This window comes from Serratia sp. TMDUHS_CL (genome assembly GCF_037137105.1).
Taxonomy (GTDB): Bacteria; Pseudomonadota; Gammaproteobacteria; order Enterobacterales; family Enterobacteriaceae; genus Serratia; species Serratia nevei.
On sequence record NZ_JBBBDV010000006.1, the window covers coordinates 222,391 to 265,093 of the forward strand.

Genomic DNA, 42,703 nt, shown 5'->3' on the forward strand with positions numbered 1-42,703 from the left:
AAAAAAATGCTCGACACCCGCCGCCACTGTCAGCAGGTGGCCAACGGGTGGCGCGGCCAGCTGAATATCGCGGTGGACATCATCGTCAAACCGCAGCGCAGTCGCCAACTGGTGCTGGATTTCTACCGTCATTTCCCCGACGTCGAACTGATGCTGCAACCCGAGGTGTTCAACGGCGTGTGGGATGCCTTGGTGGACGGCAGGGCGGACATGGCAATCGGCGCCACCCGTGCGGTGCCGGTCGGCGGCGGCTTCGCCTTCCGCGACATGGGCTATATGAACTGGCTATGCGTGGTCAGCCCGCAGCACCCGCTGGCGCAACTGACAGGGCCGCTGAATGACGATCAGCTGCGGCCGTACCCTTCGCTTTGCCTGGAGGACACCTCGCGCAATCTGCCCAAGCGCGTCACCTGGACGCTGGATAACCAGCGGCGGCTGGTGGTGCCGGACTGGACTTCGGCGCTCGACTGTTTGTGCGCGGGGCTGTGCGTCGGCATGATGCCGGCACATCGGGCGCTGCCGCGGGTGCAGCGCGGTGAGCTGAAGGCGTTGCAGCTGCAGCAGCCGTTTCCCGCCAGCCCTTGCTGCCTGACCTGGCAGCAGGATAAACCCTCACCGGCGATGAGCTGGCTGCTGGCGTATCTGGGCGATGGGGAGACGCTGAACCAGGAGTGGCTGAGCGAGGCGGAACCGGAAGCCGCGCAGGCTTCCGGCGCGGGGGATTAGCGGCGGTAGTCGATGAACGGACCGTCGGCGACCGAGCGGCGTTCAATCAGCTTCGGATGCACTTCGATCACCTGCGACTCTTCGCGTTTGCTGATGATGCGATCCAGCAGCATGGTGAAGGCCATTTCGCCCAGGCGTTCTTTAGGCTGGTGAATGGTGGTCAGCGCCGGGGTGAAGTAGCGGGCGTTACGCACGTTGTCGTAGCCGATCACGGAAATATCCTGCGGCACCCGCAGCCCCAGCTCGTCGGCGGCGCAGATGGCGCCCATCGCCATGATGTCGCCGCCGCAGAATACCGCGGTCGGCCGCTGCTTTTGCGACAGGATTTGGTGCATCGCCTTGTAGCCGGACTCCGGCTCGAAGTCACCCTGGACGATCCACTCTTCGCGAATGTCGATATGCGCTTCCTGCAGTGCCTTCATAAAGCCCTGGTGACGGCCGCCGCCGGTATTGCGCGACAGTTGGCCCGGAATGGCGCCGATATCGCGGTGGCCGCGCTCGATCAGGTAACGGCCGGCCAGATAGCCGCCTTCGAACGCGTTATCGATGATGGTATCGGTGAAGTCGCCGCGCGCGGCGCCCCAGTCCATCACCACCATCGGGATATTGCGGTAGTCTTCCAGCATGCCCAGCAGCTGATCGGGGTACTCGGAGCACATGACCAGCAGGCCGTCGACGCGCTTTTGCGCCAGCATCGCCAGGTAGGCGCGCTGCTTGTCGAGATTGTTGTGCGAGTTGCACAGGATCAGGGTGTAGCCTTTGCTGTAGCAGCTGTTTTCCACCGCCTCGATCACTTCGGCAAAGTAGGGCGCTTCGCTCGAGGTGGCCAGCAGGCCGATCGACTTGGTGTGATTGACTTTCAGGCTGCGCGCCACGGCGCTCGGCGAGTAGTGCAGCTCTTTGATGGCGGCCCACACGGCCGCTTTGGTCTCTTCGGCGACGAAACGAGTCTTATTGATGACGTGCGAAACGGTGGTGGTGGAAACGCCCGCGCGTTTGGCCACATCTTTAATCGTTGCCATGTAAGGAATGACTCCTGAACTCACATGTTTACAGCATGTAAGTGTGATGTTAATCGTTTGCCTACGTAGATCCTTCTCCAGAGAAGCGAAAACTGAGTTTTTAGTGTGTTGAAGTCTTCAGCGCTTAATCAGGAGGGGCATGGATGCCGGTACGCAGTTGTGAACTGCGAATTTTGTCGCATATTGAACAAAAGTGGAAGAGGTAATCGAGATTATAAACCGGGAAATGATAACAAGATTTTATCGGCGAACTGTGGGAAAATGATTTGACGTACTAATTGTGCGCCTTTTATCCTTAGGAAAGCCCATTTTAAAGGAGTTGTCATGGATACCGAATTGAAGATGTCGCTGTTCACCACCGTCTGCGCATTGGCGGTCATTATCGCTTTCAGCTTCGTTGCCGCGTTGAACTGATTTACCCCCGGTTATAAAAAAGGCGCAGCCTGGCTGCGCCTTATCACCTCAGAACCTGCGCTTACGCCAGGTTTTCCGCTGCGAAGGTCCAGTTGACCAACGCCCAGAAGTTTTCCAGGTATTTTGGACGCGCATTGCGGTAATCGATGTAATACGCGTGTTCCCACACGTCAACGGTCAGCAGTGGTTTGTCTTCACCGGTCAGCGGGGTGGCCGCGTTGGAGGTGTTGACGATCGCCAGCGCGCCGTCCGGTTTTTTCACCAGCCAGGTCCAGCCTGCACCGAAGTTTTTCACTGCGGCATCGGTGAACTGCTCTTTGAACGCAGCGAAAGAGCCGAAGGATTTGACGATTGCCGCCGCCAGTTCGCCCTGCGGTTCACCGCCGCCCTGTGGCGACAGGCAGTGCCAGTAGAAGGTGTGGTTCCACACCTGCGCGGCGTTGTTGAAGACGCCGCCGTTAGAGGTCTTGATGATCTCTTCGAGCGATTTGCCTTCGAACTCGCTGCCTTTCACCAGGTTGTTCAGGTTAACCACGTAGGTGTTGTGGTGTTTGCCGTAGTGGTATTCCAGGGTCTCGGCGGAGATGTGCGGCTCGAGCGCGTTTTTCTCATACGGTAATGCAGGTAATTCAAACGACATTGCTTCCTCCTTTACAGCGCCATTCGCTTCCCGCCGGGGCGAGAGCCGTATGGGCCGTTTTTTATTGTGGTCATTCAATCTTAACAATTTTCATCATAAAAAACAGGAGGAAAAGCGAGAAATGCGCGTGGGGAAGTGCGATGGGCGATAGCTTGAGCAGGCGGTTGCGACCGGGGCCGCAACCGCGCAGAACAGGGCATTAACGAATGGTTTTCGGCGTCACTACGCGGCGTGCGCCGATGTAGTGGTTCTGCCAATAGTCGTTGTCGAGCTGACTGATGCGGATCTCTTCACCGGTGCGCGGCGACTGGATGAACTTGCCGTTGCCGAGGTAGACGCCGACATGGTCCGCCACGCCGCGGTTGTTGATGCGGAAGAACACCAGATCGCCGCTTTCCAGTTCGCTTTTCTTGATCGGCGCCGCATCGCGCAGGTGATACATCTCGTTGGCTGTGCGCGGCATCTTGATTTTCACTACGTCTTTATAGGCGTAATAGATAAGGCCGCTGCAATCGAAGCCGGTGCGCGGCGAGCTGCCGCCCCAGCGGTAAGGTTTGCCCATCTGTCCCATCAGCTTGGCCATCGCGGTCTGCTTGGCGTGCTGGTAGCGTTTTTTGTGCGCGGGGCTGAGTTTCAACGGCTTTTCTTCACGCGCCAGTTTGGCGGTGGCCATACCGGCTTCGCGGTGGCGACCATAGCCTTTTTTATAGCCTTTTTTCGGCGGGGTGACTTTAATCTTGGCGGTTTTCTGCGCTTTGGCCTTGGGTTTGGCGCTGACGATCTTTTTCGCGCTTTTCTCGCTTTTTGCCTTGGCGGTCTTGGTTTTTTTCTCGGGGGCCGTCACTTTGGCTTTTTTGGCGGCTTTGTCCGCTTTCTTTTTTCTGCGGTCATCGGGCCGCGCTTCATTAGCATGGCTTTTACGCTGCTCGGCGGCGACACGCGCCTGTGGCGCAGCGTGCGCCAAATTGAAGAAGATCTGCGTAAACAGCAGCGCAAAGAGCGTAAGAATTAAACGCATGTCGACGTCACCAACCTTGGCCCCGAAACGGATATCGAAAGAGTTACAGTATTCCCGAATTTCGCCATATAAAACAGCGAAGAACTCATAAATAATAATCCATATTGTGAGAAAACGTTAATGACATTTTTTTTGGTTCAAAATCAGCCTGTTGATGTATGAAAAAGCGCCAGTTGGCGGTGGGGATATAATTAATCCTCGCCGTCATCGCGACGCAATATATTAGTGAAATGGTCGGATTAAAAATGTTATTCTCGACGTATGTTTTGACCGGAATGACGTGGCCGGTGAAACGCGATCGGCGGCGGGCGAATATCCTTGCAAAAGATGGCGTTTTCTTGCGACTGTTCCAGCCGCTACAATAGCCCGCGTGATGCATGTTGTAGCCATGAAATGTGGCTTGAGGAAGCAATAAATGACGACGACACTTGAAAAAATTCAGCACCAGATCGCTGAAAACCCGATTCTGCTGTACATGAAAGGTTCGCCTAAGCTGCCGAGCTGCGGCTTCTCCGCACAGGCTGTGCAAGCGCTGTCCGCCTGCGGCGAGCGTTTCGCCTACGTGGATATTCTGCAAAACCCGGACATCCGCGCCGAGCTGCCAAAATATGCCAACTGGCCGACGTTCCCGCAGCTGTGGGTAGACGGTGAGCTGGTCGGCGGTTGCGATATCATCATCGAGATGTATCAGCGCGGCGAACTGCAGCAGCTGATCAAAGAAACTGCGGAAAAGTATAAAGCGCAGGAAGACCAACAGTCTTAATCGACAGGCTTGCGGTTATCGCGCAATGGGCGGCGCCAGTGCAAACTGGGCCGCCTTTTTTATTGGGCTTATTCGGCGAGGTCGCCGGCGGGCAGCGGCCAGCCGCCGAGACGTTTCCAGCGGTTAACCAGCTCGCAAAACAGCAGGGCGGTTTGTTCGGTGTCGTACAGGGCGGAGTGCGCCTGGCTGCTGTCGAACGGCATGCCGGCGGCGATGCAGGCTTTCGCCAGCACCGTTTGGCCCAGCACCAGGCCGCTCAGCGCGGCGGTGTCGAAGGTGGCGAACGGATGGAACGGGTTGCGCTTCAGGCCGGCGCGCTCGGCCGCGGCCATCAGGAAGCTGTGATCGAAGTTGGCGTTGTGTGCCACGATAATGGCCCGGTTACAACCGCGATCCTTGAGCCCTTTGCGCACCGCTTTGAAAATGGCGTGCAGCGCGTCATATTCGCTGACCGCGCCGCGCAGCGGGTTGTGCGGATCGATGCCGTTGAACGCCAGCGCTTCCGGCTGCAGGTTGGCGCCCTCGAAAGGCTCCACGTGGAAGTGCAGGGTCTCGTCCTGCTGCAGCCAGCCGTCTTCATCCATTTTCAGCGTGACGGCGGCGATCTCCAGCAACGCATCGGTATTGGCGTTGAAGCCGGCGGTTTCAACATCTATTACTACGGGATAAAACCCACGAAAACGACCACTCAGGGCGTTAAGATCACTTTTCTCGGCCATCAGTTTCTTATCTTCATCGAATGCAGCGCGCATTATGGCAAATTTTGCGCCCGGTTGCAGGCGCTATTGCGCGGAGAATCAGCAGGGCGCAGCGCGCCCTGAAGGGGAGGCTTAGTGGTCGAGGCCCTGACCGGCATGTTTATTTTCGATCAGCTCGATTTTGTAGCCGTCCGGATCTTCGACGAAGGCGATGACCGTGGTGCCGCCTTTCACCGGGCCGGCTTCGCGGGTGACCTTGCCGCCTGCGCGGCGGATGCTGTCGCAGGTGGCGGCAACGTCGTCCACGCCCAGCGCCAGGTGGCCGAAGGCGGTGCCCATGTCGTAGCTGTCGGTGCCCCAGTTATAGGTCAGTTCGATAACCGCGCCTTCGCTTTCTTCCGTATAGCCGACGAAAGCCAGCGAGTATTTGTACTCTGGGTTTTCGCTGGTGCGCAGCAGGCGCATGCCTAATACCTTGGTGTAGAAGTCGATGGCGCGTTGCAGGTCACCGACGCGGATCATGGTATGGAGTAAGCGCATAATTCCTCTGAATTGGCTGTGCCGTGGCAGACGGCGGGTGGATTGAAGCTCCAGCGAGTATAGCCTTGTCCCGCAAGGGAATTCAACGTAACGAATGAGTGACAATGTCACTTGTGGGGCTCGCGACGGTGATGTCTAAATATTGATCGAGCGTACCGATCGATACAGAGTAATTGATCTGCACAATCAATTATCTATTTCGACGGCAAGCGTGTAAAAATTGAACGGCAGTAGAGCACAACACCAGGGAACACCGGCCCGCCCCGTGCGGGCTTTTTTGCGTGCGGCGCATAAAAAAACGGCCAGGCAGTCGCATGGCCGTTTGGGATCAGGACGGGTTACTTCGCCAGAAACGGATAGTCGGTATACCCTTCGGCGCCGCCGCCGTAGAAGCTTTCCGGCTTAGGTTCGTTCAGCGGGGCGTGCTGACGGAAGCGCTCCACCAGATCCGGGTTGGCGATGTAGCTGCGGCCGAAGGCCACCGCGTCGATGAAACCTTTTTCGATCAAGGCTTCGGCTTTTTCGGCGGTGTAGGCGCCGGCGCCGACGATCACCCCTTTAAAGTGGGAGCGCACCGAGTCGCGGAAGGCGTCAGAATACGGCTTGCCGCCGGCCCAGTCCGGCTCGGAAATGTGCAGGTAGGCGATGTTGCGCTTGTTAAGCTCTTCCACCAGATACAGCGCCGCGTCTTCCTGATCTTCACCGTTGTCCAGCCCGTTGAACGGCCCCAGCGGCGAGATGCGGATGCCGATGTGCTCAGAACCCCATTCGGCGACCGCCGCGTCGACCACTTCCAGCGTCAGGCGGGTGCGATTCTCGATGCTGCCGCCGTATTGATCGGTACGTTGGTTGGAGGCCGGCGACATGAACTGATGCAGCAGATAGCCGTGGGCGGCATGCAGTTCGATGAAGTCGAAGCCGGCTTCCCGCGCGTTGGCGGTCGCCTGGCGGAAATCGTTGACGATGCCCGGGATCTCGCTGGTTTCCAGCGCGCGCGGCGTGGAGGTCGGTACGCGCACCCAGGCGCCGGTTTCATCACGCACGGTGGTGCGGGTTTCGGCGTTGATTGCCGAAGGGGCGACCGGTGCTTGCCCGCCCGGCTGCAGGCTGGCGTGGGAGATGCGGCCTACGTGCCACAGCTGCACGGCGATATGGCCGTTTTTATCATGCACTGCCTGCGTGATGTTTTTCCATGCGGCGATCTGCTCTGGCGTATGCAACCCCGGCGCACCGGCGTAGCCTTTCGCCTGGAAGGAAACCTGCGTCGCTTCGGTCACGATCAGGCCCGCGCCGGCGCGCTGTGCGTAATATTCCGCCATCAGCGGCGTAGGAATATCGCCCGGCTCGATGCTGCGCAGACGCGTCAGCGGAGCCATAAACACGCGGTTGGGCAGGGTGATGGCGCCAACCTTCAGCGGAGAGAGCAATTTTTCAGTCTTCATAGTGCATCCTGTATTTAATAGACCGGTCGTCTAGTAGTGGGCGATAAAAAACCACGAACTGCATTTTTCAATAAAAAGAAATTGTTACCGTTACGGTTGCGGCGGGCGCAGCAGCAACTCGATGCTTTCCAGCGCGCTGGTCAACGGCGCCAGCGAGTGGCGGATCTTGGCGCGCAGCGAAGCGCCGAGCCACAGTGAGTACAGCGTCTCTGCGGTCGCTGCCGGGCTCATGGCCACCGACAGCGAGCCCTCGGCGATACCGCGTTCGATGGCCTCCTGCAGGTGGCCGATCACGCGAGCGGTGCCCGTTTCCAGCGCATGGCGCATCGGTTCTGACAGATCGCTCACCTCGGCGGAAAGCTTCACCGCCAGGCAGGCGTTATGGCATTCGCTGCGGCAGTGGTAGCTGATGGCCTGGGCGTAATAGCCGAGCAGCTGGTGGCGGGCATCGCCGTGCTCATCGGCAAACAGCGCCTGCATTTCTGCATCATAATGCGCGAAATAGCGTTGCAGCATCGCTTCGCCGAAGGCTTCCTTCGAGCGGAAATAGTGGTAGAACGAGCCTTTCGGCACGCCCGCAGTGGCCAGCAGTTCGCTCAGCCCCATGCCGGTAAAGCCCAGGCGCAGGCTGAGAGTTTCGCCGGTGGCGAGCAGATGTTCACGTGTGTCCACGTTGCAATGCGTTGATTTGGTCATCATGGTGCCGAGCATAATAGACCGATTGGTCTAGGTCAATGGGAATAAAAAAACCGGCGCACAAAACGCCGGTTGTCTGCGAACTATTGTGCCCCAGCGGCACGAGGAAGTTAAGCGCTTACGCCGCGTTGCGGCAACGCTGCAGGATATCCAGCCGGGATTGATATTCGCGGCTCTGTACGTTCAGCATGCCCAGCAGGGTATGGAACAGGTTGTCCTGCGACACATCGTCCTTTTCCGCCAGCGCGTTCAGGCACTGGCGATCGACGCCGAAGCTGCGCTGATAGTCGGCCGACATCCACATCAGGAAAGGCACGTGCGTTTGCTGGCTCGGCGCGAAGACATAAGGCGTGCCGTGCAGGTACATGCCGTTTTCCCCCAATGACTCGCCGTGATCGGACAAATAGACCAGCGCGGTATTGAAGCGGTCGTCATACTGCTGCAGCAGCTTGATGGTGGCATCGAGCATCGCGTCGGTATACAAGATCGAGTTGTCGTAGGTGTTCACCAGCTGTTCATGGCTGCAATCCTGGATCTGATTGCTGTTGCAGGTCGGCGAAAACGTCTGGAATTCTGGCGTGCTGCGGCGGTAGTAAGCCGGGCCGTGGCTACCCATCTGGTGCAGTACGATCACGCCGTCGTCTTTCAGGCTATTGATGTAGTCGTTCAGCTTGTACAGCAGCACGTTATCCATGCAAACTTCGCCGTCACAGTCCTGCGGCAGTTTCAATTTGGTCATGTCGATGTGCGGCACCCGGTCACAGGCGCCTTTGCAGCCGCCGTCGTTATCGCGCCACAGCACGTTGACGCCGGCATGTGCCAGCACGTCGAGCATGCCCTCCTGGTGTGCCGCCTGAGTCGCGTCGTACTCTCTGCGCGGCATGTTGGAAAACATGCAGGGTACGGAGATCGCCGTCTCGGTGCCGCAAGAGCTGGCGTTCTTGAAGTAGACCACGTCGTCCTGCTTCAGGCGCGGGTTGGTTTCGCGCTCGTAGCCGCCGAGGGAGAAGTTTTCGGCGCGGGCGGTTTCGCCCACCACCAGGATCACCAGCGTTTTCTTGGCCTGCCCGGCGATCAGCGGCCCTTTGCGCGCGTCTTCACCGATTTTTACCAGCGGCAGATTGCGGGTGAAATAGCGCTGTTCGGTAAATTTGAGCGTGCCGGCGACGAAGTTGGAAGGCGTCAACATCTTCACCACGCTTTTATTGTTGCGGATCAGCGAAGCGTAGTCTTTGTAGAACAGCGCGGCGACGATCAGGATCACCACCAACGACAGCATGACGTTGGCGGCGCGCAGCCCGACCATATACCACCAGGGGCGGGTCTGGCGAATATGGGTGAAGCAGACTGCCACCGCCGGCAGAACGCCGAGCAGCGCCAGCCACAACCCCATGCGCGGCGTCAGCAGCGCCGTCGCTTCCTGGGTATTGGTTTCGAAGGCGTTCTGCATCATGTTGCCGTCGATCACCACGCCATAGCTGTACATGAAATAGTTGGCTGCGGCGCTGCCCAGCAAGAAAAAGACGATCAGCGGCTTGCGCAGGTAGGGCACGGTCAACACGCTGAAGATGATATTCAGCGCACAGAAAATCACCACCGGCATGCTGGCGGCGAAAATGACGCTGTGGACGCTATCGAAGGTGATATACGACCAGGCGCGGTGCAGGAATAACGCGTTTTGGAACAGAGTGAAGAACAGGGCGGTGGCGAGGATAAAACCGAGGCTGTTGCACTGTAAGCGTTGACGTAACCACATTGCCAAATCTGGATCCTGAGAGTAGATAATGCCTTGAAATCTACCGGATGAAACTTAAGAAAACCTTAGAAATTCAGAATACTGGCGGCGGCGAACGCGGGAAAATGCCAGGCCGGTGGCCTGGCGGTGAGCGGGATTAGTAGGCGGCGGTGAATTGGGCGCGAATAAACTGAGGTTTTTCAATCTCATCGACGATAGCCACCGCCAGATCTTCCACCGAAATGCTGGCCGGTGCGTCGCCGTTCATCAGCAGTTGCGTGGTGCCGAGGCGGAACTGGCCGGTGCGTTTGCCCGGCTCCAGCAGGGCGGCCGGTGAGAGATAGGTCCAGTCGAGCGTCGATTCGTTGCGCAGTTTATTGCGCAGATCGCGCACCGCCTGAGCGCCGGGGCGGATATTTTCCGGGAACTGCGGCGTATCCACCAGTTCAACGCCCGGCGCCACTTCCAGGCTGCCTGCGCCGCCGACCACCAGCAGGCGCTTGACGCCGGCCTGTTCGACCGCGGTGAGGATCTGTTGGGCGCCTCGAGCGGTCTTTTCATACAGGTTGTCTTCGCCCCAGCCGGGGTTGTAGGCGCTGATCACCGCATCCTGACCGCGCAATTGCCCCGCCAGCCAGGCGGTATCGGCAACGTCGCCCAGCGCGACGGTCAGATTGGCGTGCTCCGGCAACTCTTTTTTCTGACGGGCGATCGCCGTCACCTGAATGCCGCGAGCCAGCGCTTCATCCACCACGCGGCGGCCAACAAAACCGGTTGCTCCAATAATGGCTACTTTCATCTGTATGCTCCTTCGGGGATGTGTTCAGTATCATGAAGCAGGCCGATATGCCTGCTGCGTGGTTTATACTCTAGCCCTTAACAATAGCCGTGATTAGTGCCATATTCATGCTTTCTTGATTAAGTAAAACTTCATAATCGTGGATAAACTCAATCGAATGGCGATATTCGCCACCGTGGTGGCGGAGGGGTCGCTGGCCGGCGCGGCGCGGCGGCTGGGCATGACGCCGTCGGCGGTCAGCCAGCATATGCGCTCGCTGGAGAAGGCGCTCGGGGTGCCGCTGCTGCACCGCTCCACCCGTCGTCTGGCGCTGACCGAGGCGGGGGCGGCGTTTTACCCCGGCTGCGAGGCGATGATGCAACAGGCGCAGCAGGCGGAACAGCGGCTGGCGGAGCTGCGGGATACGCTGGTGGGTGAGCTGCGCATCGCCACCCCGGTCGGCATCGGCGGCCGATCGCTGGCGGAGGCGCTGGCGCCGCTGCTGCAGGCGCATCCCAAGCTGACGCTGCGGGTGCTGGCGGACGATCGCATCGTTGATATGATAGAGCAGCGGGTCGACATTGCGCTGCGGGCCAACCGGCAGCTGGCGGACGCTAATATGATCGCGCACCCGCTGACGGCATGGCCGATGGTGCTGTGCGCCGCACCGCGTTATCTCAGCCAGCATGGGGTGCCGGAAAAACCGCAGGATTTGGTGCAGCACCGCTGGATCTCCAGCGGCTACAGCGGGGCCCATCTGGACCTGCTGCACCAGTCCGGCCAGCAGGTTAAGCTGCGGCTGGCGGAAGGGCAGATCGTCAGCGAGAGCATGAACGTGATGCGCGCCTTTACCCGCGCCGGGCTGGGCATTTCCATTCAGCCGCTGTATGAAATTGGCGACGAGCTTCAGCGTGGCGAGTTGTTGCTGCTGTTGCCGGAGTGGCGGCCGGCGCCGCTGCGGCTGCACGCGCTGACGCTCGAGCGTAACGTGCCGGAGAAAAGCCGCCAGGCGCTGCGTTATTTGCGCGACTATTTTCGCCGCAATGGCAAAAAGGGACTTGCCAGCGGCGGCGATGGCGTCTTCAATTAGCAAGAGAACGCAGGAGGCCCCGTGGCGCAGCAGCTTGAATTTTTCGACATCCCCAGCCCGTGTCGCGGCATTTGTCAGGCCGACGACCGCGGATTCTGCCGTGGCTGCCTGCGCAGCCGCGAGGAGCGCTTCGGCTGGATGAGCATGAGCGACGCGCAGAAGCGCGAGGTGCTGCGCCTTTGCCGTCAACGCTTCCTGCGCCTGCAACGCGCCAATAAAGCGCCCGACGAGCCGCTGCCGGAACAGCCGTCGCTGTTTTAACCTTTCCTGATCTGCCGCACGTTCGTGTGGCTTACCGCTTCCCTGTGCCTCACCGGCTTGTGTATGCTGGCTGACAACTAATGTCATGAGGTTTTCGCAATGGTAGAACGTATACGTCTCGCGCCGCAGGGGCCTGAATTTTCCCGCATGATTTGCGGTTACTGGCGGTTGATGGAATGGGGCATGTCGCCGCAGCAGCTGCTGACGTTCATCGAACAGCATGTTGAACTGGGCGTCACCACCGCCGACCACGCGGATATCTACGGGGGTTACGCCTGCGAACAGGCGTTCGGCGACGCGCTGCGCCTGAAGCCGGCGCTGCGCCAGTCGCTGGAGCTGGTGACCAAGTGCGGCATCGCCACCACCGCCAAGCCCGGCAACCCGATCGGCCATTACATCACCGACCGTGACCATATCGTACAGAGCGCGGAACAATCGCTGCGCCATCTGCATACCGACTACCTCGATCTGCTGTTGATCCACCGGCCGGATCCGTTGATGGATGCCGACGACGTGGCCGAAGCCTTCGTCGCGCTGCATAAAAGCGGCAAGGTGCGCCATTTCGGCGTCTCCAACTTTACGCCCGCGCAGTTCCAGCTATTGCAGTCGCGCCTGCCGTTCACGCTGGCGACCAACCAGGTGGAGATCTCGCCGATTCACCAGCCGGCCATTCTCGACGGCACGCTCGACCAGTGCCAGCAACTGCGCATCAAGCCGATGGCCTGGTCCTGCCTGGGGGCGGGCGCCTGTTCAACGACGCCGAGTTCCAGCCGCTGCGCGACGAGCTACAGCGGGTGGCGCAAGAGATCGGCGCCGATACCATTGAACAGGTGGTGTACGCCTGGGTGATGCGTCTGCCGTCGTCGCCGCTGCCGATTATTGGCTCCGGCAAGATTGAGCGGGTGCGCTCGGCGCTGAAGGCGCAGAAGCTGGTACTGAACCGCCAGCAGTGGTTCCGCATTCGCAAGGCGGCGCTGGGGTATGACGTGCCTTAAGGCGGAGCAAAAAAGAGGAAAGCCGGGCGGCGACAGCGCCCGGCTTTTTTTACGCCGATCCTTAGGCCAACACCACCTGATCGGTGTTGAAGTGATCGAGCGAGACGCCGATCAGCGTGACCTGGCTGTGGCCGAAGGCCAGCACCAGATCGTCGTTTTGCTGCGTGGCGTAGTCGCGGATATTTCCGCTGGCGCCTTCGGTGCCGATAAACACCAGCTTATCGGTGGCGTTGAAGCCATACAGTTGGTCGCGGCCAAAATCGCCGCTGAACAGGAAGGTATTGCCGTTGCCGACGCCCTTCAGGATGTCATCGCCGCTGCCGCCGACGAAGGTCAGGTTGCCGCCGGCATGGCCGATCAGCGTGTCGTTGCCGGCGTTGCCGAACAGCCAGGCGTCGTGGCTGCGAGCCTGCAGGACGTCATCGCCGTCGCCGCCGGTGGTGGCAGCGGCATAGGCTTTGATGCCCGAATCCGATTTCAATCCGGCCGCGGTCACCTGATGATCCACCTCTTTGTTGAAAATCAACCAGGAGGTTTCTTTGCTGCGCAGGGTGCTGATGTCGTCCGCCAGCGTAATGCCGCCTTTGGCGTCGCGCAGGTAAAGCGTATTGCCATCGTAGGCGACCTCGGTGTTCTTCAGCGCCTGTTGGGTATCGAAGGTATTGTGGCCTTTGCCGCCGGCGATCAGGTTGTAGCCGCCGGCGTCGCGGAAGATATCGTCGCCGTCGCGGCCCTCGAGATAATCGTTGCCTTTGCCGCCCTTGATCAAATCATTGCCGTCGCTGCCGATGATAAACGTCGGCCCGCTGTGCGTCTCCGCGTTGCGGTTCAGGTCTTCCACCCAGGTATTGCCGCGCGTCACGTTCGACAGGTTGGAGACAATGATGGTCGAGTCCTTGTCGGTCAGCGAATAGAACTCGGAGTTCAGCACCCGCATCAGCCCGTCCTGATAGAAGAACGGCAGGTGCGACAGCCAGGTTGGAATGTTGAGAATGGAAAACGGCAGCAGGTTCCAGGCGTCCGACGCGTAATGGTCGTTGAAGTTGACGATATTGTTGGTGGCGGAGGCGTGCGGCGCATCGTGGACGCCCAGTGACGGCAGGGTTAGCGAGGTGCCGTCGAGCGCACGAAACACCGGATCGTTTTCGTAGCCGATGTTGATCACCTTGCCGCCGGCTTCGTACTGGGTCGGCGAGGCGAAGGCAACATAGTTGGATTGCGCGTAGAAGCCGCCCCAGTTGGCGTCGCTCTGCGCGGCCATGCTGTTGACCGCCAGCCCGCCGAGGCTGTGGCCGCTGACCACCACGTCCTCGCCGCTCAGTCCGTGCGCCTGCGCGAACTTCGCTACGTCGCCCAGCAGATTGCCGAAGGCGTTCAGCGCGTAGCCGTCAGCGTAGCCTTTCGGCCCGAAACCGGCCAGCAGATCGTTAATCACATCGCCAATGGTATCGCCGATCAGCGACTCGCGTGGGCCGCTGGTACCGCGAAATGAGATGCCAATGGCGGTGAGATTGCCTTCGCTGTCATATTTGCCCAGCACCTCGGCCTGAGCGGTGGTGTAACCGGCGGTCTCACCGTAGTAGGTGCCGCGTGCATCGGTTTTGCCGGCGTAACCCAGCTGCGCGGCGCTGATGACCGACCAGCCCGCATTGTTCACCGCCTCCTGCGCGGCCTGTTCTGAGTCGGGGTTCCAGGGAAGGCCGGGCAGGCCGCCCTGCGATTGGGTGCTGCCGATGAGCGCGGTGATCAGCGTCAGCGGCAGGCCCAGCCCGAAACCGGTCTGGTGGTAGCCTTCGTCGAAGCCGTTATCGATATTGTGGTAAGCGTAGGTAGAGATGGCCAAGGCGTCGGAAAACAGCGTTTTCGACGCGTTTTCGTCCAAATCCTTATAGCTAAAGATGCCCATATCAGTTCCTTATGAATTATGCCGCCTGGCCGGGGAGTGAACTCTCATGCGTCGGCGGTGGAAACAGGGAAACAACGTTAGCCGAACGACAGCTGGTCAGAGGACCAACATCGGTAGAAATAGTATTAGCCCTAAATATTAGGTGTGCGAATCAAATTGGCGAGATTGTGCGTTGGTTAACAGTGCCTGCGCCGGCTCTCCTATACTGAAAGCTCAGCAGAGACATTAAGGAGACTGATTGATGAAACGTTATTGGTATGCAGCACTTGGCCTGATGGCGTGTGGCGCGGCTCAGGCGGCGACAACCGACGTCGAGATGCACCTGGTGACCGGGCAGGGGATCGGTCAGGATATCGGCAAGGTGGTCATCAGCGAAACGCCATATGGCTTGCTGTTCACGCCGAGCCTGAAAGCGTTGCCGGCCGGGGTTCATGGCTTCCACGTGCATGAAAAAGGCAGCTGCGAGCCGGGGATGAAGGACGGCAAAGCGGTGGCGGCGCTGGCGGCCGGCGGGCATTTTGATCCGCAAAAGACCGGGAAGCACCTCGGGCCGTATGCCGACGGGCATCTGGGTGATTTGCCTGCCATCTATGTGACCGCCGACGGCATGGCGAACTATCCGGTGTTGGCGCCGCGGCTGAAAAAAATCAGTGAAATTGAGGGCAAGGCGCTGATGGTGCACGCCGGCGGCGATAACCACTCGGATCACCCATTGCCGCTCGGCGGCGGCGGTGAGCGTTTCGCCTGCGGGGTGATCAAGTGATCACCCGCCGCTAACGGCCGGCGCGGTGGCGGGCTGGCCCATCGCCTGCTGCAACTGCTGCAGCGAGCAGTAGAGTCGCCAAATCAGACCGGCCAAATCGCGTGCCGCCTGTTCCGGGTGGTGCGCCAGCGCGTTGCTCATGCGCAGCAGCTCCTGCAGCGTGGCGTCCAGCGAACTGTGCTGCACGCCTTTCTCCGTCATGATACCGCGCAGGCAGTGGATGCAGACATCGCGCACCGCCGACAGCGGATCGGAACGGGTTTGCCAGTCGCGCAGCTGCCAGACGATATGGCTGCAGTTGAGCAGCACCACGCCCCAGCGCAGCAGCCAGGTGCGCGCTTCCTGATCCTGACTTTGATTGAGCTGGCTGATGCGATGGTAGATCAGCGATTCGAACTGGCTTTCGCTCTGCTGCGGCCTTTTGCTCAACTGATCGATAAAATCGCGCCGCAGCGCGCGGATAATGCGGCGGCTTTTGCGTTTGTCCGAGCTGGGGCGCAGGATCTGAAACGCCAGCCCGGCCAGCAGCACGCCGACGACTTTAGCGATGTTGTCATTGATGAAGGACTGGTAGTCATAGCTCGGCGGGTTGCTGACGGTCAGGAACGACCCCATAAAGACGATCAGCTGCCCCCAAAGCGCGGCATAAGGCGGATTCTGCAGCTTGAGCATCTGCATGGTCACCAGGATCGGAAACAGGAAGGCGCAGAACACCCAGAAGTCGTCAATCTGGATCATCAAACCGAATTTTACTACGAAGCAGACGACCGAGAGCAGCAGCACCGCCTTGAGCAAGGTGCTGATGCTGTTGATCGGTGAAGGCGTCGAGGAGTAGAGCACGCAGCTGATGGCGGTGAGCGTCAGCGCCGCGCTGCCGGCGTCCCACTGCGTGTTGATCCAATAGGCGCAGCCGATCACGATGCACAAAAAGGTGCGCAGGCCGTTGTAGGCGGCTTCGTAGCTGTCGGTATGACGTGCCAGCGAGGTGACGCGCGGCGGCTGGAGGTCGCTGACCGCCGTGGCGCTCTCCAGCCGCTGCAGCCAGCGGTTGCAGCGCAGGTAAAGCCAGCAGAAATGGCGCAGGCGCAGCCAGAAGGCGCGATGGCGGTAGTCCGTAGGCTCTTGCGGCGCGATCTGCTGAAGCAGGCACGCCAAACGGTATTTGTCGGTGGCGGGATCGCGCAGCTCGTCCAGCAGTTGCGTCAGCACCGGCATCAGATTGGCGGGGCGATCCGGCCAGTTCAGCAGCATGCGGCGCAGGCTGGAGATAACGCTGGTAATGCGCAGCTGCTGGTGCAGCAGATAGTTGAGCAGGTTATTTTGCCGCCGCAGCCGGTAGTGGCTCCAGAACGCCTGAATACGCAGCAGGTTCATGGTCAGGATCTGGCCGATGACCCCTTCGTGCGAGGTGCGCATCTGGGCGGTGATCTCCGGCTGCCACAGCATGGCGGCGTGCTCCAACAGGCGTAGCTGCATGCGCCGCAGCGAAGTCAGCAGCGCTTCGCCGTCGGAGGTACTGGGCAGGATCATCATCATCAATCCGCCGCACAGAATGCCGGTGATCACTTCGCAAACCCGCGCCTGCGCGATATCGAAAATCTGCTGGGTATCGGTGACGTTGACCGTGCCGAAGGCGATGATGGCGGCGGTATAGCCCGCCAGCGCGAACGCGTAAGAGACGTTGTTTTGGTAATGGTTGGAGATATAGGTGCACAGCCCGATCCACGCGGCGATGAACAGCGTAAACAGCCAGGGATCGTTCAGACAGTGGCCGGCGATCGCCACCGACGCGGCGGCACCCATCAGGCTGCCGAAGATGCGGCCGATGCTTTTGCTGATCACGCCGCCGACGGTGGGGAAACTCACCACTGCGGCGGAGGTGAGCGCCCAAGAGGGCTCGTCGAGCTCGAGCACGAACGCTACCCACAGCGCGAGACACATCGCCAGCGAATTGCGCAGCGCATAGCGCCATTGGCCGCCGGTCGCCTTACCCCAGGGGGTGCGACTCCACTCCAAAAAAGGCAGGTTCACACTTTAGTTCCGCTGATGAATCGAAATGGTGCAGGTGGTGCCGGCGACCAGCGTCAAATCGGCGGGCACGTTGAGCAATTTTATCCGTACCGGCACGCGCTGAGCCAAACGCACCCAGGGAACATTAGGCTTAACGTCCATTAATAGATCGTTGCTGCTGTCGACGCTCTGATCGTAAATGGCGCGGCCGATGCTCTCTACTTCCCCCTGCAGCGGCGTGTTGCCGTTATATAAAACGATGTCCGCTTTATTGCCTTCTTTTATATGCTTCAGCTTGGTTTCTTCGAAATAACCGAGTACATAAAACGAATGTACATCCACCAACGCCACCAGCGGCGTACCGGCGTTGGCGTAGTTCCCGACCCGTGCCTGCAGATTGGTGATATAGCCGTCGGTTGGCGCGTAAATTTTGGTTTTGCTCAAATTCCATTTGGCCTGTTCCAGGTTGGCCAGGGCGGCTTTATAGGCGGCCTTCATTGCCTGAGCGGCTAAATTGGACGCGTCCAAATCTTCAGCGGAAATAACGTTACGCGGCAAACCGCGGCGGCGGGCGGCCTCGTGGTCTGCCTTGGCCAGATCGGATTGCGCTTTTGCCACCGCGGCCTCAGCATTGTCCAGCGCGATCTGGTAGGGCACCGGGTCGAGGGTAAAAATCAGACTTCCCGCAGGTACGAACTGATTGTCATTCGCGCTTATTTTCTCTAATCTTCCAGAGACTTCAGGGGTGATATTGACGAGTTCGGCGCGCACTTTTCCATCACGGGTCCATGGGGATTGCATATAATAATTCCAGAGCCACCAACCGGCGCAGACGGCAATGGCGCAGACGATCACCGTAGAAAAGTATTTTAATGTTTTATGCTGCATGGGTTACCAACTCGCTAAAATCCATAAGGAACCGCTGACGGTCAGAACGAAAATGGACAGGTCCATCAACATGGGGTGCCAGATTTCACCGGAATACATCCAGTCTCTCAGCAGCTGATGAATCAGCAGCCATAAGACCAGTCCTAGTAAAAAAGCTTTAAATATAGGTGGAAAATAAAGCGATGCCCCCAGGACCAAATCGGGTAAGGGGGATGAGGTGTGTAACCATGATGTATTCACATTAACAATCCCTAAGGGTGAATATGTTGAATATTTGCATAACGATTAAACAATAGCGGCTAAAAATAGTGGCTATTTCCACAATATACATTATATACATTTGTGTTTTTAATGTGAGTTACCCAAAATAGTCTAAACTCTGGGAGGTAATGTTAGCATGCTAATTATAAGGAGGGGGAAGTGGAGTCAACATTAGGTTCAGATTTAGCACGATTAGTTCGTGTTTGGCGCGCGCTCATCGATCATCGGCTCAAGCCGTTGGAGCTGACCCAAACGCACTGGGTCACTTTGCACAATATCAATCGCTTGCCGCCGGAGCAGTCGCAAATCCAGCTGGCCAAGGCGATCGGTATCGAGCAACCATCACTGGTTCGCACGTTGGACCAACTGGAGGAGAAGGGGCTGATCACGCGCCACACCTGTGCCAACGATCGCCGCGCGAAGCGCATCAAGCTGACCGACGCGGCCGATCCGATCATCAGGGAAGTGGACAGTGTGATCACGTCGACACGCAGTGAGATTTTAAGCGGCATTACCGCCGACGAAGTGCATCTGTTGGTAGGGCTGATTGGCAAGTTAGAACAAAATATCACCGAACTGCAGAACAAATAATAATATTCTTATTTTCTACGATTACAGTTTCACAGCATCAGAAATAAAACCGGAGGCGATTGCCTCCGGTTTGCCGTTTGTCGCCGACTGACTTACAGCGGAGAGACGGTGATGGTGTCGCCCATGCGCGCCATGCGCACGCGCTGGCCTGGGCTGAACTTGGTGTCGCCCGCTTTCTGTACCACCACGATGTTCTCTTTCTGGTCGGTTTTGATTTCCAGCTCGTAGCCTGAGGTACGGCCGGCCACTTCACCGATGCTGTTGCCCGCCGCGCCGCCGGCGATGGCGCCCGCCGCGGTAGCCAGCGTACGGCCGGTGCCGCCGCCTACGGTGTTACCCAACAGGCCGCCAATCACTGCGCCGCCGATCATCCCCAAGGCGTTGGAGCCTTCGCCGCCCTGGATTTTAACCGGACGCACGGAAACCAGCGTCCCGTAGGTGACGTTCTGCACCTGCTTGGCCTGCGAGGACGAGTAGACATCGCCGGACATGGATTCATTGGCACAGCCGGCCAGCGTAACGGCGGCGACGGCAACGACGAGAAGACGCTTGATCATACAAAACTCCTGATGGTAGTAGTCCATAACCTGGCAATGCTCTCCAGGCAAGATTCAGTGAAAATGATAGACAAAGTATGGCTGAAAGTTGACACACCGCCATGCTCCATCGCTGCACGCAGCTTAACTTTTCTCTGTTCAACCAATAATAAACCGCGGTTTACCTTTATGACAGCCTTGGCGACATTCCGTTGCCTGTTATGGCACGGTTTAACACATTACATGTGCCACAGCGGCGCCGGGAGGCGGTGTCTGGCTCACGGCCTGTAAAAAAAGCATCATAATTCATGGCGTTAATCCGGCAATTCTGGTTTATTTGTCAGGATAAAATTTGCTTACCGCGCGGGTTAGAGGATGTTGCTATGAAGTCAGGCCGCTATATAGGTGTCATGTCCGGCACCAGTCTGGACGGAATCGATGTGGTATTGGCCGCGATCGACGATCGCATGGTGGCGCAGCAGGCCAGCTATAGCCACCCGATGCCGATGGCGCTGAAAAAAGAGATTCTGGGCATGTGCCAGGGGCAGCAGACCACGTTGGCGGCCGTCGGCCGGCTGGACGCTCAACTGGGCACGCTGTTCGGCGAGGCGGTGCTCGGCTTGCTGAAGCAAACCGGCATCGACGCTGAGCAGATCACCGCCATCGGTTGCCACGGCCAGACGGTGTGGCACGAACCGGAAGGCGACGCGCGTTTCTCGATGCAGCTCGGCGATAACAACCGCATCGCCGCGCTGACCAATATCACCACCGTCGGCGATTTCCGCCGGCGCGACATGGCCTACGGCGGGCAGGGCGCGCCGCTGGTGCCGGCGTTTCATCAGGCGTTGCTGGGGCATCCCGTCGAGAGGCGCATGGTGCTGAACGTCGGCGGCATCGCCAACCTTTCTCTGCTGTTGCCCGGTACGCCGGTGCGCGGTTTCGATACCGGGCCGGGCAACATGCTGATGGACGCCTGGGTGTGGCGCCACCGTGCGCAGCCTTACGATCAGGACGGCGGCTGGGCCATGCAGGGGCGGGTTTGTTTACCGCTGTTGCAGCAGATGCTGGCGGATCCTTACTTTGCGCTGCCGGCGCCGAAAAGCACCGGCCGCGAGTATTTCAATATCGCCTGGCTGGAGCGGCAGCTGGCCGGATTGCCGGCGATGGCGCCGGTCGACGTGCAGGCCACGCTCACGGAACTGACCGCCGTCAGCATCAGCGAACAGGTGCTGCTGGCCGGCGGGTGCGAGCGCCTGCTGGTGTGCGGCGGCGGGGCGCGCAACGTGCTGCTGATGGCGCGCCTGTCTGCGCTGCTGCCGGGGACGGAGGTCGGGCTGACCGACGATTTCGGCGTCAGCGGCGACGACATGGAGGCGCTGGCCTTCGCCTGGCTGGCGTTTCGCACGCTGTCCGGCCAGGCCGGCAACCTGCCTTCGGTGACCGGCGCCAGCCGTGAAACGGTGTTGGGTGGGATTTATCCGGTTTTGCCATTGGGGGCCCGTTAGCTCTGTTAGGATAGCCTGTGAAGGATTTTTCTAAGGAGCAACAGCATGAAAAAAGTCATTTTCGTCGCCGGCGCGCTGGCGCTGTCCGGCTGCAGCTACATCCTGCCGCAAAGCAGTCAGACGATGCACTACCAGTGCGGCACTACGCCGCTGACGGTGGCGCTCGACGGCAAGGCGAGCGAAGTCAGCCTGCTGATGGATGGCGAGCAGCTGCATCTCAAGCAGGTGCTGGCGCTGACCGGTGCCAAATACAGCGACGGCAAATACACTTTTTGGTCGAAAGACCGTAACGCCTATCTTGAGCGCAACGGCAAGGTAGTCATGAGCGACTGCGTGTTGACGGAGTGACGGTCGGCGGCGGCGTCGGAGCGATTGAGTTCCTGGCGCCGCAGGCGCAGAATGTAACGACGGATTTTTCAGTTGGTCGATAACCCAGATGATTGAAAAGAATGAGTTTGATGTTGCGGACCTGCGCCGTGAATACACCCGAGGTGGCCTGCGCCGCAACGATCTGACCGCCAATCCGCTCGAACTGTTCGAGCGTTGGCTGAAACAGGCCTGCGACGCCCGCCTGGCCGATCCTACCGCCATGTGCGTCGCGACCGTCGACGAACACGGCCAGCCTTATCAACGCATCGTGCTGCTCAAGCATTTCGATGAGCAGGGGCTGGTGTTCTACACCAACCTCGGCAGCCGCAAGGCGCAGCAGCTGGCGCACAACCCGCATATCAGCCTGCTGTTCCCCTGGCACATGCTCGATCGCCAGGTGATTTTCCTCGGCCAGGTGGAGCGTCTGTCGACCCTCGACGTGCTGAAGTATTTCAACAGTCGCCCGAAAGACAGCCAGATCGGCGCCTGGGTGTCGCAGCAATCGTCGCGCATTTCCGCGCGCGGCGTGCTGGAAAGCAAATTCCTCGAGCTGAAGCAGAAGTTCCAGCAGGGCGAGGTGCCGTTGCCGAGTTTCTGGGGCGGATTCCGCGTGAAATTCGACTCCGTCGAGTTCTGGCAGGGCGGCGCCCATCGCCTGCATGACCGTTTCCTGTATCAGCGGGACGGGAATGACTGGAAAATTGACCGACTGGCACCCTGAAGACGGAAAATCCCCTCTAAGCGCTGGTGCTGACGCCGCCGGCGCTTTATTCTATGCGCTACCCTGAATTTTTTATTTCGCCACTGGGCGAAAGGCCGTGTACCGGCAAAGGTGCATTCGTTTATACATGGAGTCATTGATGGCAAGCAGCAACTTGATTAAACAACTGCAAGAGCGGGGCCTCGTTGCCCAGGTTACGGATGAGGAAGCGTTAGCGGAGCGACTGGCGCAAGGGCCAATTGCACTGTATTGCGGTTTCGATCCGACCGCTGACAGCTTGCATTTGGGCCATCTGGTTCCTCTGTTGTGCCTGAAGCGCTTCCAGCTGGCCGGCCACAAGCCGGTCGCACTGGTGGGCGGCGCCACCGGCCTCATCGGCGATCCGAGCTTCAAAGCGGCGGAGCGCAAGCTGAACACCACTGATACGGTGAACGAGTGGGTCGAGAAGATCCGCAAGCAGGTTTCTCCGTTCCTCGATTTCGACTGCGGCAGCAACAGCGCCATCGCGGCCAACAACTACGACTGGTTCGGCGGCATGAACGTGCTGACCTTCCTGCGTGACATCGGCAAGCACTTCTCCGTCAACCAGATGATCAATAAGGAAGCGGTTAAGCAGCGCCTGAATCGCGACGACTCCGGCATCTCCTTCACCGAGTTTTCCTATAACCTGCTGCAGGGCTTCGATTTCTCCGAGCTGTACAACCGCCACCAGGTGGAGCTGCAGATCGGCGGTTCCGATCAGTGGGGCAACATCACCTCGGGTATCGATCTGACGCGTCGCCAGCACCAGAAGCAGGTGTTCGGTCTGACCGTGCCGTTGATCACCAAAGCAGACGGCACCAAGTTCGGTAAAACCGAAGGCGGCGCGGTCTGGCTGGCGCCGGAAAAAACCAGCCCGTACAAGTTCTACCAGTTCTGGATCAACACCGCCGATGCCGACGTCTACCGCTTCCTGAAGTTCTTCACCTTCATGAGCCTGGAAGACATCAATGCGCTGGAAGAAGAAGACAAGAACAGCGGCAAGGCGCCACGCGCCCAGTACGTGCTGGCGGAAGAAGTGACCGGCATGGTGCACGGTGCGGAAGGCCTGGCGGCCGCGAAGCGCATCACCCAGAGCCTGTTCTCCGGCGCGCTGCACGACATGACCGAAGCGGACTTCGCCCAGCTGGCGCAGGACGGCATGCCGACCATCAAACTGGATGGCGACGCCGATCTGCAGCAGGCGTTGGTGAATGCCGAACTGGTGCCGTCACGCGGCCAGGCGCGCACCATGATCGGTTCCAACGCGGTGACCATCAACGGCGAGAAACAGTCCGATGCCGAATACCGCTTCAGCGATTCAGACCGTCTGTTCGGCCGCTACACGCTGCTGCGTCGCGGCAAGAAACACTACTGCCTGGTGGATTGGCAATAACGAATAATGACGGTAAGGGGCCCTGGCGGCCCCTTTATTTTTGGGCAGCCGCCCGGCTGCCGTATTCCGAACGAGTTCTGTCGATGAAAAACATTCTTTCTATCCAGTCGCACGTGGTGTTTGGTCACGCCGGCAATAGTGCGGCGGAGTTTCCGATGCGCCGCATGGGCGTCAACGTCTGGCCGCTGAACACGGTGCAGTTCTCCAACCATACGCAATACGGTCAGTGGACCGGCTGCGTCATGCCGGCCAGCCACCTGACCGAGATCGCGCAGGGCATCGCCAATATCGATCAGCTGAAACGCTGTGATGCGGTGTTGAGTGGTTATATCGGTTCGCCGGAGCAGGGCGACCATATTCTGGAGATCGTGCGTCAGGTTAAGCAGGCGAACCCGAATGCCTGGTATTTCTGCGATCCGGTGATGGGGCATCCGGAAAAGGGCTGTATCGTGGCGCCGGGCGTGGCCGAGTTTCACTGCCGCCAGGCGCTGCCGTGCAGCGACATGATGGCGCCGAACCTGCTGGAATTGGAGATGCTGAGCCAGATGGCCGTCGCCGACGTGGCCGATGCGGTGCAGGCCGCCCGCGCGCTGATCGCCAAAGGGCCGCGGCTGGTGCTGGTCAAGCACCTGGCCCGCGCCGGCTATCATGCCGACTGTTTCGAAATGCTGCTGGTGACGGCGGACGAGGCCTGGCACATCAGCCGGCCGTTGGTGGACTTCGGCGCGCGTCAGCCGGTCGGCGTCGGCGATTTGACCAGTGGTCTGCTGCTGGTGGATCTGCTGAAGGGCGAGGCGTTGGATAAAGCGCTGGAGCACGTGACCGCCGCCGTGTATGAGGTGATGCTGACCACGCAGGAGATGGGCGAGTACGAACTGCAGGTGGTGGCGGCGCAGGATCGGATCGTGCAGCCGCGCAGCGAGTTCAAAGCGGTCAAACTGTAAGTAGCATTCGGCCCCGGCGACAGCCGCCGGGGCCCGATGTTTACTTCAATCCTTCGGCGTTCAGCGCCGCATCTACCGCCGGGCGCGCCGCAACGCGATCGAACCAGGCCGCCAGATGGGCGTGCTTGCGCACGTCGAACTGCAGGGCAAACGCCCAACGCAACACGGTGAACAGGTAGGCGTCGGCCACGCTGAAACGGCTTCCCAACAGGAAATGCTGCTTCGCCAGCACCGAATCCAGATAGCTGAACTGCTGCTCCAGCTTGGCGCGCGCGATGGTTTTATATTCCTCGGGCGTTTTCGGGTTGAACAGCGGGCTGAATCCTTTGTGCAGCTCGGTGGCGATGTAGTTCAGCCATTCGATCGCGTGGTAGCGCGACAGAGTGCCCGCCGCCGGGATCAGGTTGCGGTCCGGCACGCGATCCGCCAGGTATTGCACGATCGCCACGCCCTCGGTCAGCAGGCTGCCGTCATCCAGCTGCAGCGCCGGTACCTGTCCCTTGGGGTTGATGGTGAGGTAATCGGCGCCGCTCTCGGTTTTCTTCTGCGCCAGGTCGACCTTCTCCGCCGTAAAATCCAGCCCTGCCTCACGCAGCACGATATGCGGGGACAGCGAACAGGCGCCGGCTTTATAGAACAGTTTCATCGGAAGCTCCTTGTTGATGACGAATGACGGGCATGCTTAACCTCTCATCGTAGTCCCATAGCGCCAAAATTACAGCGGCTTAGCTAACAAATTTAACCGATGATCGCCTCGGCGGGCTGCAGCTGCGCCAGCGTTGCGGCGATCTGCTGCTGCAGCGCCTGCGGTGCCACCTGCATCGGCGAGCGCAGCTCGTTGGCGATCAGCCCCTGCTGGGCCAGCACCGTCTTGACCGGCGCCGGATTGGGGAAGCTGAACATCTGGTGGATCATCGGCAGCAGCTCATAGAAGTTGCTGCGCGCCGCGGCCAGATCGCCGGCGGCGACCTGCTGCGTCAGCTGAACGAAGCGTTCCGGGTGAACATGGGCCGCGGCGGAAATGGCGCCGGTGCCGCCGAGGCACAGCGTGGTGAGGATCAGATTGTCTTCCCCGGTCATCACATCGATCTCGCCGTCGGCGATCAGCGCCATGGTGGCGTCAGGGTTGCCGCCGCAGTCCTTGATGGCGGCGATGCGCGGGTGGCGTGCGAGCTGGCGCAGCGTGGCCAGCTCCATGGTGATGCCGGTGCGCTGCGGAATGTTGTACAGGATCACCGGCACGGTTGAGGCGTCGGCCAGCTGGGTGAAATAGTCGATCAGGCCGCATTGCGAAGGGCGGATGTAGTAAGGCGCCGGGATCAGCACGCCGGCGATATCGCGCAGCTGAATAGCCTGCTGCATTTGCAGCGTGGCGACCATGTTATTGCCGGACAGGCCCATCACCACCTGATGGGCGGGCGCCACGTCCAGCACGGCGTCGAGCACCGCCAGCTGTTCTTCTTTGCTCAGCGCGGCGGCTTCACCGGTGGAGCCGCAGACCACCAGACCCTCGATGCCGGCGTCGAGCAGGTGCCGCGCCAGGCGTTTCACCGCCGGCAGATCGACGGCATCGTGATTGAAAGGGGTAACCATCGCCACCCAAATACCCGAAAATGAGGCCATAAAATATTCCTTCTGTGTGACCGACAGAGAAGCCAGATGAGAAAATTGAAGGCGGGGCGTTGCGTGCCATCCAGTCAGCTCATCTGACGGGACAGCTCGCCCCGGTCAAATGAGCGTCTGTTTCTTCGATTTTACCGCCGCCAAACCGCCAATAGGCAACGCGGGCGTCATCAGAATGTCAGCGTTGCGTGGGTAGGCCATGGCGGTCTCGCGAAAAGGGGAAGTGGGGTGATAATGAATAGTCTTCATCAGGCTGTCAATTTACAACAGATTGATAACATTGTTATTCATGATTCGTCGGCGGGAATGAGTTTGGCTAATAAATAAAAATCCCCGCGGCGGCGGGGAGGGTTTGGCCGGCTCAGCGCGGCGGGCGGGAGCCGATGGTGGCGGACCAGCTGAAGGTGTCGCCGCTTGGCCGGTAGCGGTTGGCCTTGCGTTCTGCGCGCTCCGCCTTGGCGAGCTTCGCTCTGGCGGCCATGATGCGCGCCACCACTTCATCTTTGACCTTGTGCTGTTCGGCGTTGGTCAGCGGCCGCCCATGGCTTTTGCGCGCCTTGTCCAGTTCGGTTTTCACTTCCCGCTGTTCGCTTTCCGTCATCTCTTTCAACGTCAACTTTTTCATCTGTACCGCCCGTTCGGTGAAGTTGACTTACAGTTTAGCGGCGTTATGTGACCGAAAATGTTATGGGCATAACGAAAATGCCCGGTAAGCCGGCATTACACCTCTTCCAGCAGATCGTCGACAAAGCGCCGCATGCGTTCGGTGCGCAGTTCGGCCATGTGCCGCCCGGCGGCGGTCTGGAAGCCGTCTTGCAGTTTGAACAGCTTGGTTTCGAAGTGGTCCAGGCTGAAACGCTTGTCGTCATATTGACGATGCTCGGCCCGCGGATCGGCGGCGTCATACAGCGCGCTGCGCATGCGGCCGCCGATATAGAAGCAGCGCGCCACGCCGATAAGACCGATGGCGTCGAGGCGATCGGCATCCTGCAGGATCTTCGCCTCCAGCGTTTGCGGGGGGATACCGGCGGAAAAACTGTGCGCTTCGATGGCGTGAGCCACCGCCGCGATATCCGCCGGTGCCCATTCCAGCCGGGTCAGCGTCAACGTGGCTTGCTCCGCCGCCATGCGCGAGGCCAGATGGCGCTGCGGCGAGTTTTTTTCCACCGCGACGGCGTCGTGCAGCAGCACCGCCGCGCAGAGAATGCGCCGGTCGCCACCTTCCAGCTTGCTGATTCGGCGGCAGTTCTTCCAGACCCGGTGCAGATGCGCGACGTCATGCGAACCGTCGTCCGACTCGAGGGTCAGCGGCAGCAACGTTTGCGCCAGCGCCTGGTAGGGTGAGAAAGGTTGTAACAGCTCTTGCGTCAGCGAGGGTAAAGACACGTTCAGCTCCTGTTGGGGGAAATCGGTCAATCAGCATAGCCGCGCCGGATGCCGGGAGAATGACAGTAAAACGGCTATTGTTTACTAAAGTGCAACCCACTATTGTCATAACTGCGGTTTTTGCAGCGAAACAAGCAACCTAGAATAGCAGCATTCCGCCGTCTCCGCTTGGTGAGAGCCTGTGTCCGCGGGGATGGCCGGAATATCCTCATCAGCCATTGGAGAAGAGACATGCCAACCCCTCTTGAGATAGTGCGCGCAACCTATGAAGGCAGTTCCGAAGAAAACGGCCGTAATCTGCTGGCGGCGCTGGCCCCCGATGCCGAGTGGACCGAAGCCGCCGGTTTCCCCTATGCCGGTACCTATATCGGCCCGGAAAATATTATCAAGAACGTGCATCAGCGCCTGGGCAGCGAATGGCAAGGCTACCGCGCCGATGTCGATCACTTTTACGACGCCGGCGACAATGTGATCGCGCAAGGTTTTTATCACGGCACCTACCGGGCCACCGGCAAATCCTTCAGCGCCTCTTTTGCGCATATTTATACGCTGCGCGCCGGCAAAATCGTGAAGTTCGTGCAGATTGTCGACAGCGCTAAAGTGCTGGAAGCGATGCAGCCTTAATCGCCGCTGCGCTTGCCGAATTTGCGGTCGAACTCGCGCCGGTAACCCCGGGCCTTGTTGCGATCGCGGATCCACAGATAGCCGCACACCAGCGCAACCGCTCCCGAGAAGGTGACGTTGCGCATATCCCGGTCATACCAAAACACCAGCAGCGCATCCAGCGCCGCAATCAGCGCGATCCATTTATACATATGGGATTGACGCCGCGTGGCGGCGTTGAGTCGCTTTAACTGTCTGGCTTCGTCCAACACCGGCTTTTGCTGCATAGCGTTTCGTTATCATCAGGCTGTTCACGCTAAATTAGCAGAATTTCCCTCACCGTCGCAAAGATTAACGCGCGGTGCCATGCGGTTTTCACCGCCCCTGGCGCGGCGCAGAAAATTTGTGCGCGGGTGCTTGAATTGTCCATTGGGCGTGGTAGGTTATTTATTCGCTATTTTTGGGTTTTTATTCAATTCTCGCCGTGTCATCAAGCTGCAGCACTGGGCGGTTAACGTGTTGGGTTCGATACATGCGGCGGTTAACTTCGGCAGGAGGATGTGATGAACGATAAAACGGCACGCCCGCAGGATGTGGTTCAACAACAGCTTGACGCCTATAACGCCCGTGACATCGACGCCTTCATGGCCTGCTGGGCGGACGACGCGCAGTATTACGAGCATCCCGACACGCTGCTGGCCAGCGGTAAGGCGGCGATCCGCGAACGGCATCTGGTGCGTTTCCAGGAGCCGAGTCTGTACGGCGAACGGATAAAACGCATGGCGGTGGGGAACATGGTGGTCGATCAGGAAGTGGTGACGCGCAACTTCCCGCAGGGGCGCGGCAAAATGGATGTCATCGCCATCTACGAAGTGGAACAGGGGCAGATCGCCAAAGCCTGGTTCAAGATCGGCCCCTGCGTGCCGGATGAAGGCGCGCTCTAGCCGCGCATTATTGCAACGCCATCACCGCCTCTATCTCTACGCACACCTGCGGTGAGAACAACGCGCTGACCGCCACCAATGAACAGGCCGGCAGCGCGCCATCGAAATAGTCAAACAGCACCGGGCGCACGCCCGCCAGATCGGCAATGTCGGTCAGGAACACGCTGATTTTAATCAATGCCTTGAGATTCACGCCTTCGCTGGCGGCGATGGTCGCCAGCTGTTCGAGGATCTCCTGCGTCTGTTCCGGCGCGCTCAAGCCTTGCGCGTCGGTGGCGAAGGCCGTCAATCCCGACACGTACAGGCGATCGCCGTGGCGCACCGCATGCACATAGGGGCCGCCCGGCGTAGGCAACTGCGGATAATTCGTGCGTTTTAATGATGTCATGATCAAACCCCGCGCAAGACCGGTTAATAAAATCGACAAACTTGGTTAGGATACTGAGGAAACGGCGGCCAGACGCCGCACATCGATGATATCTGAGAGTATCATCCCTCTTTATTTTATACGTCGTCTCTCACGCGAATGTGACAGTGCGGCGCAGATCGGCCACAAGGACGCATGAGACGATGAACCCGCTTTTTACTCCCTACCTGCAACGCTGGCAACTGGAACAGGACGGCAAAGCCTTCGAAACCCACAGCAGCCTGCTGATGCCGGTGCGTTACCGGGGCGAGGCGGCTATGTTGAAGATCGCCCGCGAGCAGGAAGAGCGCTTCGGCGGCCAGCTGATGTGCTGGTGGCGCGGGGAAGGCGCCGCGCAGGTGCTGGCGTGGCACGACGACGGTATTCTGCTGGAGCGCGCGCAGGGTGAAGGTTCGCTGGCGCAGCTGGTGCGTGACGGCGACGATGAGCAGGCCACGCAGGTCCTTTGTCGGGCGATCGCCGCGTTGCATGCGCCGCGTGCCGCGCCGTTGCCCGAGCTGATCCCGTTGCAGGAGTGGTTCAGCTCGCTATGGCCGGCGGCGCAGGCGCACGGCGGCATGCTGCGTCTCAGCGCCACGACGGCGGCGGAGCTGCTGAGCAGCCCGCGAGAAGAAAGCGTGCTGCACGGCGATATACACCATGACAACGTGCTGGACTTCGGCGAACGCGGCTGGCTGGCGATCGATCCCAAGCGCTTGTACGGCGAACGGGGCTTCGATTACGCCAATATCTTCTGTAATCCCAACTACGGTATCGCCACCGATCCGGCCATTTTCCAGCGGCGCGTGGAACAGGTCTGTCGCTTGGCCGGGCTGGAGCGCCGGCGCTTGCTGCAATGGATCCTGGCCTGGTCGGGGCTCTCCGCCGCCTGGTTTATGGAAGACGGGCAGGCGGCGGATATCGACTTCCGTGTGGCCGAGCTGGCGGCGCGCGCATTGGATCTCCCGCTCCCGGACGGCGATTCAGGGTTCATCCTGCCAGTAATCGAGCGAGGTTGAAGGGCGCTGCAGGTAGCGTACCTGCTCGCCGTCTGCGCTGCGCGCCATCGCCTGGTATTTGCCGGAATCCGGGTACATCACCAGCTCCGGCTGCTCGCGCGTGCTGACGGACAGGTACTTCAGCGGCGCATCGGAGGTGTTGATGATCTGGTGCGGGTATTCCGGGCCCGGCGGAATGAAGATGACATCCCCGCTGACGATCGGCAGCATTTCTCCGGCCACCCGCAGCGTACCGCTGCCTTCCAGAATGATGAACATTTCCTCCTGAGCGTAGTGAAAATGGTAGGGGCAGGAACGCATGCCCGGCGCCACGCAATCGAAGGAGGCACCCAGCTTGTCGGCGGCGGTGCCGGTGCCGAGGCGAGCGCCGACGCTGTCATACAGCGGCGGCCGCCGATCGTGTTGCTTATCTACCCGTTCGACATTGCGTATCAAGCGCTGAGCTAACAGCGCGGCTTTCTCAGTCATAGGCTTCCTTGGTGACATTGTCACTTAAAAATTGACGATAGCCAGAGAAAATCCGTCCCAGCCCTTGCTGCCCACGGTTTGCAAGGCGGTGGCGGTCAAACGGGGTTCCTGCGCCATCATCGTGAAGAACTCGCGTACGCCTTGTACACGGGCGTCCGTACTGGCGGCGTCGGTGACTGCGCCATCGCGCACCACGTTGTCACCGATAATCACCGTGCCCGGGCGCGCGAGTTTAAGCGCCCAACGCAGGTAATCGGGGTTGCTGGGTTTGTCGGCGTCGATGAAGATGAGATCAAAGGGGGCCAGGGTGTGCAGCGTCGGCAGGTGAGTCATGGCGGGGCCGACGCGCAGCTCAACCAGGCCGTCGAGACCGGCGCGCGTGATATTCCGGCGGGCGACGGCGGCGTGGCTTTCATCCGCTTCCAGCGTGATCAATTTGCCATCCGCCGGTAGCGCGCGCGCCAGCCAGATAGTGCTGTAGCCGCCCAACGTGCCGATTTCCAAAATGCGTTTGGCGTTAACCATGCGGGCGAACAGCTGCAGCAGTTTGCCCTGATTCGGTGCCACATCATGCGCCGGCAGCCCGGCGGCGGCGTTGGTCGCCAGCGCCTGCAACAGGGCATCGTCTTGTTCTACCAGGCTGTCTACGATATAGCGATCGACCTGGGACCATTGTTCCTTTTCTTTCATGTGGGCCTCGTGCGGAAATCGCAGTGTGCCCATCCAGTGAAGGCGTCACCGCCGTGCTTGTCAATGCACGGCGTGCGGTTGGCATTTTATGCTGCCGTTCCTCGCCGCGGCAGCGACAGCAGCAGGTGGGCGATGGCGCCGCCGACAATGCCCCAGAAGGCCGAACCGATGCCGAGCAGCGTGACGCCGGAGGCGGTGATGAGGAAGGCGATCAGCGCCGCGTCGCGCTGCTTTTCATCATGCAGGGCGCGTTGCAGGCTGCCGCCGATGGTGCCGAGCAGCGCCAGCCCGGCGATGGTGTGGATCAGGGCGACCGGCAACGCGCTGAACAGCAGGCCGATGGCGCCGCCGAACAGCCCGGCCAGCAGGTAGAAACCGCCGGCGGCCACCGCGCCCATATAGCGTCGCTGCGGATCGGGATGCACGTCCGACCCCATGCAGATGGCGGCGGTGATCGCGGCGATGCACACCGAGAAGCCGCCGAACGGCGCCAGCAGCAACGCGGTCAGCGCCGTCCAGGCGATCAGCGGTGACGTAGGCACGCGGTAGCCCGCCGCCTGCAGCGTGGCGATGCCGGGAGCGTTCTGCGAAGCCATGGTCACCACGAAGAAGGGTACGCCGATGCCCAGCAGCGTCGGCCAGCTGAAGTGCGGCGCGATAAATTCCGGCATGGCGAACGCCGGCGCATGCTGCGTCAGCTGGATATTGCCCTGCAGCGCGGCGATCGCCAGCCCGGCCGCCAGCGTCAGCACGATGGCGTAGCGCGGTTGATAACGGCGGCTGAGCAGATAGGCCAGCCCCATGCCGGCGCTCAGAGGGAAATTGAGCTGCAGCGAAGCGAAGGCGTCCAGGCCGAAACGCAGCAGGATCCCCGCCAGCATCGCGGCGGAAATCGCCTGCGGAATGTAGTCCATCAGGCGGGCGAACAGCCCGGTGACGCCGCACAGCAGGATCAGACCGGAAGCGAAGATAAACACGCCGATCGCCTCGTTGATCGGCGTGCCGGGCAGGCTGGTGACCAGCAGCGCCGCACCGGGCGTCGACCAGGCGGTGAGGATCGGGGTACGGTAGTAAAGCGAGAGTCCGAGCGAGGTGACGCCCATCGCGAGCCCCAGCGCGCTCAGCCAACCGCCGATCTGCGCCGGCGTGGCGCCCGCGGCGGCGGCGGCCTGGAAAATGATCGCGGCGGAGCTGGTGTAACCCACCAGAACGGCGACAAAGCCGGCCATGATGGCGGGCAGGGTCAGATGGCGCAGGGAGAGGGCTGGGCGCATGAGTGGCTCCAATCGGTGATTGTGCGTTATAACGCACGTTTAGAAATCAGCATAGCACCGTGCGCTATAGCGCACAAGCGGGTATAATCGGGCTCGACACGCAGAGGAGAACTGGATGCAGGAACTTGCCGGCCATTTGGCACACACCCTTCGCACGCTGCGCGCGCAGCGCGGCTGGAGCCTGACGCAGGCGGCGGAATACACCGGCGTCAGCAAGGCGATGCTCGGGCAGATCGAACGCGGCGAATCCAGCCCGACGGTGGCGACGCTGTGGAAGATCGCCACCGGTTTCAACGTGGCGTTCTCCGCTTTTCTTGAGGCCTCCCCCGCGCAGCAGCAGGCGACGCTGCACCGCTACGGCGATCTGCCGGTGTACGATCAGGACAACGCCGATATGCGCGTGGTGCCGCTGTTTCCGTACGATCGTCAGCTGGGTTTCGATATGTTCGTCATCGATCTTGCGCCGGGCGCGCTCAGCGAGTCGTCGCCCCATGAGCCGGGCGTGATCGAGCATGTCATCGTGATCAGCGGCCGGTTGGAGTTGGCGATAGACGGCGAATGGCACAGCCTGGCCGCCGGCGAGGCGATGCGCTTTCAGGCCGATCGGCCGCACGCTTACCGCAACGCCAGTTCACAAACGGTGCGTATCCACGATCTGATCCACTATCCTCAATCCTGACTCAACGCGGCGGCCGTGGGCTTTGACTCCGCGCCGCCAAACGCCTACCTTGTTGAAAATGACTCTTATTTCACAGGCTGTCGCCCACGACGGGGCGGCGTTGCAGCCGACTCAAAAGGAGCTTGATTTTGCCGGTCACCAATCGACGTCAGTTCATTAAACTCAGTGCGCAAACCGCAGGAGCCGTATTCGCGATGACTTCATTACCCAACAGTATCCGCCTGGCGATGGCGGCGGAAGGCGGCGCGGCCGCCGGCGATGAATTCCTGTGGCTGGAAGAGCTGCAGGGTAAAAAAGCGCTGCAATGGGTGCAGCAGGAAAATCAGCGCACCGTGGCGCGTTTCGGCCAGGGCGAAGACTTTCAGCGCATTGAGCGCGAGGTGCTGGATATCCTCAATAAAGACACCCAAATCCCGTGGGTGAGCAAGCGCGGCGAGTACTATTACAACTTCTGGCAGGATCAGGCCAACCCGCGCGGCCTGCTGCGGCGCACCACGCTGGACGAGTACCGCAAGGCCAAACCGGCCTGGGAGACGGTGCTGGATATCGATGCGTTGGGCAAGGCGGAAGGCAAGGATTGGGTCTATCAGGGCTCGCAACCGCTGGCGCCTGAATACCGCTATTGCCTGATGCAGCTGTCGCCGGACGGCGGTGACGCCACCGAAATCCGCGAATTCGATCTGGTGGCCAAGCGCTTCGTCAAGGACGGCTTCAACGTGCCGGTGGCGAAAAGCCGGGTCTCCTGGGTCGATCGGGACACGCTGTTCATCGCCACCGATTTCGGCCCCGGATCGATGACCCAGTCCGGTTACGCGCGCATCGCCAAACGCTGGCGGCGCGGCACGCCGCTGAGCGCCGCCGAAACGCTGTACGAAGCGCAGCCCGAGGACATGGCGGTCTTCGCCTATCACGATCGCACGCCGGGCTTTGAGCGCGATTTCGTCGGCCGCAGCCTGGATTTCTATCGCCGCGACTATTTCCTGCTGATGCAGGACGGCCGGCAGAAAAAAATCGATATCCCGGCCGACGCCGAGCTGGACACGCATCGGGAATGGCTGCTGATCAAACCGAGCAGCGACTGGGAGGTGGGCGGCAAGCGTTATCCGTCCGGCGCGCTGCTGGCGGCCAACTTCGATGACTATCTGGCGGGCAAGCGCGAGCTGCAGCTGTTGTTTACCCCGACGGCGGAGCAGGCGCTGAGCGGCTACAGCGGCACCCGCGATCATCTGATCCTCAGCATCATGGATAACGTGGTCAACCGGCTGGAAGTGCTGACGCCGCAGGGCGGCAGCTGGCAACGTCGCCCGCTGGGCAACCCCGGCGCCATCAGCACCCTTTCCGCCGGCGGCATCGACGAAGAGAGCAACGCCTATTTCCTGACCGTCAGCGGGTTCCTGCAGCCGACCTCGCTGTACATGGGCAATCTCGACGGCGGTGAGGCGACGCTGCTGAAACAGGCGCCGCAGGATTTTGACGCGTCAGGCTACCAGGTGAGCCAGCATTTTGCGCGTTCCAAGGACGGCACCCGCGTGCCGTATTTCCAGATTGCCGCCAAAGATCTCAAACCGGACGGCAGCACACCGACGCTGTTGTATGGCTACGGCGGGTTTGAAGTGCCGCTGCTGCCGGGCTATCTCGGCGGCAAGGCGCCGGCCTGGTTGGAACGCGGTGGGGTGTACGTGGTGGCCAACATCCGCGGCGGCGGCGAATACGGCCCGGCCTGGCACCAGGCGGCGCTCAAGCAGAACCGCCATCGCGCCTACGAGGATTTCGCCGCCGTGGCCGAAGATCTCATCGCCCGCAAGGTGACCTCGGCGCCGCATCTGGGAGCACGCGGCGGCAGCAACGGCGGCCTGTTGGTGGGCAATATGCTGACGCTGTATCCGCAGCTGTTCGGCTGCATCGTCTGCGAAGTGCCGCTGCTGGACATGCAGCGTTATACCCAGCTTTCCGCCGGCGCGTCGTGGATCGCCGAATACGGTGACCCGAGCAAGCCGGAGGAGTGGGCCTACATCAAGACCTTCTCGCCGTACCACAATATTCAGGCGCAGACGGCCTATCCGCCGGTGCTGTTCTATACCGCGACCAGCGACGATCGGGTCAACCCGGCCCACGCCCGCAAAATGGCTGCGCGCATGCAGGCGATGGGGTATCAGCAGGCCTATTTCTATGAAAATACCGAAGGCGGGCACAGCGCCGCCGCCGACAAGCAACAGGCGGCGTTCCACAGCGCGCTGGTAAGCGAATTCATGTGGGCCAACCTGAGCGGCAAACCCAAGTCAGCGTAAGCCTTTTTCTTGCAGGCATAAAAAAACACCGGGGCGTTAACCCCGGTGTTTTTATTTACGCTCAATCTGCCGGCGATCAGCGAGCCGCGGTGGCTTCCTGCGCTTTCTGATTGGCGTCTTCGGTGGTGTCCAGCGTCATGCGGTACAGCTTCGGCGCGGTCAACATCATCAGGATAGCGATGACGGCGGTGACGATGCCGATCTGCATAAACACATGGCTGTAGATGGCCAGCGAAGCGTGCGCGTCGTTGATGTCGCTCGGGACGGCGGTCAGACCGGCAACCTTACCGGCGATCAGCGCGGCGGCGGCGGTGGTCAGGAACCAGGAGCCCATGATGAAGCCCATCAGACGCTGCGGCACCAGCTGCGCCACCATCGCCAGACCCAGGCCGGAAATCATCAGCTCGCCGATGCTCTGCAGCGCGTAGCTCAGGATCAGCCAGTTGACCGACACGATGCCCTGTTCGTTGGCGAAGCTGGCGCCCCATGGCAGCACCAGGAAGGCGCAGGAACACAGGATCATGCCGAAAGCGAACTTGTGCGGCATCGGCAGGCGATCGCCCATTTTGTTATACAGCGCGGCCAGAATCGGGCTGGCGAGCATGATCCAGAACGGGTTCAGCGCCTGATACTGCTCCGGCTCGAAGGCAACGCCGAAGATGCTGTGTTCCACGTTATGGATGGCGAAGAAGTTCAGCGAGGTTGGCATCTGGCTGTACAGCACGAAGAACACCACCGCTTCCAGCATCAGCAGGAAGGCGACGATCATCTTGCGGCGTGCGGCGCCGTGCAGGGCGAAGGTTTCCTTGGCGAACACCAATACGATGCCGGCGGAAACCAGGGCCAGCGCCCAGCGCGCGATCACCTGGTTGTGCAGCAGCCAGCTGGACACGGCGATCAGCGCCACGATGCCGACCAGCACCATCAGCAGTTTCGGCAGATGCAGCGGCTTGAAGTCAGGCTTGGAACCGTTTTCCTTCACCCACTTGTGGCACATCATAAAGTTGACCAGGGTGATCAGCATGCCGACCACGCTCAGGGAGAACGCCACGCTCCAGCCGTATTTTGCCGCCAGCCACGGAGTCGCCAGCATGGAGAAGAAGGAACCGATGTTCACCGACATGTAGTACATGGTGAAGGCGCCGTCGATACGCGGATCGTCTTTCTCATAGCAGGTGGACAGCAGGGAGGATGGGTTGGCCTTGAACAGGCCGCTGCCCACGGCGATGGTCGCCATACCCATGTAGACCCAGAAGATGTCGTGGCCGGAGTAGGCCACCATGGCGTAACCGGCGGCCAGCACCAGCGCGCCGAGTACGATCACGCGTTTGGCGCCCAGCACCTTGTCGCCCAGCCAGCCGCCGATGGCGACGAAGCCGTATACCAAGGCGCTGAAGGAAGAGAACAGGGTGATGGAGTCGGCTTCGCTCATGCCGAGCATCTTGACCAGATAAACCGCCATGATGCCCTGCAGGCCGTAATAGCCGAAACGCTCCCACAGTTCGATCGAGAAGATCAGATAGAACGCTTTCGGTTGTTTGAACGCGTTAAGGCTAACGCTCTCCGGGTGTTGGTTGTTTGCTGTTGACACTGGTACCTCTGTTTTTTCACAGCCCGTCTTTGGAGGACGGGAAAGTACAAAAGTTGATGCGGAACGGCATCCTTTTGCGTTGTTATAGGATGGGGACGGCGGTTAATGTTCACTATCTTTGTCAACGTGGCAAGCAGTTTGTCATATTCGGTTACATTTAACGCCCGCAGGATTATGCTGCGATGTTGCAAATGTTATGCAGTATTAACTTTCGGGTTTTAATGGTTTGCCGATTTTTTGTTTTGATTAAAAGCTATACGGATTTTAAACAGGGATATATTCTGCTGAATTGCTATTTCTTAGCGCATCAGTGTATGTACGGTTATTAATCCGTTGGAATGTTGTGTATATGGCGCGTTTTGTAAAATTATAGAAATTTAGGAAAACGGGACTGGCATTTGTGAACGCCTTGTGATCCCGAAAGCGTGACGTTCACCGCAATTTTCGACTAATTTTTCGCTTGAAAATAACACGGCACTGAGTTTTTCACTGAAAACCGCGATAACGCCGGGGTTACTGCTGCGCGATATCACATTTCCGATAAAAAAGAGGCGTTGGCGGGGGAAAGAACGCGGTGGGGTACGGTTTGCCGCACCCCACAAACTCAGGATTCCGGATAAACCTTTTCTTTATACTCGCACAGGTCTTCGATAATGCAGGAGCCGCAGCGCGGTTTGCGCGCGATGCAGGTATAGCGGCCGTGCAGGATCAGCCAGTGGTGGCAATCGACCTTGAATTCGGCGGGCACCACCTTCAACAGCTTCTCTTCCACCTGATCGACGTTCTTGCCCGGCGCGAAGTGGGTGCGATTGCACACCCGGAAGATATGGGTGTCGACGGCGATGGTCGCCCAGCCGAAGGCGGTGTTGAGCACCACGTTGGCGGTCTTGCGGCCGACGCCGGGCAACGCTTCCAGCGCGGCACGGTCTTCCGGCACTTCGCCACCGTGCAGCTCCAGCAGCATGCGGCAGGTTTTGATCACGTTTTCGGCCTTGCTGTTGAACAGGCCGATGGTCTTGATGTACTCCTTGACGCCATCAACCCCCAGCGCCAGCATGGCGGCGGGAGTGTTGGCGACCGGATAAAGCTTGGCGGTCGCCTTGTTGACGCTCACGTCGGTGGCTTGCGCAGACAGCAGCACCGCAATCAGCAGTTCAAACGGCGTGGTATACACCAGCTCGGTGGTCGGGTGCGGATTGTTGTCGCGCAGCCGGGTCAGAATTTCGAGTCGCTTCTGCTTGTTCATCAGGCCTTCTCAGCACGTCCTTGTTCCAGCAGCGGTTCCACCGCCACGGCGCGGGCTTTGCGCGCCTTCATTTTTTCGTCGATCAGATATTTGACCGCCAGCAGCAGCCCCAGGCCGATAAAGGCGCCCGGCGGCAGCATCGCCAGCAGGAAGGGGCTGTCGAAATGCACCACTTCGATGCGCAGCGACTTGGCCCAGCCGCCCAGCAACTGATCGGCGCCGTCGAACAGCGTGCCGTTGCCCAACAGTTCGCGCATTGAGCCCAGCGTCACCATCACGCCGGTAGCGCCGAGGCCGATGGCCATGCCGTCCAGCGCCGAGAGGCCGACCGGCTTCTTGGCGGCCACCGCTTCGGCGCGGCCCACCACGATGCAGTTGGTCACGATCAACGGAATAAAGATGCCGAGCGACTGATACAGGCCGAAGGCATAGGCGTTGATCAGCATCTGCACGATGCTCACCACGGCGGCGATGATCATCACGTAGATAGGAATGCGCACCTCGCTCGGCACCCAGCGGCGCACCGCGGAGATGGAGGCGTTGGTCAGCGTCAGCACCAGCGTGGTAGCCAGCCCCAGGCCGAGCGCATTGGTGACGGTGGAGGTCACCGCCAGCAGCGGACACATGCCCAGCAGTTGTACCAGGGCGGAGTTGTTTTTCCACAGCCCCTGGACGATCAATTCTTTGGCTTCACTCATTCGCTGGCTCCACACGCAGGTAAGCTTTCAAGTTTAGGCGGCAGCGTTTCCATATACAACGCCGTGCGGCGTACCGCATTGACCACCGCTCGCGGGGTGATGGTGGCGCCGGTGAACTGGTCGAACATGCCGCCGTCTTTCTTCACCGCCCAGCGCTTATCGTCCGGGCCTTCGATTTTCTTGCCGCTGAAGAAGGAAATCCAGTCGGAAATGCGCAGTTCGATTTTGTCCCCCAGCCCCGGGGTTTCGTGGTGCTCAATCACGCGGGTGCCGAGCACCGTGCCGTTGAAATCGGCGCCGACCAGCAGCTTGATGGCGCCGGAGTAGCCGTCCGGCGCGGTGGTTTCCAGCGCGGCGGCGGTCGGCTGCCCGTTTTTGCGCGCCAGGTACAAGCGGTGCGGCGCGCCGTCGCCCAGCGCCGGGTCGCTGACCAGGAAGCATTCGTTCTGCATGACGTTGTCGTAGTTTTCCGGCGGTACCACCTGATCGAGCAGCGCTTTTTGTTGCAGCGCCGCCTGATGGGCGATGGTGGTTTTCGTCAGGGCGTAGACCACGGCGGTCAGGCCGGTGGTGACCGCCGCGAACACCGCCAGCGTGGTGCCGTGCTTTCTCATGGAATTCAGCATGGCGGCTCCTTAGCGATGGCCGTACACGCGCGGCTGCGTGTAGTGGTCGATTAACGGGACGGTGATGTTGGCGAGCAGCACGGCGAAGGCTACGCCGTCAGGGTAGCCGCCATAGACGCGGATCAGCCACACCAGCACGCCGATCAGCGCGCCGTAGATCAAACGGCCCTTCGGCGTAGTAGAGGCGCTGACCGGATCGGTGGCGATAAAGAACGCGCCCAGCATGCTGGCGCCGGAGAACAGGTGGATCAGCGGCGAAGCCTGATGCGCCGGATCGATCCACCAGGCCAGGCCGGAACAGAAGGCGATGGCGGCCAACATGCTGAAAGGGATCTGCCAATGGATCAGGCGGCGCGCCAGCATAAACAGGCCGCCGGCCAGGAAGCCGAGGTTGACCCACTGCCAGCCGATGCCGGCCAGGGCGCCGCCAAACAGCGGCTGCTGCAGCACCTGTTCCACGCTGTGGCCGCTGCGCAGGCCGGTTTTGAAGCCGTCGAGCGGCGTGGCCTGGCTGATGCCGTCCACGCCCATCTGCAGTTCGTGCAGCGTCGCGCCTTGCGAGGTATGGCCGCTGAAAATGGCCAGCAGCGTGTCGTGGAGCGAGAGCGCGGTGGCACGCAGCTCATCCGGCGGCAGCCAGCTGGTCATCTGTACCGGGAAGGAGATCAGCAACACCACGTAACCGACCATTGCCGGGTTGAACGGGTTCTGCCCGAGGCCGCCGTACAGCTGCTTGGCGATGACGATGGCGAAGAAAGTACCGATGACGATCATCCACCAGGGGGCCAGCGGCGGCAGGCTGATACCGAGCAGCAGCGCGGTGAGCAGGGCGGAGTTATCCGCCAGCCGGCTGCGCACCGGCAGCTTGCGCAGCTTGAGGATCGCGCCTTCCGCCGCCAGCGCGACGATCGCCGCCAGCGCCACCTGAATCAATACGCCGTAGCCGAAGAACCAAATCTGTGCCGCGATGCCGGGAATGCACGCCAACATGACCCACAGCATGATGCGGCTGGTGCTTTGCTGGTTGTGGGTGAAAGGCGAGCTGGCGATGTGTAAGCCTTTGGCGGCTGTGGGTGATACCGGCCTGAACTTCATAGAGTAACGATACCTTCTGCGCCGCGCCTGCGGCAGTTTCGATGCGCCGTTCTGAAGGCGCGGCAAAAATGATAGCCGAGCATTCTACCTGATTCGATGCGAGGGTAATACGCCTTAATAATAGGGGTATTCAGCTTTTCGCATTCGCGGCGATCGGGGCAATGCAATTTGATTTTTTTTTGGCCGGAAAATGGGCTAACGTGAGGAATTGTCAGTGGAACTTGTGCCGCTAGCGACCGCAAAAAACCGGGTAACCGTATGAATGAGATATGATTTTTCTCCAAGTTTTCGCACAAAATAACAACTTTCACATAATCTGTGTAGGTTACTATCGCGACATTATTGAGTTAGTGAATCCATAATAATGACAAATGAAGACATTTTTTTTATTGAAGAGCTAATTGAGTGGGTGGAGATACATCTGGAGAAGCGGCCAAACCTGGATGAAGTTGCGCGTATTTCGGGCTATTCCAAGTGGCATCTGCAGCGTAAATTCAAGCGTATTACCGGCATTCAACTCGCCACCTATATTCGTTCGCGCATCCTGACGCGCGCCGCGGTGGCGCTGCGCATCACCCGTCGCTCGATCATCGACATTTCCGATGAGCTGGGCTTCGACTCGCAGCAGACCTTTACCCGCATGTTCAAGCAGCGCTTCAACATCACCCCCAATCGCTACCGCGCGATGGAACACTGGGACGTGAAAAACCTGATGCCGCGCTTTAACTTCGAAGCCAGCTACGGCGCCGGTTATTATCCGGAGGTGAAGCGCCTGACGCTGCCCGAGATGCAGCTGGTCGGCTTCACGCGCCGGCTGGATTTCGCCTCCGAGCAGGAGCTGGAGTACTCTTCCTGCATGGCGATGAAGGACGAGATTTTCAACGACTTCTTCAAGGGGCTGCACGTCGACTGCCGGCGGATTTACAGCATCTATTCCCCCCAGGCCGGGGAAGGCGACGAGCTGTCATCCACGCTGGTGATGGCGGTCGATCCTGAACACAAAAAGGATATTCTTTCCAACCATCAGATAGACACCTTCCATTTGCCGAGCCGCGAGTTTATCTCCATCAACCATAAGGGCACGGCGAAAGAGTGTCTGCAGTTTTTCGGTTACCTGATGTCGCATGTGATGCCAGGGCTGAAGGATGAGGTGCGCGGCAGTATGGAAATGGAGATCATTCAGACCAAAGAGTGGAATCCGGAATCTAAACTGCGTCAGATTGAGGTGGATTACACCTACCTGATCTCTATCGATTAAACGGCACCCGGCGTAGGCCCGGCGCCGCTATCGATCATTTTTCTTCCGTTTCGGCCGCCAGCGATTCTCTGGCGGCTTTCTTC

Annotated in this window: 46 protein-coding genes and 1 pseudogene (1 of these 47 cut by a window edge); 19 read left to right on the top strand and 28 right to left on the bottom strand. The window is 59.9% G+C overall.

The window, feature by feature from the left end:
• Positions 1–726 carry the 3' portion of a DNA-binding transcriptional activator PunR gene (gene punR / locus WCL58_RS13960; RefSeq protein WP_060419177.1) on the top strand. It extends 219 nt beyond the left edge of the window, so only the last 726 of its 945 coding nucleotides appear in the window; the start codon falls outside the window, past its left edge; it ends in the stop codon at positions 724–726.
• Here punR and purR read toward each other — a convergent pair.
• Positions 723–1,748 (bottom strand): HTH-type transcriptional repressor PurR, encoded by a 1,026-nt coding sequence (purR, locus tag WCL58_RS13965; protein WP_033638375.1) that lies wholly within the window; start codon positions 1,746–1,748, stop codon positions 723–725. The genes punR and purR overlap by 4 nt on opposite strands.
• Before the next feature lie 324 nt (positions 1,749–2,072).
• Here purR and cydH point away from each other — a divergent pair, with 324 nt between their 5' ends.
• Entirely contained in the window at positions 2,073–2,162 is a 90-nt protein-coding gene (gene cydH / locus WCL58_RS13970) for a cytochrome bd-I oxidase subunit CydH (protein ID WP_019455989.1), read from the top strand.
• Between the two features lie 61 nt (positions 2,163–2,223).
• Here the strand turns inward: cydH and sodB are convergent, their stop codons facing one another.
• The gene (gene sodB, locus WCL58_RS13975; RefSeq protein WP_004931333.1) at positions 2,224–2,802 is read right to left on the bottom strand and encodes a superoxide dismutase [Fe]; all 579 of its coding nucleotides are present in this window, start codon (positions 2,800–2,802) and stop codon (positions 2,224–2,226) included.
• Positions 2,803–3,001: 199 nt separating this feature from the next.
• Positions 3,002–3,820 carry a C40 family peptidase gene (locus WCL58_RS13980; protein ID WP_180548543.1) on the bottom strand — a complete coding sequence of 273 codons (819 nt, stop codon included), beginning with the start codon at positions 3,818–3,820 and terminating at the stop codon, positions 3,002–3,004.
• A gap of 415 nt (positions 3,821–4,235) precedes the next feature.
• On the opposite strand from WCL58_RS13980, the gene WCL58_RS13985 reads away from it, so the two are divergent.
• Positions 4,236–4,583, top strand: a complete 348-nt coding sequence (locus WCL58_RS13985; RefSeq protein WP_004931329.1) for a Grx4 family monothiol glutaredoxin — start codon at positions 4,236–4,238, stop codon at positions 4,581–4,583.
• A gap of 68 nt (positions 4,584–4,651) precedes the next feature.
• Here the strand turns inward: WCL58_RS13985 and rnt are convergent, their stop codons facing one another.
• The 6 genes from rnt to WCL58_RS14015 all read right to left on the bottom strand — a co-directional run bounded on the left by rnt (position 4,652) and on the right by WCL58_RS14015 (position 10,493).
• Complete coding sequence (gene rnt, locus WCL58_RS13990; protein ID WP_038874795.1) at positions 4,652–5,335, bottom strand: ribonuclease T; 684 nt, start codon at positions 5,333–5,335, stop codon at positions 4,652–4,654.
• Positions 5,336–5,413: 78 nt separating this feature from the next.
• Positions 5,414–5,821 carry a lactoylglutathione lyase gene (gene gloA / locus WCL58_RS13995; RefSeq protein ID WP_336851292.1) on the bottom strand — a complete coding sequence of 136 codons (408 nt, stop codon included), beginning with the start codon at positions 5,819–5,821 and terminating at the stop codon, positions 5,414–5,416.
• Positions 5,822–6,159: 338 nt separating this feature from the next.
• Complete coding sequence (locus WCL58_RS14000; RefSeq protein ID WP_336851293.1) at positions 6,160–7,263, bottom strand: alkene reductase; 1,104 nt, start codon at positions 7,261–7,263, stop codon at positions 6,160–6,162.
• 90 nt (positions 7,264–7,353) lie between these two features.
• Positions 7,354–7,974, bottom strand: a complete 621-nt coding sequence (locus WCL58_RS14005; RefSeq protein WP_047727651.1) for a TetR/AcrR family transcriptional regulator — start codon at positions 7,972–7,974, stop codon at positions 7,354–7,356.
• Positions 7,975–8,077: 103 nt separating this feature from the next.
• On the bottom strand, positions 8,078–9,715 hold the full coding sequence (gene eptA, locus WCL58_RS14010) for a phosphoethanolamine transferase EptA (protein WP_336851294.1): 1,638 nt from the start codon (positions 9,713–9,715) through the stop codon (positions 8,078–8,080).
• A 136-nt stretch (positions 9,716–9,851) separates the two neighbouring features.
• Positions 9,852–10,493: an NAD(P)-dependent oxidoreductase gene (locus WCL58_RS14015; RefSeq protein WP_336851295.1), complete on the bottom strand. Its 642-nt coding sequence runs from the start codon at positions 10,491–10,493 to the stop codon at positions 9,852–9,854.
• 139 nt (positions 10,494–10,632) lie between these two features.
• On the opposite strand from WCL58_RS14015, the gene WCL58_RS14020 reads away from it, so the two are divergent.
• From WCL58_RS14020 to WCL58_RS14030, 3 genes and pseudogenes are all read left to right on the top strand, one after another.
• Positions 10,633–11,562 carry a LysR substrate-binding domain-containing protein gene (locus tag WCL58_RS14020; RefSeq protein WP_336851296.1) on the top strand — a complete coding sequence of 310 codons (930 nt, stop codon included), beginning with the start codon at positions 10,633–10,635 and terminating at the stop codon, positions 11,560–11,562.
• A gap of 21 nt (positions 11,563–11,583) precedes the next feature.
• The gene (locus WCL58_RS14025; RefSeq protein WP_019455980.1) at positions 11,584–11,823 is read left to right on the top strand and encodes a DUF1289 domain-containing protein; all 240 of its coding nucleotides are present in this window, start codon (positions 11,584–11,586) and stop codon (positions 11,821–11,823) included.
• A gap of 183 nt (positions 11,824–12,006) precedes the next feature.
• Positions 12,007–12,818: pseudogene (locus WCL58_RS14030) on the top strand (aldo/keto reductase).
• A gap of 61 nt (positions 12,819–12,879) precedes the next feature.
• Here WCL58_RS14030 and WCL58_RS14035 read toward each other — a convergent pair.
• Positions 12,880–14,724 carry a polyurethane esterase gene (locus WCL58_RS14035; RefSeq protein ID WP_084826315.1) on the bottom strand — a complete coding sequence of 615 codons (1,845 nt, stop codon included), beginning with the start codon at positions 14,722–14,724 and terminating at the stop codon, positions 12,880–12,882.
• A gap of 241 nt (positions 14,725–14,965) precedes the next feature.
• On the opposite strand from WCL58_RS14035, the gene sodC reads away from it, so the two are divergent.
• The gene (gene sodC, locus WCL58_RS14040; protein WP_060419163.1) at positions 14,966–15,487 is read left to right on the top strand and encodes a superoxide dismutase family protein; all 522 of its coding nucleotides are present in this window, start codon (positions 14,966–14,968) and stop codon (positions 15,485–15,487) included.
• Here the strand turns inward: sodC and WCL58_RS14045 are convergent, their stop codons facing one another.
• From WCL58_RS14045 to WCL58_RS14055, 3 genes are read right to left on the bottom strand one after another with little or no spacing between them, the layout of a single operon-like run.
• Positions 15,488–17,518, bottom strand: a complete 2,031-nt coding sequence (locus tag WCL58_RS14045) for an FUSC family protein (protein ID WP_336851297.1) — start codon at positions 17,516–17,518, stop codon at positions 15,488–15,490.
• Between the two features lie 3 nt (positions 17,519–17,521).
• Positions 17,522–18,385, bottom strand: a complete 864-nt coding sequence (locus tag WCL58_RS14050) for an efflux RND transporter periplasmic adaptor subunit (protein ID WP_060440051.1) — start codon at positions 18,383–18,385, stop codon at positions 17,522–17,524.
• Positions 18,386–18,388: 3 nt separating this feature from the next.
• Positions 18,389–18,625 carry a DUF1656 domain-containing protein gene (locus WCL58_RS14055; RefSeq protein ID WP_004931303.1) on the bottom strand — a complete coding sequence of 79 codons (237 nt, stop codon included), beginning with the start codon at positions 18,623–18,625 and terminating at the stop codon, positions 18,389–18,391.
• Positions 18,626–18,805: 180 nt separating this feature from the next.
• Between WCL58_RS14055 and slyA the strand changes: the two genes are divergently transcribed.
• Positions 18,806–19,237, top strand: coding sequence for a transcriptional regulator SlyA (gene slyA / locus WCL58_RS14060; RefSeq protein ID WP_038874827.1), 432 nt, complete (start codon positions 18,806–18,808; stop codon positions 19,235–19,237).
• A gap of 92 nt (positions 19,238–19,329) precedes the next feature.
• Here slyA and WCL58_RS14065 read toward each other — a convergent pair whose 3' ends face one another.
• Entirely contained in the window at positions 19,330–19,794 is a 465-nt protein-coding gene (locus WCL58_RS14065) for a glycine zipper 2TM domain-containing protein (protein WP_025159710.1), read from the bottom strand.
• Positions 19,795–20,156: 362 nt separating this feature from the next.
• Here WCL58_RS14065 and anmK point away from each other — a divergent pair, with 362 nt between their 5' ends.
• From anmK to pdxY, 5 genes are all read left to right on the top strand, one after another.
• A complete protein-coding gene (gene anmK / locus WCL58_RS14070) occupies positions 20,157–21,278 on the top strand; it encodes an anhydro-N-acetylmuramic acid kinase (protein WP_060440050.1) in 1,122 nt (373 codons plus the stop codon).
• 45 nt (positions 21,279–21,323) lie between these two features.
• Positions 21,324–21,626 (top strand): MliC family protein, encoded by a 303-nt coding sequence (locus tag WCL58_RS14075; protein WP_004931294.1) that lies wholly within the window; start codon positions 21,324–21,326, stop codon positions 21,624–21,626.
• 88 nt (positions 21,627–21,714) lie between these two features.
• Positions 21,715–22,368 (top strand): pyridoxamine 5'-phosphate oxidase, encoded by a 654-nt coding sequence (pdxH, locus tag WCL58_RS14080; protein ID WP_049201958.1) that lies wholly within the window; start codon positions 21,715–21,717, stop codon positions 22,366–22,368.
• Positions 22,369–22,507: 139 nt separating this feature from the next.
• Positions 22,508–23,782 carry a tyrosine--tRNA ligase gene (gene tyrS / locus WCL58_RS14085; RefSeq protein WP_025302669.1) on the top strand — a complete coding sequence of 425 codons (1,275 nt, stop codon included), beginning with the start codon at positions 22,508–22,510 and terminating at the stop codon, positions 23,780–23,782.
• Positions 23,783–23,865: 83 nt separating this feature from the next.
• Entirely contained in the window at positions 23,866–24,726 is an 861-nt protein-coding gene (gene pdxY, locus WCL58_RS14090) for a pyridoxal kinase PdxY (RefSeq protein WP_049201956.1), read from the top strand.
• A gap of 40 nt (positions 24,727–24,766) precedes the next feature.
• Here the strand turns inward: pdxY and gstA are convergent, their stop codons facing one another.
• From gstA to WCL58_RS14110, 4 genes are all read right to left on the bottom strand, one after another.
• Complete coding sequence (gstA, locus tag WCL58_RS14095; protein WP_038874842.1) at positions 24,767–25,372, bottom strand: glutathione transferase GstA; 606 nt, start codon at positions 25,370–25,372, stop codon at positions 24,767–24,769.
• Positions 25,373–25,464: 92 nt separating this feature from the next.
• The gene (dapA, locus tag WCL58_RS14100) at positions 25,465–26,349 is read right to left on the bottom strand and encodes a 4-hydroxy-tetrahydrodipicolinate synthase (RefSeq protein ID WP_087763489.1); all 885 of its coding nucleotides are present in this window, start codon (positions 26,347–26,349) and stop codon (positions 25,465–25,467) included.
• A gap of 361 nt (positions 26,350–26,710) precedes the next feature.
• The gene (locus WCL58_RS14105; protein WP_004938373.1) at positions 26,711–26,974 is read right to left on the bottom strand and encodes a DUF3811 domain-containing protein; all 264 of its coding nucleotides are present in this window, start codon (positions 26,972–26,974) and stop codon (positions 26,711–26,713) included.
• 95 nt (positions 26,975–27,069) lie between these two features.
• Positions 27,070–27,765: an HD domain-containing protein gene (locus tag WCL58_RS14110; protein WP_050596009.1), complete on the bottom strand. Its 696-nt coding sequence runs from the start codon at positions 27,763–27,765 to the stop codon at positions 27,070–27,072.
• A 201-nt stretch (positions 27,766–27,966) separates the two neighbouring features.
• On the opposite strand from WCL58_RS14110, the gene WCL58_RS14115 reads away from it, so the two are divergent.
• Positions 27,967–28,359 (top strand): nuclear transport factor 2 family protein, encoded by a 393-nt coding sequence (locus WCL58_RS14115; protein ID WP_004938379.1) that lies wholly within the window; start codon positions 27,967–27,969, stop codon positions 28,357–28,359.
• Here the strand turns inward: WCL58_RS14115 and WCL58_RS14120 are convergent.
• Positions 28,356–28,625: a hypothetical protein gene (locus WCL58_RS14120; RefSeq protein ID WP_004938382.1), complete on the bottom strand. Its 270-nt coding sequence runs from the start codon at positions 28,623–28,625 to the stop codon at positions 28,356–28,358. The two genes, WCL58_RS14115 and WCL58_RS14120, sit on opposite strands and share 4 nt — an antisense overlap.
• Positions 28,626–28,901: 276 nt before the next feature.
• Between WCL58_RS14120 and WCL58_RS14125 the strand changes: the two genes are divergently transcribed.
• Positions 28,902–29,282: a nuclear transport factor 2 family protein gene (locus WCL58_RS14125; protein ID WP_038874851.1), complete on the top strand. Its 381-nt coding sequence runs from the start codon at positions 28,902–28,904 to the stop codon at positions 29,280–29,282.
• A 7-nt stretch (positions 29,283–29,289) separates the two neighbouring features.
• On the opposite strand, the gene WCL58_RS14130 is transcribed toward WCL58_RS14125, so the two are convergent.
• Positions 29,290–29,670 carry a RidA family protein gene (locus WCL58_RS14130; RefSeq protein ID WP_038874872.1) on the bottom strand — a complete coding sequence of 127 codons (381 nt, stop codon included), beginning with the start codon at positions 29,668–29,670 and terminating at the stop codon, positions 29,290–29,292.
• 182 nt (positions 29,671–29,852) lie between these two features.
• On the opposite strand from WCL58_RS14130, the gene WCL58_RS14135 reads away from it, so the two are divergent.
• Positions 29,853–30,707, top strand: coding sequence for an aminoglycoside phosphotransferase family protein (locus WCL58_RS14135; protein WP_336851298.1), 855 nt, complete (start codon positions 29,853–29,855; stop codon positions 30,705–30,707).
• On the opposite strand, the gene WCL58_RS14140 is transcribed toward WCL58_RS14135, so the two are convergent.
• The 3 genes from WCL58_RS14140 to WCL58_RS14150 all read right to left on the bottom strand — a co-directional run bounded on the left by WCL58_RS14140 (position 30,672) and on the right by WCL58_RS14150 (position 33,139).
• On the bottom strand, positions 30,672–31,175 hold the full coding sequence (locus WCL58_RS14140) for a cupin domain-containing protein (RefSeq protein ID WP_048233594.1): 504 nt from the start codon (positions 31,173–31,175) through the stop codon (positions 30,672–30,674). The two genes, WCL58_RS14135 and WCL58_RS14140, sit on opposite strands and share 36 nt — an antisense overlap.
• A gap of 24 nt (positions 31,176–31,199) precedes the next feature.
• Positions 31,200–31,865: an O-methyltransferase gene (locus tag WCL58_RS14145; RefSeq protein ID WP_060440045.1), complete on the bottom strand. Its 666-nt coding sequence runs from the start codon at positions 31,863–31,865 to the stop codon at positions 31,200–31,202.
• Positions 31,866–31,951: 86 nt separating this feature from the next.
• Positions 31,952–33,139: a benzoate/H(+) symporter BenE family transporter gene (locus WCL58_RS14150; protein WP_141959092.1), complete on the bottom strand. Its 1,188-nt coding sequence runs from the start codon at positions 33,137–33,139 to the stop codon at positions 31,952–31,954.
• A 115-nt stretch (positions 33,140–33,254) separates the two neighbouring features.
• Between WCL58_RS14150 and WCL58_RS14155 the strand changes: the two genes are divergently transcribed.
• Positions 33,255–33,818, top strand: coding sequence for a helix-turn-helix domain-containing protein (locus tag WCL58_RS14155; RefSeq protein ID WP_033638405.1), 564 nt, complete (start codon positions 33,255–33,257; stop codon positions 33,816–33,818).
• 194 nt (positions 33,819–34,012) lie between these two features.
• Positions 34,013–36,106 (top strand): prolyl oligopeptidase family serine peptidase, encoded by a 2,094-nt coding sequence (locus tag WCL58_RS14160; RefSeq protein WP_084826311.1) that lies wholly within the window; start codon positions 34,013–34,015, stop codon positions 36,104–36,106.
• Positions 36,107–36,182: 76 nt separating this feature from the next.
• Here WCL58_RS14160 and dtpA read toward each other — a convergent pair whose 3' ends face one another.
• The 5 genes from dtpA to rsxD all read right to left on the bottom strand — a co-directional run bounded on the left by dtpA (position 36,183) and on the right by rsxD (position 41,362).
• Complete coding sequence (dtpA, locus tag WCL58_RS14165; RefSeq protein ID WP_038873079.1) at positions 36,183–37,697, bottom strand: dipeptide/tripeptide permease DtpA; 1,515 nt, start codon at positions 37,695–37,697, stop codon at positions 36,183–36,185.
• A gap of 604 nt (positions 37,698–38,301) precedes the next feature.
• Complete coding sequence (nth, locus tag WCL58_RS14170) at positions 38,302–38,943, bottom strand: endonuclease III (RefSeq protein ID WP_019455952.1); 642 nt, start codon at positions 38,941–38,943, stop codon at positions 38,302–38,304.
• On the bottom strand, positions 38,943–39,641 hold the full coding sequence (locus WCL58_RS14175) for an electron transport complex subunit E (RefSeq protein WP_038873082.1): 699 nt from the start codon (positions 39,639–39,641) through the stop codon (positions 38,943–38,945). Before WCL58_RS14175 ends, nth begins: the two co-directional genes overlap by 1 nt.
• Positions 39,638–40,267: an electron transport complex subunit RsxG gene (gene rsxG, locus WCL58_RS14180; RefSeq protein WP_033652583.1), complete on the bottom strand. Its 630-nt coding sequence runs from the start codon at positions 40,265–40,267 to the stop codon at positions 39,638–39,640. The genes WCL58_RS14175 and rsxG overlap by 4 nt, the downstream gene beginning before the upstream one ends.
• Positions 40,268–40,276: 9 nt before the next feature.
• A complete protein-coding gene (rsxD, locus tag WCL58_RS14185; protein WP_048233608.1) occupies positions 40,277–41,362 on the bottom strand; it encodes an electron transport complex subunit RsxD in 1,086 nt (361 codons plus the stop codon).
• Between the two features lie 364 nt (positions 41,363–41,726).
• Between rsxD and WCL58_RS14190 the strand changes: the two genes are divergently transcribed.
• Entirely contained in the window at positions 41,727–42,620 is an 894-nt protein-coding gene (locus WCL58_RS14190; RefSeq protein WP_060419143.1) for a helix-turn-helix domain-containing protein, read from the top strand.
• Positions 42,621–42,703 lie beyond the last annotated feature (83 nt).

Excerpts from the sequence above, each read along its gene's own strand:
- WCL58_RS14155 (WP_033638405.1), top strand. The coding sequence starts at position 33,255 with ATGCAGGAACTTGCCGGCCATTTGGCACACACCCTTCGCACGCTGCGC.
- pdxY (WP_049201956.1), top strand. The coding sequence starts at position 23,866 with ATGAAAAACATTCTTTCTATCCAGTCGCACGTGGTGTTTGGTCACGCC.
- WCL58_RS14175 (WP_038873082.1), bottom strand. The coding sequence starts at position 39,641 with ATGAGTGAAGCCAAAGAATTGATCGTCCAGGGGCTGTGGAAAAACAAC.
- WCL58_RS13980 (WP_180548543.1), bottom strand. The coding sequence starts at position 3,820 with ATGCGTTTAATTCTTACGCTCTTTGCGCTGCTGTTTACGCAGATCTTC.
- WCL58_RS14065 (WP_025159710.1), bottom strand. The coding sequence starts at position 19,794 with ATGATCAAGCGTCTTCTCGTCGTTGCCGTCGCCGCCGTTACGCTGGCC.
- WCL58_RS14160 (WP_084826311.1), top strand. The coding sequence starts at position 34,013 with ATGACTTCATTACCCAACAGTATCCGCCTGGCGATGGCGGCGGAAGGC.
- pdxH (WP_049201958.1), top strand. The coding sequence starts at position 21,715 with ATGATTGAAAAGAATGAGTTTGATGTTGCGGACCTGCGCCGTGAATAC.
- WCL58_RS14000 (WP_336851293.1), bottom strand. The coding sequence starts at position 7,263 with ATGAAGACTGAAAAATTGCTCTCTCCGCTGAAGGTTGGCGCCATCACC.
- anmK (WP_060440050.1), top strand. The coding sequence starts at position 20,157 with ATGAAGTCAGGCCGCTATATAGGTGTCATGTCCGGCACCAGTCTGGAC.
- rsxD (WP_048233608.1), bottom strand. The coding sequence starts at position 41,362 with ATGAAGTTCAGGCCGGTATCACCCACAGCCGCCAAAGGCTTACACATC.
- WCL58_RS14135 (WP_336851298.1), top strand. The coding sequence starts at position 29,853 with ATGAACCCGCTTTTTACTCCCTACCTGCAACGCTGGCAACTGGAACAG.
- WCL58_RS14125 (WP_038874851.1), top strand. The coding sequence starts at position 28,902 with ATGAACGATAAAACGGCACGCCCGCAGGATGTGGTTCAACAACAGCTT.
- WCL58_RS14035 (WP_084826315.1), bottom strand. The coding sequence starts at position 14,724 with ATGGGCATCTTTAGCTATAAGGATTTGGACGAAAACGCGTCGAAAACG.
- dapA (WP_087763489.1), bottom strand. The coding sequence starts at position 26,349 with ATGGCCTCATTTTCGGGTATTTGGGTGGCGATGGTTACCCCTTTCAAT.
- WCL58_RS13985 (WP_004931329.1), top strand. The coding sequence starts at position 4,236 with ATGACGACGACACTTGAAAAAATTCAGCACCAGATCGCTGAAAACCCG.
- rsxG (WP_033652583.1), bottom strand. The coding sequence starts at position 40,267 with ATGCTGAATTCCATGAGAAAGCACGGCACCACGCTGGCGGTGTTCGCG.
- cydH (WP_019455989.1), top strand. The coding sequence starts at position 2,073 with ATGGATACCGAATTGAAGATGTCGCTGTTCACCACCGTCTGCGCATTG.
- gstA (WP_038874842.1), bottom strand. The coding sequence starts at position 25,372 with ATGAAACTGTTCTATAAAGCCGGCGCCTGTTCGCTGTCCCCGCATATC.
- purR (WP_033638375.1), bottom strand. The coding sequence starts at position 1,748 with ATGGCAACGATTAAAGATGTGGCCAAACGCGCGGGCGTTTCCACCACC.
- WCL58_RS14120 (WP_004938382.1), bottom strand. The coding sequence starts at position 28,625 with ATGCAGCAAAAGCCGGTGTTGGACGAAGCCAGACAGTTAAAGCGACTC.
- sodB (WP_004931333.1), bottom strand. The coding sequence starts at position 2,802 with ATGTCGTTTGAATTACCTGCATTACCGTATGAGAAAAACGCGCTCGAG.
- sodC (WP_060419163.1), top strand. The coding sequence starts at position 14,966 with ATGAAACGTTATTGGTATGCAGCACTTGGCCTGATGGCGTGTGGCGCG.
- nth (WP_019455952.1), bottom strand. The coding sequence starts at position 38,943 with ATGAACAAGCAGAAGCGACTCGAAATTCTGACCCGGCTGCGCGACAAC.
- gloA (WP_336851292.1), bottom strand. The coding sequence starts at position 5,821 with ATGCGCTTACTCCATACCATGATCCGCGTCGGTGACCTGCAACGCGCC.
- WCL58_RS14105 (WP_004938373.1), bottom strand. The coding sequence starts at position 26,974 with ATGAAAAAGTTGACGTTGAAAGAGATGACGGAAAGCGAACAGCGGGAA.
- rnt (WP_038874795.1), bottom strand. The coding sequence starts at position 5,335 with ATGCGCGCTGCATTCGATGAAGATAAGAAACTGATGGCCGAGAAAAGT.
- WCL58_RS14005 (WP_047727651.1), bottom strand. The coding sequence starts at position 7,974 with ATGCTCGGCACCATGATGACCAAATCAACGCATTGCAACGTGGACACA.
- WCL58_RS14145 (WP_060440045.1), bottom strand. The coding sequence starts at position 31,865 with ATGAAAGAAAAGGAACAATGGTCCCAGGTCGATCGCTATATCGTAGAC.
- tyrS (WP_025302669.1), top strand. The coding sequence starts at position 22,508 with ATGGCAAGCAGCAACTTGATTAAACAACTGCAAGAGCGGGGCCTCGTT.
- WCL58_RS14050 (WP_060440051.1), bottom strand. The coding sequence starts at position 18,385 with ATGCAGCATAAAACATTAAAATACTTTTCTACGGTGATCGTCTGCGCC.
- WCL58_RS14015 (WP_336851295.1), bottom strand. The coding sequence starts at position 10,493 with ATGAAAGTAGCCATTATTGGAGCAACCGGTTTTGTTGGCCGCCGCGTG.
- WCL58_RS14150 (WP_141959092.1), bottom strand. The coding sequence starts at position 33,139 with ATGCGCCCAGCCCTCTCCCTGCGCCATCTGACCCTGCCCGCCATCATG.
- WCL58_RS14115 (WP_004938379.1), top strand. The coding sequence starts at position 27,967 with ATGCCAACCCCTCTTGAGATAGTGCGCGCAACCTATGAAGGCAGTTCC.
- WCL58_RS14140 (WP_048233594.1), bottom strand. The coding sequence starts at position 31,175 with ATGACTGAGAAAGCCGCGCTGTTAGCTCAGCGCTTGATACGCAATGTC.
- eptA (WP_336851294.1), bottom strand. The coding sequence starts at position 9,715 with ATGTGGTTACGTCAACGCTTACAGTGCAACAGCCTCGGTTTTATCCTC.
- WCL58_RS14190 (WP_060419143.1), top strand. The coding sequence starts at position 41,727 with ATGACAAATGAAGACATTTTTTTTATTGAAGAGCTAATTGAGTGGGTG.
- WCL58_RS14075 (WP_004931294.1), top strand. The coding sequence starts at position 21,324 with ATGAAAAAAGTCATTTTCGTCGCCGGCGCGCTGGCGCTGTCCGGCTGC.
- WCL58_RS14130 (WP_038874872.1), bottom strand. The coding sequence starts at position 29,670 with ATGACATCATTAAAACGCACGAATTATCCGCAGTTGCCTACGCCGGGC.